Raw genomic sequence first — 57,671 nt, forward strand, 5'->3', positions numbered from 1 at the left:
TGACTCACAATGAACATCCTCTCCCACGGACACAAGATCCGTACAAATAGGGTGTCCACTAAACGAGGGTAACCTCATTTGGCTTTGGACAGGTCATCAAAAGACGCTCCCTCGCTGATGGTGAAGTCGCCGAAGCGTTGCCCCTTGTAGCGGTCGGATACGTACTTGAAAAACAGCAAGGTGAGCACATAGTCCTTGTAGCGTGCAGGCTCCACACCTCCACGAAGCTTATTAGCTGCTTCCCACAGCAACGAGTAAAGCTCTGTCTTTTTCACTGCCATCCAAAATCCCTCGTAGAAAATAATTTAGTAATCAGTGATGTCTATGCCGGCCTTCATCAACCGCTCATACCGGTCAATCGATATCAACACCGCCATGGGCCTGCCATTCTTCAACACGAAAGCCGCCTCATCTTCCTCGGACAGCTTCGTGATGATCTTCGATGACTGACCACGCAGAAAATCCGACATATTATAAAAATCCATCGTCGTCTTCTCAGGTTCCGCTTCCATTCACGCCTCCCTCACCTAACTGAGCAGGTAGTTAAGTTAGCGACCCTAAAAGTCATTACCATCTTCACTATTCTACGCTAACAAAGAGGACCGTGGAAAGAACAACGCCCCCCTTAGTCGATACCCGCTAACGGAAAACGCAAACCACACCCCCTGAACACCAGCACTCACCTTGAGTGCGGTTAGAGAACCACCTCACAACAGCAAGAAACCGCGCCCTGTAGCGAATGAAATTACTTCAGAATCACGAAACCCCTGCTCAACAAGAGTTCTTGCTGTCACGCCGCACTTATCAAATCCGACGTCTTAGTCTCCATTAAGCCCCAGCTAGAACAGTGTTTCAGCTGGGGTATTTTCCTATCATCACTGACTTCCGGATCGTCCGTGCTATTACCGAGCGTAGGCAGGGAACAGGCTGAGAACGCCGAAGAGATGACTCGGGGCAGAAGTTAGAATGGTTCCTGTGGATAAGGGACAGGAAGAGATTATTGAGCGGCTCCTAGAAAAGAGCAAGGAAGCTTTTGCTCTTGCAGTGGAGCTGTACAACAGGCCAACGTTGAAATACCACGTGGAGACCTGTTCAATTTTTCTCTGCAACGCATGGGAACTAATGCTCAAGGCGTACCTGATCCGAGAGCGGGGAATCGAGTCGATCTATTACTCGGACGAATCTGGAAAGACAATTGCTCTAGCAGACTGTCTCAAGAAGATTTTTACGAATGATAAAGATCCCCTGCGCATCAACATGGCGGAAATCATTCGCTTCCGCAATGTCAATACTCACTTCATCACTGATGAGTATGAGATTTTCATCGGACCGTTCCTGCAAAAGTCTGTCATGAATTATGCAGATAAGCTCCTCGATCTTCATGGTGAATCCGTTAGTGATTTAATACCGGAGAATCACTTGACGTTGGCCGTGCGCCGCGGTGCAATTGACCCTGACGTGATTCGGACGAAGTACGAGCCTCATGTCGCAGAGAAGCTTCTTAAGATGAGGCAGCTAGCCGCCGACGCGGCAGGAACCGGAGAAGGAGGTGCTGCTGCCGTCATCTACGAGACAAACCTGCGCATCGTCAAGAAGGCGAAGGATGCCGACCTTAACGTCTATGTCGACAAAGACGCGGAAGCCGGCGTCACCATCGTTAAAGACATCCGAGATGCTGCTTCCTATTACCCTTACACAGTTGGTAATGCAGTAAAAGAGGTGCGAAACCGGTTAAGGAAGTCGAAAACCACTATTTACTTCCGAGGCGAGGAAAAGCTATTCAACCGGTGGCACTTCAATCTCTTCAATAAGGTATTCCAATTTAGAGAGGATGCCAGGTACGCACACGATCGCAGCACCGCTGGAGAACCCAATTCATCCTGGACATACTCTCAGCGAGCAATCGAGTTTATCGTTGCACAACTCGAAAAAGAGCCAGGGACGTGTATTGATGCTTTGCAGGCCAAGGCGAAAGCAAAGTAAAAACGCCAACCCTCGGAGCAAAGGAATTCTCAGGCCGAAGCCCTACTCCCATTCGGGAACCCAGCTTTATCCTTCTTGGGTTGGCGCTGTACCCGCAAGAATAGTTGGGCGTGAGGCTTTCTACAACACAATTTTTCCCGGTGTGCTCAAAATGGCTTCAAAGCACTAGATAAACACAGCACAAGAATTCTGAATTTCGGGAAGCACCCTCAGTAGTCCAAGCGTCACTAGCCAGCGTCTGTGGCCAAGTGCAGCTTGTTTCTGCTTGCGCCGGTAATAGACTTGGCGGCGCACATGAGCGACGACATCGCCTTCCTCATCGATGATGTCCACGTCGAACCAATGCAAATACTTCTCACCGTTGGCCGTCTTTTCTTCGATGAGCGCGTAAGTCTCCTCGGGGATACGCATATCGGCGGTGACCGTGCCGCGGCCGGGTTTCAGGTACTTAATCTCACCAGCGGCATCCCAGATGCGGTACTCCTTGCCCAGTCGATGCATGGACGCAAGCATGAAGAACGGGTCCGTCATGGCGGAGAGCGTGCCACCGAAGGCAACACCCATGGCGTTCTTGGTCAGCATGTTTGGCCTGTGGCTGACAACGACGCGAGTGCCGTCATCAGCAAATTCTTGGATCTTGATGCCAGCGCCCAAGAAGGGCGGCCAGAATCCCATGAAGCGCTTGAGCTGGCGTGCAGAAAAGCGGGCCATGAGGAAAGCTCCGTATGAGTTGTGGGGGACAGGTGGGCTAAATGGCGCCAACTCTACCGTTACGGGATAGGGGATAGTTTCGGTCCGTAGCGTGCCGTTTGCCATGGTGACATTTGGCTATATCTCCAGATAACTGGCGAAGTAGATTTACTACAAAATTAATTGCTATTTGCCGTCGTTGCCTTGGTTACCGGAGTCACCGTACATGGTGGTCTTCAGTGTTGGGCCCGTAGTGAGGATAGAGGTGCCAAACCCTGATACGACAAGGGCCGCAGCTGGGCCAATGGCACTTACAACAGGTGCCCCGATGATGTATCCAATAAGCATTGCGGAGCTGTTAATTGAACCCATCGTAGAAAGGGCTTTGGGTTTCACTTCATCAGGTACGGATCCGACAACGACTATTCGTAGTGCGGCTACCTGAGCGGCATTGCAGACTCCGCCCAGGAGGAAGCATGGGATGCAGAGCCACAATGAGGGAAATAGTCCAGGTAAAGCTATGAAGCACCCCATGGCGAATCCTGCCCCGGTCAGGACCTTCTCGGCGTTCTGTGAGTGAAAGCGAGCTGAAAGCCGTGCACCAAAGATGCGGCCGACGATAAATGCTTGGGCAATGATGGCATATAATGTACCGCTGACGTGGAGGGTCTGTGTCGTATAGAAGACAAGCGAAACGTTGAAAATTGAGGTGCAGATAATTGCTCCCCAAATGCTGGTTAACGCGGACCGAGCGCTTCTATTCTTCAGCAAAAGAGAAGGTGCTTCGAGGACCTTCTGGAGAAAACTCGGTGAAGAGTCTTTGGTTTCTGGATGAAGCAGTGTTTTCTGGGGTGAGGATTTATAAAGGAAATAAAAAGCAAGCAGCGAGACTCCAACGGCGCAGGCTTCAACGAAGAGCGCTGTCTGCAGGTTTCTTTGGTCCAGTAGTAATCCACCTAGAGGCGGTCCAAGGAATCCGCCGCCAAGTCGGGCTGTATCTAAGAGGGAGAAGGCTTTCGCCTGCTGACCTTCGCCGACCTGAGAATCAGCGATGGTGAAAATGGATGGAATTGACAGGCCGCTTAAGCATGCGGTGACGAGGTTTCCAAGAATGAGGATCGAAGGCTCTGGATAGGCCGCCATTGATAACAAGCCCAGAAGATCCAAGAAAAGCGCAGCAAGCGCAATGTGATAGCTGTTGAATGTGTTGAAGAGCGGAGTCAGAAAGGGGACTGCAAAAACTTGAGCGCAAGTACCCGAGATGAAGATGCTTGCCACCAACAGTTCGCCTTTGTTGAGTTCGGCGAAGTGGAGTGAAATCGAGAGGCTGGTCATTGACCCGCACACTGACAATAAAAAATATGTGGTGGTCAGGGTGTAGATAGATAAAAACCCTTTGCCACCACTATTTCTTGGAGGATGCATTTAGGCTGACTTTATCCAATGCTCAATTGAAATATCGTCTTGGTGCACTCCCATTGAGCTGAACATATTCGAATGTCGAGCGTCCTGAAATACGCTTTTCTTTTCTTTGAAAAATCCCATGTCGTACCAAGCGACTCCGAAGTGGACAACCGCGCTTCCATCTTCGAGGACTTCCTTGATGACGAACTGCCAATCGTATGGTCCTGGGACTTTTGGACCTCTTTCTGCCAGGCGGGCGTCGGACACCTCGAGCTGATAAAGGCACTTGTCCAAGGATTCTGTGTCAGAGAGTCGGATTGAAACTTTGCTTTCAGCAACCGCTTCTCGGCCTTGAACTCTGGATGGAGTCGAACCTCCTACTGTTACTATTTCTGGAAGTGTTTCAAATATGAACATGATTACTCCTGGGTGTGATGGTTATGACATTAGATAGAATAGTGATGTGCACAACACATTACAAGGGAGTGGGGAAAGAAGCGATCTTTCTGAAGATTTGTGGCGTCACTTTTTTACACCTCTAGACCTGTATGCCCCCGCTTCAAATGGAGGCAGGTCATGCTCTGTGTACAGGAAAAAGTAGCGCTAGCGCTAGTGTCTTTCGCTCTTGTGAACTTCAAAATGTAGAGCATGAAAAAGTTTGTGATTGGCATAATTGCTGTAGTAGCCGTGATTGTCGTGGCGTTTGTCGGGTTTGTGGGATTCATGCAGTGGGTAGACGCAGATAGCGTGACAGGTGATGACGGCGTGGCTGCCGGCTATAGCGCTGAAACGGGTGGCCCGCTGGAAGCATCGTTTGCGGGCGAGGGGCCGCACGAGGTCGATGTGCGGCGTGACGGTGATGTGACCGTTGTGGCACCGACGGGCGCGGGACCATTTCCGGCGGTGGTCATGGCTAATGGCACGAACACGCCATTGAGCAGCTACCTACCCGTGGCGGAGCATCTGGCTAGTTGGGGCTTCGTGGTTGTCGGCGATGAGACTCCCCAAACCGGAACCGGGGAGAATGTCGTGCACTTAATTGAGCGCTTGCCGGAACTGGAATCCCGTGTGGACCGATCGCGGGTCGGTATTTTCGGACACTCACAAGGTGGTGCTGGTGCGATTAACGCTGCGGCACAAGTGGAGGTAGCAGCTGTGTATGCGGCGAGCCCGGCGTCCCACGCCCGGCGTCCCACAAGGTGGCACAGTCCAATGACTGGGACTACACCACCGCGGACGTCAAGGCGCCGCTGTTCTTGATGACGAGTGATGGCCGCTCGGACCGCTGGCTTGTCAGCCCGTGGTCAGACCTACAGGAGAACTTTGACGCCGCCGGTGGGCCGGTGATCGGTGCACGGCGGCTGGGCGCGGACCACAAGGACGTCCTTGAGTTCGGGAATGGTTATGCCACCGCGTGGTTCCGCTACATCCTCACTGATGATTCTGATGCACGAGATGTATTCGTTGGCGCTTCACCGACGGACGCTGGTGAGTTGGCGAATAACGAGCTCTGGGACCGAGTAGATACCCGCGGTTGGTAACTCGCAGCACCCCATGCGGTGCACCCGAAACATTCACAAAAATCGACAGCCCTGATAAATTTCAAATGAATTATCAACCGGGCTGCGCCACGCCAGCCTGTACAAGCAGAATCGAATGAGTCATGCAGGCAGAGGCAACTAAGATTCAAGGCCACGTGGAAGGCCTCTACATCGATGAGAACTTCGAGCTGCGCGCCGGGGCCGTCACGTTCGGGGAGAGTATTGAGGGCATAAAGCTTGGCGACGTCCCCGCAGCCGAGGCCGCCTGGCGCGCCGGGGACCCAGATGCGTTGCTGTGGGTACCCGGTTTCGTGGACCTGCACAACCACGGCGGCAACGGCGGGGGATTCCCCAATGGTGCCTATGAGCAGTGCCTGGCCGCCGCCCGTTTCCACCGCGCGCACGGCACCACGACGTTGCTGGCCAGCTTGGTTTCCGGTACCCAAGAAGAGCTGTGTGCCCGGGCCGAGCTTTTGGCTCAGCTGGCTGAAGAAGACGAAATCGCCGGCATCCACATGGAGGGCCCTTTCATCGCCGCGGCCAAGTGCGGCGCACAAGACCCTTCGCGCATCGTGCCAGGTGACCCGGACTTCTTCCGCGCGGTGATTGAAGCGGCCCGCGGCCACCTGCGTTCGATTACCTTTGCGCCGGAAACGGAAAACGCTGACAAGCTGCTCGAAGTCTGCGCGGAGCATGGCATTATCGCCAGCTTGGGCCATACCGAGGCCGATTATGACACCACGTTGGGCGTCATTGCCCGAGCTAAGGAGCTCGGAGTCACCGTGACCGGCACGCACCTCTTCAATGGCATGCCTTCTATTCACCACCGCGCGCCGGGCCCGGTCGCGGCTTTGCTCACCGCGGCGAAGGCGGGGGACGTGGCCGTCGAGCTCATCGCAGACGGCGTGCATCTTGTCGACGGCACCGTAGACATGGCCCACAGCCACCGAGCCTTCGCCATCACTGATGCCATGGCGGCCGCTGGAATGGCCGACGGTGACTATGAATTGGGCTCCCTTCCCGTCACGGTGAGCGGGGGAGTAGCGCGCGTGCCCAGCGGCGCTATCGCGGGTGGTACGTCCACCTTGGCCCAGCAATTCGCCAGCTTTGCCGCGCGACATGGTCTGGGCGAGGCAGTGCGCTTTACCTCCGCCACGGCCGCCGATGTGTTGGGGTGCAAGGAACTCGGCCGCATCGCGGTTGGTGCACGCGCCAACCTGGTGGGCCTTAATGCCCAGCTGGAACCGGTGCGAGTCATTGTCGGTGGTACCGAATTTATAAACTCTTAAAACAACACTCTCGCTCACATCAGGAAGGCAGATCATGGACATCCTTATCCGCTCTACCCCAGCCGAGGTTGCCGTCGCGGCTGCCGATATCCTCGCAAGCTACGCCAACAATTCCGCCACCCTGGGCCTGGCCACGGGGTCCACCCCGGTGGCCACGTACAAGGAACTCATTGCCCGCCACGAGCGCGGCGAGGTCAGCTTCGCAGGCAGCCGCGCTTTTCTTCTCGACGAATACTTAGGCCTCGCCCCCGAGCACGAGCAGTCCTATTACGCCACCATCCGCCGTGACTTCACCAGCCACGTCGACTTTGACGACGCCCTGGTGAAGAGCCCAGAAGGCAACGCTACCGACCCCGTGGCGGCGACGGCCGCCTATGACCAGTCCATCCGGAATGCCGGAGGCGTCGATGTCCAGTTGTTGGGTATTGGCGCTAATGGCCACATCGGTTTCAACGAGCCGTCGAGCTCCCTGACGTCCCGCACCCACGTGGTGGCGCTGCACCCGCAGACCGTGAAGGATAACTCCCGCTTCTTCGACAACGAGGAAGACGTTCCGCGCCACGCGCTGACTCAGGGCCTTGGCACGATTAGTGAGGCCCGCCACCTGCTCCTCATCGCCACCGGCAGCAATAAAGCCAAGGCTGTGCACGCGATGGTCGAGGGCCCACTTTCAGCGCACTGCCCTGGCTCGGTACTGCAGCTGCACCCGCGTGCGACCGTCATCGTTGATGAAGCCGCTGCCTCCCTCCTGGAGGACCGCGAGTACTACCTTTACGCGGACCAGAACCGTCTGTAGGAAAAACTTCAGCCAGATTTCTCTTTCTAAGTTCATACTTCTCCCTTTCAGAAAGGACTCTCCCTTATGAAATTCAATGTGATGGGGCCGCTGCAGCGGCTCGGAAAAGCCCTTATGGGCGCTGTGGCGGTGCTGCCCGTCGCTGCAATTCTCAGTGGTGTTGGCTACTGGATTTCTAGTGCGGCTGGCCCGGATAACCTCGCCGCCCAGCTGCTGATCAGCTCCGGTGACGCGGTCCTGGCCAACCTGGGCTGGATCTTCGCCATCGCCATTGCCTTCGGCCTGGCTAAAGATTCCAACGGTGCCGCCGCGCTCTCTGGTTTCCTGGCCTTTGCTACCTTCATGAAGCTGCTGGGCCCCGACGCCGTGGCCGGCTACCGCGGCATTGAAGACCCCACGGCGCTGACTGGTGATGAGGCACTGGAGTGGGCCGCGGAAGGCTGGAACGCCGTGGGCGGCGGTAACGTCCTCTTCGGCATCCTCGCCGGCATCATGGCCGCCTGGGTATATAACCGCTTCCACGGCACCAAGCTGCCGGACTTCCTCGCCTTCTTCTCTGGGCGGCGCCTCGTGCCGATTCTGACCGCGATCTTCGCCATCGTGGTCTCCGGCATCCTCTACTTCGTGTGGCCGTTCATTTACCACGCGCTGTTCAACTTTGGTGCCTCCATCCAGGGCCTTGGTGCGGCGGGCGCTGGTATCTACGGCGTGGCCAACCGCCTGCTCATCCCGACCGGCCTGCACCACGCTCTGAACTCCGTCTTCTGGTTTGATGTCATCGGCATTAATGACATTGGTAATTTCCAGAGCGGCCAGAAGACCATCGAGGCAGCCGCCGCTGCCACCTCCGCTGCTGACTGCCCGGGTATCTGGGCCAACGGCCAGTGCACGGTCGAGGGCGTTGTGGGCCGCTACCAGGCTGGATTCTTCCCCGTCATGATGTTCGGTCTGCCAGGTGCGGCGCTTGCCATGTATCTGCGCGCGGATAAGAGCAAGCGCAAGGTCGTCGGCTCGCTCATGGCTGCTGGTGCCCTGGCTTCCTTCTTCACCGGCGTGACCGAGCCGCTGGAGTTCTCCTTCATGTTCGTTGCCCCGCTGCTGTACGTGGTGCACGCACTGCTCATGGGCCTCTCGGTCTTCATCGCCGCAGCCATGGAATGGACCGCCGGCTTCGGTTTCTCCGCGGGCTTTGTGGATATGCTGCTCTCCTCCCAGAACCCGCTGGCGAACAAGTGGTACATGCTGCTGGTCATGGGCATCGCCTTCTTCGCCCTGTACTTTGTCATCTTCTACTTCCTCATCGGCTGGCTCAACCTCAAGACCCCGGGTCGCGGTGAGGACGATGCTGCCGCAGAATCCACGGAGGATTCTGTCAGCGGTGATGACAAGACCGCTCGCGATGCCGCCCACATCATCGAGGGCCTAGGCGGCAAGGACAACATTGATTCGCTGGACTACTGCACCACGCGCCTGCGCGTCGGCGTGAAGGAGCGTGCGCTTGTTCGCGACTCCTTGATCAAACGCGCCGCCGTCTCCGGTGTTATCCACCCCTCCGAGAAGAGCGTGCAGGTCATCGTCGGCCCGGCCGTGCAGTTCATGTATGACGAGGTCAGCCACCAGCTGCACCACGGCTCCCCGGCCCTGGCCACTGCGGGCGCTGCGAGCTCGGCAGGTGCCGCGGGTACTGGAGCCAGCGTGCCTGCCAGCGCCGAGGGCGCCAGCAACAGTAGCGCTTCTGCTAGCAATTCCCACGTCGAGGCCGAAGGTATCGACGTGCGTGCCCCGTTCGCCGGAGACGTCGTCGAGCTCTCCCAAGTTCCGGATGCGTCCTTTGCGCAGGGCATGGTGGGCGAAGGTTTTGCGGTGATGCCGGATGCAGTCGATGCCTTCGACGTCTGCGCCCCCGTAGACGGCACCATCACCATGATCTTCAAGACGCGCCATGCCTTCGGTATGCAGACCGCGGATGGGCTGGACCTGCTTATCCACATCGGTATCGACACCGTGGAGCTCAAGGGCGAAGGTTTCACGGCCCTGGCCAAGAAGGGCGATACCGTCACCGCTGGCACGCCGATCATCGCGGTGGATGCCAAGGCGCTACGCGAGCGCGGCGTCAACCTCATCACCCCGGTGGTGTGCCCGACGGCCAAGCAAGTCGCCGGCATCGACATCACTCGCGAGGGCCATGCCCTGCCAGGTGAGGTCGCAGCAACCGTCAAGCGCAGCAGCTAATCTGCCCCTCGGCCCACCTCAGGGGCCGGCGGGACTAAAACCCAGACATAAAAACTGCCCTAGTTGCCAAAACCTTCGCTCCACATCGCATGAAGCAAGGTTGGTTTTGGCAACTCGGGCAGTTTTGGCTTGGGGGTTCTATGCCTTGAGAGGAATAGGCGTGGGCTAGTCGGTGCTCCTTAGCAGGCGCGGCACCACCTTGCCCGTGGCGTTGCGCGGCAGCTTGTCTAGGAAGTGGACGTCGCGCGGCACGGAATGGTCGGCGAGGTTGTCGCGGACCCAGGTGCGGATGGCGTCGGCAGTCACGGCGTTGCCCAACGCATCACGGGTCGTCACGGCCCACACGGCGATGCGCTGGAAGGTGGTCTCATCCTCCACGCCGCCTGCATGCACCTCCGCGATGCCCGGCATGGCCTCCAGCACCTCGGTGACCGACTGTGGGTGGACGTTCTCACCGCCGACGATGATCATGTCATCGGCGCGGCCCACCACATGCAGGTAACCCTCGGGGTCGATATAGCCCAGGTCACCGATGGAAATGAGGCCATCGACCTTGTTGAGCGGAATCTTCGGGTTGGTGTAGCCGATAAGTGCGGTGGAATTGGTCAGGTAAATCTCGCCGACCTCACCGCGGGGAACCTCGTTGCCGTCCTCATCGAGGATGCGCAGTTTCGTGCCGGAGGCAATCTTGCCGCCAATGGTGGGGTCCTTGGCCACCTCCTCCATGCTGGCCGTCGATGCCAGCGCGAGCTCCGTCGAACCATAGACATTGCACAGAATCGGCCCGAAGCGCTCGTGGGTTTCCTTGACAATCTCCGGGGTCAGCGCATGGCCAGCCGAGGCAATGAACTGCAGGCTCGAGGTGTCGTAGTGTGCATCGGGGTCGGCTTCGACCATTTGACGGAAGAAAACGGGGGAGGACAGCAGGCCATCGAGCTGGTAGCGCTGGATGTCATCGAGTGCGGCCGCCGGGTCAAAGACACGCCGCGTCACGATGGTGTTGCGAAGTCCTAGCGCAATGTTGATGCAGGCCCAGCCCCACGTGTGGAAAATGGAAGCGGTCATCTGCACCTTCTGGTTCGCGCGCCACGGCACCGAGCCCACGATGGAGGCCACGACCACCGGCATTGTGGGCTCTGGGCGCATGATGCCCTTGGGAATTCCGGTGGTGCCGGAGGACATGAGCACGATATGTCCGTGCTGGGGCCAGGCGGGAAGCTTGTGCTTCTCGACGTCCCGCGGGCGCATCACAATCTGGCGCAGCGTTGGGGCCGCAGCCAGCGCCGCCGGACGATCTTCGCCGGATTCGTGAGCGATGACGACGGAAAGGCCTTCGGGGAGGTCGCCAGCGGGGTAGAGGCGGTCAATGAACTCATCATCGATGACGAGCACGTTAATGCGGTTTTCTTCGATGCAGCCGGCCAGCTGCTCCGGGGAGGAACCTACATTGAGCAAGAAGATGTGCGCGCCCGCATAGCCCTTGGCTGCCAATGGGGTGATGATGCCGCGGCCGTTGCGGGCCATGACGCCCAGGCGGATCTCGTCGAGGTTTTGCGAGAGCAGCCAGCGCGCGAAAGTCTGGGAGTGATCGCGGAGCTGGCGGTAGGTGAGGGCCCCGTTGTCGTCGATAAGCGCTAGGCGTTCCGGGCAGGTCAGATAGGCTTGCTCGACCTCGCGGGCGGTGGTGAAACGGTAGCGTGCCAAGACAGGCAGGGTCGCAGCCCAAGCGCGGGGCCCACCGGCGGGGCTGATGAGGCCGGCGTGGAAGAGCGAGGGGATAAACCGCGCGATCGCGGTGGCGTGGAAGGTGATATCAGAAAGCTTCATAAGATTCTCGTGGTGGGGTAGAGGCGATAGGGAGGGATAGAAAGGCCGTCAATCAGAGCAATATGTTAAAGGTGTTGCTATTGTTACATAAGCTTCAATCGTTAGCTTAGTCTATTATGGTTTCGGTCTAGAACATACTCTTTCCCGAAAGGAACTCGTCACGTGAAGTCTACTCAGCGCCTCGCGGCCCTCTGCGCAACCCTCCTCGTGGCAGTCGGTCTTTCTCAGGCTCCCCAGGCAGCAGCAGCGGAACGCAACCTCGTTGCCTTCGGCGACTCCGTCCTGGCAGACCCGCAGTTGGATACCTACCTCTCCTCGCGCTTGGGCTCGTCCGGCCGCAATCCCAGCCTGGATTGCCCATCCGGTAATAACTTTGCCAAGCGTACCGCCGCCAAGCTGGGTATGCCGGTGGCGGATTTCTCCTGCTCTGGTGCAGTATCGATGTCCCAGGGCCCGCAGATGAACGCGCAGGTTGATGACGCAATTCGCCGCGGCAAGCTCACCACTGAGACCCAGCGCGTGATCTACGCCGGCGGCTTCAATGACACCTACAACAACGCTGGGTTGTCTGACAAGGACATGCGTGCCCGCTTTGTTGGCGCAAATGCGCCCATCATCCACAAGATTCGCGCTGCTGCGCCGAATGCCCGCATTCAGATCGTGGGTTACCCAACCATCGGCTCTGGGGATCGCTACTGCCTCATCCATGTTGGTCCTAAGCCGGCCGATGCCACCGCTTTGCCGATGGTCCAGCGCTATGAGAACGTCACGCAGTGGATGCAGGTGGACCTGGCGCACGCGACCGGCACGGAGTTTGTGGACATGAAGCCGATGACGTGGGACCGCGGCATGTGTGCGGATGCCAATAAGCGCCTGTGGGCAGGCCTCGTGGACTTCTCCGCAGGGCCGGGCAACCTGCCGCTGCACGTCAATGCGCGTGGTCACGAGTTTGTGGCCAACCATCTCGCTAGCTTCTAAAGGCGAACTTGTCTTTTCGTTGGGCCCGGGCGACGTTGCTCGGGCCTTTCGCGTACCCTCGCGGGCATGACTGTTAATGAAAATGTAAATGAAAATAGATCCCAGCAAGGTGCAGAGGTTGTCCGCGGCGTCATCGCGCGCGCGAAGGGCGAGCCCGTCGAGACCGTCAACATCGTAGTTCCCGCCCCCGGTGAGCACGATGTCATCGTCAAGGTGCAGGCCTGCGGAGTCTGCCATACCGACTTGGCCTACCGCGATGGTGACATCGAGGATGCCTTCCCCTTCCTGCTGGGCCATGAGGCGGCGGGCGTCGTCGAGCGCGTGGGCTCCGCCGTTAGCCACGTTGAGGTCGGTGACTTCGTCATCCTGAACTGGCGCGCGGTGTGCGGTGAGTGCCGTGCATGTAAGAAGGGTGAGCCGAAGTACTGCTTCAATACTCACAACGCATCCGCGAAGATGACGCTCGCGGACGGGGATAAAGACGCTGGTACCGAACTTACCCCGGCGCTTGGCATTGGTTCCTTCGCCGAGAAGACCCTGGTCCACGAGGGCCAGTGCACCAAGGTAGAGGAGACCGACCCGGCCGCCGCCGGTCTGCTCGGCTGCGGCATCATGGCGGGCCTGGGCGCGGCCGTTAACACCGCTGACATCCAGCTTGGCGAGTCCGTAGCTGTCTTCGGCTGCGGTGGTGTGGGCACTGCTGCGATTGCCGGCGCGAAGTTAGCCGGTGCAGCGAAGATTATCGCCGTGGACCTTGATGAAAACAAGCTTGAGACCGCCCGTGAGTTCGGCGCAACCGACACTATTTGCGGCAAGGACCTCTCCGAGGATGAGGTAATCGAGGCTGTGCGTGAGCTTACCGACGGCTTCGGCACCGACGTCACCATTGATGCTGTAGGTATCCAGCCCACCTGGCGCCAGGCTTTCTACTCCCGCGACCACGCCGGCCGCATGGTGATGGTGGGCGTTCCCAACCTCACCGACCACGTCGACATCCCCGCCATCGACCTGTACGGCCGCGGCGGTTCCATCAAGCCGGCGTGGTACGGCGACTGCCTGCCCGAGCGTGACTTCCCGGCTTACGTATCCTTGTCCAAGAACGGCCAGTTCCCGCTGGACAAGTTCGTCTCTGAGCGCATTGCGCTAGACGACGTCGAAGAGGCCTTCGGCACCATGAAGGCTGGCAAGGTTCTGCGGTCCGTCGTCGAATTTTAAAGACAGCCGAATCTTCACAATCACGAGCTTTACCTCAGCCAGGAAAGGAACCCGAAATGAAGATTGAACAGTTTGTCACCTCTGGCAAGTTCCGCCTTGATGGCGGTGAGTGGGACGTGGACAACAACGTCTACATCGTCTCCGGTGGCCAGGAGCTCTACATCGTGGATCCGGCGCACGACGCCGAGCGCATTTACGACGAGGTGGGCGAGCGCTCCGTGACGGGTGTGCTGCTTACCCACGCGCATAACGATCACTGCGAGCTCGCTCCTGAGATTGCTGAGCACTATGGTGTGCAGCTCTACCTCCATCCGGACGATGAGCAGCTGTGGCGCGAAACCCACGCGGAGTCTAACTACGCCGCGCTGGAGGATAACCAGATCTTCAAGATTGGTGGGGAGGATCTCGTGGTCTTCCACACCCCGGGCCATTCCCCGGGCTGCGTCGTGCTGTACGACGCCGCCGATAACACCCTGCTCTCCGGGGACACCCTCTTCAACGGTGGCCCGGGAGCGACGGGCCGCAAGTACTCCGACTTCGATGTCATCATCGAGTCCCTGCGCAACCGCGTGCTCAACCTCCCGCCGGAGACCCGCGTCCTGCCGGGCCACGGCGATGAGACCACCGTGGGCGCGGAAGCTGCCCGCATCGACGAGTACGTCGCCCGCGGCTACTAACTCTTAAACGCCGGCCCTAGGCCGGCGTGCGGGCAGCCTTGATGCCCACCGCCACCGTGGCGGCCAGGGACAAGGCGAACCAGACCCAGGCATCCGCTACGCCTTCGCTGAAGCTGCGAGCCTTTTCCTGCACCGCGAACTGCGCATCCGTGCTCAGTACCGCGGGCAGTGTCGCACTGCCATAACTGACAATGAACAGCGCGCCGATGAGCACGAAGAATGCGCCCGACACAATGGACACGGTATTCGTGTGCACGGGGCCTATAGTGACCTCGCGTCCGCGCAGCCACCGCCACGAACCGACGTCGAGGCGCTCCCACAGCGCAGCCAGCAGGAAGAGCGGCGTGGCCATGCCCGCGGCATACGCCACCATGATGATCCCGCCATAGAGTGCGCTGCCGGATGCAGCCGCCGTGGTGAGAACAGCACCCAACAGCGGGCCCGCGCAAAAACCGGCAAAGCCATACACCGCACCAAGCAGAAACACCCTGCCCCGGGCTTTTCCGGAGAGCGCATCCATGCCGGGGATGCGAAAGCCACCGCCCAGCGCGGTAAAGATTCCCAGGGCGATAATGATCCAGCCCGCCACCGTGATGACCTGGCTGCGATACTGCGCGAGCAGGGCGGCCAACCCCATGCCGATGGGCACGAGCGTGGTGCACAAGCCTAGGAAGAACACCAGGGTCTTAAACAGCAGCTGGCGCTGCGAATCAAAGGCATAGGCAAAGAAGGCCGGCACCAACAGCGCTGAACAGGGGCTGATCAAAGTCAGCACGCCAGCGATGAGGGCACCGAAAATCCCGATGCTCATACGCTCACCCCCACCGCATAACCACCCAGCAGCCCGGTCAGAAGGACGAGCGCGATGAAGACCCACACAATCAGCGGCGGCTTATCCATTGGCTGCCTTTCCTAGCTGCTCTTGGATGATCTGCTCAAATACCTCGGGCGGCTGTGCGCCACCGACGAACTGGTCTCCCACCACGAATGCCGGAGTACCCGTGATGCCAATCTGGGAAGCATAGCGAGTGGCCGTCTCGATGACCTCCGTGTAGGTATCGTCCGTGGCCTGCTGGCGGAACTTATCCAGGTCTGCAACGCCGGCCTGCTTGGCAAATGTCATGAAGTCGTCGATGTCGAACTCTGGGTGGCCACTGATGTCCTTGCTGGCGGTGTAGAGCTCGTGCTTGAACTCCGCGAACTTGCCTTGTGCTGCGGCAGCGCGTCCGGCCTTGGCTGCCTCGATGGCGGCGGGGCCGTTGACGGGGAAGTCATTCCATTCAATGCGCACCAAGCCCTTCTCCACGTACTTGGTGAGGATATCCGGCTCGGTCACGTTGGCGTGACGGGAGCAGAATGGGCACTCGAAGTCGGAGAACTCTGAAATCACTACGGGGGCATCCACCGCACCAATGGCGAAAGGATCATCCTCCTTCTTGCGGTGCACCACCGTAATGTCTCCGGACTTGGTGTCACCTCCGGGGCCGAACGTCATTGGGTCACCCTTCCCGTCGGAGAATTTCGTGCCGGGGGTGGCCTTGTCAGCATCCTTCGCCAGGTCTTCGGCGGGCGCCGCGCTCGTCGCGGTCTTCTGCGCTGCGGAAGTGCTTTCATTGCTGGAAGAGGTGCGCTCTGCCAGCAGGAAGCCGATGATGATGGCCAAAACAACAACGATCACCAACAATCCCCACGCCACGGGGCTGATGGTGGATAGCGCTGACTTCTTCGAATCACTGGTGGGGCGAGAGGATGAACTAGGCATGCGATTACCTTAACGCGTTTAAGCCCGTTTGGGTGGTGGCGGCTCCTGACACAGGGCGAGGGACGCTTAGGTGCGTACGGATCGATCAAATAAGGCCTCAGATTCCGTTGGTTTTCGGTCCTTATTTGATCGATATGTACCTCGGTCTCAGCCCTCTTGGGCGGCGGCGAGAAGGTAGCGGCCGTAGCCAGACTTCAGGAGAGGCTGAGCCAGCGCGGTAAGCGCTGCAGCGTCGATGAAACCTTCTGCAAACGCGGCTACTTCCGGCGAGCCAATGACGGTGCCGGTGCGCTTCTGCATGACTTCCACATATGCGGAGGCCTCGCTCATGGAGTCCACCGTTCCGGTATCGAGCCAAACATCACCGCGCTGCATGCGCTTGACGTGGAGCCGACCGCGGCGCAGGTATTCCTCGTTAATTGCGGTGATTTCTAATTCCCCACGTGCGCTGGGCTTAATGCCTTTCGCAATCTCCACTACGGAGTTGTCGTAGAAATACAACCCCACCACGGCGTGATTGGATTTCGGCGTGGCGGGTTTTTCCTCAATGGAGAGAGCCTGGCCGGTCTCGTCGAAATCCACGACGCCATAGCGCTGTGGGTCGGAGACCTCGTAGGCAAAGATGATGCCGCCATCGGGGTGGCGGCATTCATTAAGTGCAGTGGAGAAGCCGTGGCCTTCGAAGATGTTGTCACCCAAGACGAGTGCCACGTCGTCATCAGCGATGAAGTCTTCCGCAATGAGGAAGGCTTGGGCCAAGCCTTCTGGACGCGGCTGGACCGCATAGTGAAGCATGAGGCCCAGCTGGGAGCCATCTCCCAACAGGCGCTTGAAGGCGTCCTGGTCCTCCGGGGTGGTGATGATGAGGATCTCACGGATGCCGGCCTGAATCAGGGTGGTCAGAGGATAGTAGACCATCGGCTTGTCGTAGATGGGCATGAGCTGCTTCGAGATGCCCTTGGTAATGGGATAGAGGCGGGTCCCAGAACCGCCTGCGAGAATGATGCCCTTCATGGGCTTTAAGCTTAACGGAGGGGTCCCGCGCCGGGGTGCGGCGGCGCGGGCTGGCGAACATAACACTTAACTTCCCACTTAACATAACACGTGGGAAGTTAAGTGTTATGTTGAGTGTTATGCTGGGTAAAGCCCCAGGTAGAGGGCCAAAGCGGCCCGCCAATTCATCGGTGTGAAGCCGGTGGATTCAATCTTGGACAAGTCGAAGGCGGACTCCTTCGGGCGAGGAGCTTCGGGTCCGGCAATCTCGCGGTACTGCTCGGTGTTCACCGGCGTGACATCGGCGGGGTCCTGGCCCACGCCGGTGAAGACGGCCATGGCAATCTCGTCGCGGCCCACCACGTCACCGGAGTTGGAGATGTTGTACACCCCGTACTCGGCCTTGGCCTTGAGCAGGTGAATGATGCCCTTGGCCAGGTCCTCGGCAAAGGTGGGGCGGCCGCGCTGATCGTGAATGACGGAGGGCTTGACTCCCTTATTCGCCAGCGAGCGCATCGTGGACATGAAGTTGGCGCCATCGCCAAAGACCCACGAGGTGCGGATGACGTAGTGGCGCGGAGCGGTTTGCGCGGCAGTATCGCCCGCGGCTTTCGACGCCCCGTAGGCCGAGAGAGGTGAGGGCAGTTCCTCCTCATCGTGGACCTCGTGGGAGCCATCGAAGATGTAGTCGCTGGAGACGTGCACCAGGGTGAGATTGTTCGCCGCGGCAATGCGCGCGAGCTTTGCTGGCGCATCGGCGTTGACCGCCCAGGCCGCAGCACGATTGTCCTCCGCGCCGTTGACGTCGTTATAAGCCGCGCAGTTGATGATGGCGGAATACTGCTTCCACGGACGGGCAGGTGGGTTGGTGATGTCAAAGTCCTCGTGCCCACAGAACTCTACCGCGCCCAAGCCAGCGGAGGGCAGGAACTTCTTTAATGCGCGGCCCAGCTGCCCGTTGGCGCCGGTGACGAGGATACGGCGAGGGGGCATGGGGGAGACGTCGCCAAGCACGGCGTGGTCCCTGTCCTTGTCGGAGATTTCCGTCGGCTCCAGCGGCCAGTCCACCATGTCGAGGTTGACGCAGGTGTACTCCGCATCCGGGGACCAGTGGTCATTGACCAGGTAGGAGTAGACGCAGGCCTCCAGGGCCTGGAAGCCGTTGGCCACCCCACGCGGGACGAACACGGCCGTGTCGGGGCCAATCTCATGGGTCACCAGCTGGCCAAAGGTGGCAGAGCCCTCGCGCAGATCGCACCACGCGCCGAACACCCGGCCAGACGCCACGGAGACGAACTTATCCCACGGCTCCGCATGTAGGCCGCGCGTGACACCTTTCTCCGCATTGAAGGAGACGTTATTTTGCACGGGCTGAAAATCCGGCAGGCCCGCCGCCACCATCTTTTCGCGCTGCCAGTTCTCCTTGAACCAGCCACGGTTATCGCCGTGGACGTCGAGCTCCACTATGAGCAGGCCCTCGATGGCCGTTGTCTGCACCTTCATGTTTCTTCTTTACTGTCCTTGCCTGGCGTAGTTGGCTTCGACTTCTTCCTTGCCCGCGCGCCACCAGGCCTCGTTGGCGCGGTACCACTCGATGGTGGCGGCGAGGCCCTCCCGCAGGTCCGTATAGCGTGGGGTCCAGCCCAGCTCGCGGCGCAGCTTACTGGCGTCCATGGCGTAGCGCTGGTCATGGCCCGGGCGGTCCGCCACGTGGATGTAGTTCGCTCGGTCGCCGTCAGTAGCCCCCATGAGCTCGCAAATCATCTCGATGACCTGGCGGTTATTCGTATCCTCCTGGTCGGCGCCGATGTTATAGGTCTCACCAATCTGCCCGCGGTCCAGGATGGCGAGTACGGCCTCGTTGTGGTCATCCACGTGAATCCAATCCCGCACCTGCTCGCCGGTGCCATAAAGCTTGGCCGGCTGGCCCAGGAGCAGATTGGTGATCTGTCGTGGGATGAATTTCTCAATATGCTGGTAAGGGCCGTAATTATTGGAGCAATTCGAAATAGTTGCCCGCAGCCCAAAGCTGCGTACCCACGCGCGCACCAGGTGATCCGAGCCGGCCTTCGTGGCCGAATAGGGCGACGACGGGTTGTACGGAGTCGCTTCCGTGAAGTACGTATCTGCGCCGATCTCTAGGTCCCCGAAGACCTCATCGGTAGAGACGTGGTGAAAGCGCACATCGTGGCGGCGGCAGGCCTCCAGCAGCACGAAGGTGCCCATCACGTTGGTGTGGAGGAAGGGCGAAGGGTCCCGCAATGAGTTGTCATTGTGGGACTCGGCAGCGAAGTGGACGACGACATCAGCGTGGGCCACGAGCTTGTCGACGACCCCCTCATCCGCCACATCGCCCACCACCAGCGTGGCATCCACGCCGGCGAGGTTGGCCCGGTTGCCCGCGTAGGTGAGCTTATCGAGGACAGTAATCTCCACCTCTGGCCGCTTCTGGGCCACGAGTCTGACGAAGTTTGCCCCAATAAAGCCGGCGCCGCCGGTCACAAGCATTCTGCGCATGGTGCTCAAGTGTAGGGCATGGCGGCGAAGTTTTAAGCCGGGAACTTAGGTAGCGCTTCGTGGTTGAGCCACTCGTCCAGAAGAGCATCCACAGCAGCGGGATCAACAGCCACTGCACGCAGACGGCTGATGAGGTCCTCCGGGGTCACCGTGGAATGCTGTGCGGCGGAGAGGTACTCACGGACCGTGAGGAAGAAGATCTCATCACCCAACAGCCGACGCAGTGCATGGACGGTCAGCGCGCCGCGCTTATAGACGCGGTCATCAAACATGTCGCGCGTGCCCGGGTCACTCAAAACAATGTCTTGCCGCTTGCGGGCCAACACCTGGTAATGCGAACGCGCAGAGTCATGCGCCGGGTGGCCATGGGCATGCTCGCGCCACAGCCACTCGCTGTAGCAGGCAAAGCCCTCATTGAGCCAAATATCCTTCCACTCACGCAGGCCTACGGAGTTGCCGAACCACTGGTGGGAAAGCTCATGAGCGATGAGACGCTCGAAGACGTGATCACCTTTGACGTGGTTGGAGCCGAAGATGGACAGGCCCTGGGCCTCCAGCGGGATTTCCAATTCATCATCGGTGATGACCACTTGGTAATCGGGGAAGGGATACTCGCCAAAGAGACCGGAGAAGAAGTCCAGCATCTCTTGCTGCTGAGCAAACTCATCCAACACCAGCTGCTTCAGGCGGGCTGGTGCCCAGGCGCGGACGTTGCGGCCCAGGCTGATGTCCATGTACTCGCCTACCTGCACTGTGGCGAGGTACGTCGCCATCGGGTGCGTCACGCGGTAGTGCCAGCGCGTCATGGAACCACCCGAACGGCGGCGGGAGACCAGCGTGCCGTTGGAGATCACGATGAAAGGATCATCCGCGGTGATGCGGATATCGAAGGTGGCCTTCTCACCAGGGGTGTCATCACACGGGAACCAGCTCGGTGCGCCATTAGGCTGGCTTGCGACGAGCGAGCCGGAATCGGTCTCCTCCCATCCAATTTCGCCCCACGGCGTGCGCAGTGGGCGCGGCGAGCCGCCATAGCGGATGTGCAACTCGAATTCTTGGTCCTTCGCGATGGCGTCCGCAAAACTCACGCGCAGCTTTCCGGCAGAAAGGCGGTGGCGGGCCACGCGCGGAGCATTCTTTGCGGTAACGCGGCGAGCAACCATAGCTCCGCCGAGGTCCAACGTGAGCTTATCCAGCTCTTCCAGTGCGCGGATGTGCAGTACCGCAGTGCCTTGGAGCATGTTGGGCTCCACGCGGTAGGTCAGGTCCAAATCATAATGGGTAACCTCAAACCCGACGTTAAAGTCCACTCCCGTATAGCTATCCCGAGTGTGCGCGGCGGTTCCGTGAGCGGCGGTGATATGCGAAAGGGCGGTGGAAAGCAGCTTCATAATGCCGCTATCCTACCGCCCTTATCCCGCAAGACCGAAAAGCTTGGGGCTCTTGGTGGAGGCCTCTACAGAACGTTTAGGAGTTGAAGGCCGCCTCAAACGTAGGCCAAGACTTCTCCATATCCTCGCTCCAGCCCGGCCAGGAGTGGGTACCAACATTGCGGAAGTTGTAGGTGGCCGGAATGTTCTGCTTATCCAGCTTCGCCTTGAGCATGTGGGTGCAGTGGTTGACACCTGCCTCAATGACGCCGCCTTCAACCTGCAGCTGAGCGGAGCCAACGAAGGCGGCCGCCGGGTTGTAGCCCTTGTTAATCCAGTAGGACGGGGTGTCCTTCTCACCGGCCAGGCCGCTCGCGGAAGAAATGTACAGGTCGGTTCCGCGCAGCTTCTCCGAGTTCATAAGGGCATCGTTGTAGCGGTTGTACGGCGAGCCCATCGGGCCCCACATCTGCTCCGGCTGTCCACCGCCGCGGTTGACGGTGACGCGCAGGAACTCGTACTCCAGCGGGTAAGCAGTAGCGGCACATCCTGCGAAGGATCCCGCGGCATCATAGAAACCCGGGTTGTGCTGCGCCAGCAACAGCGAGGACGTGGCGGACATGGACATGCCGGCAATGGCGCGCTTGTTGTTGGCATTGAGGCGCTGCTCCAGTGGCCCCGGAAGTTCCTTCGTCAGGAAGGTTTCCCACTTCTGTGGGCCCTTGAGATACTTGCCATTCGGGTCTTCCTGCCAGTCGGTGTAGTAGGAGAACGCGCCTGACTGCGGAATAACCACATTGACGTCCTTTTCCGCGTAAAAGTCCACCACATTAGAGTTGGCCAGCCAGTCCGTGTCTTGCTCGGCAGAGCCAGCGCCGTTGAGCAGGTAGATGGTCGGGCGATCCGGATTCTTCGCCGGAATAACGGCCAGCGGAATCACGCGGCCGTTCATGGACGGCGACGTAGCCTGCAGCTTCAGCAGGCGCGGATCATCCTTGTAGCGGTCGTACCACTTTTGACCCTCTATCTCGGGATTAGGTTCCAAGTCCGACACGGTGGACAGTGCGGCATCACCCGCAACCTCCTGCGGCTTCAGGGTGGCGGCACCCGCGACGGGGCTGACCAGCGCGGCTGCGGTGAGCGCGCCGGCGGCGAGAAGAGAGCTAAGACGCTTCATGGGGATCCTTATTCGACAATTGTTATGGCGAGTTGAGCTTACTGCTCAGTGGCTTCGGGGTCGACCTTCGGGGCTGCTTCAGAGTCGACCGGCAAGGAGTCAGCGGGGGCAGCAGGGTCTGCCTCTGCCGCAGCCTTGTCCGTATTTTTCTTATCGGTATCTTCCGCCTTGGCGTTAGCGTCCGACTCAGCGTCAGCATTGTCGACGGTATCTGCCTCAGACTCCGTCTCAGCCTCCGCCTCAGCGTCCTTGGCAGCCGGTGCATTCACCGCGCTGTCCGACGTCCCGCCGCTCACCGGCTCCACCGGAAGATCGAAAGCGCGGGCAAAGGTAGGCCACGAGGAGTTGATGTCATCGAGCCAGCCCGGCCACGAGTGCGTACCGGTCTCGCGGAAGTTGAAGTCCGCCTCGATGCCTTCACGGTTGAACTTAGACTGCAGGTCGTGGGTACAAGCATTCATGGCTGCCTCAATGACGCCACCTTCAATCACCAGCGTCGAGGAAGACTTGAAGGCCTGGGCAGAGCCCAAGCGCTCAATCTTGGACGAACCCATGTCCGTTGCGCCGGCGAGGCCAGAGTTTGCAGAGACATAGACCTGGGAATTGCCCATGTTGTTCTTCGTGGCGTTGATGAGGCCATCGTTATAGCGGTTGTAGTCCCCGCCCTTCGGGCCCCACATCTGCGTGGTGCTTCCGCCACCGCGGTTCACGGTGAGCTGTGTGTAGAAATTGGGCAGCGGGGTCGAGGTTGCCGCACAGCCAGAGTAGGAGCCGATGGCGTCGTAGAAATTCGGGTTGTGCTGAGCCAGCACCAGAGAGGACGTGGCGGACATGGACATGCCTGCGATGCCGCGCTTGCCGTTAGCGTTGATGTGCTCCTCGAGCGGTCCCGGAAGTTCCTTGGTCAGGAAGGTTTCCCACTTCTGTGGGCCCTTGAAATAGCCGCTATTCGGTGAGCTGAGCCAATCGGTGTAGTAGGAGAAGGCGCCCGCTTGTGGGATAACGACGTTGACGTTGCGGTCCCCGTAGTAATCATCTAGATCCTGGATTCCGTCCTTGTTCGGATCCAGGTCCTGGCCCGCAGTGGACGTCAACCAGTCCATACCCTGTTCAGCGCCACCAGCTCCGTTGAGCAGGTAGAGGGTAGGGCGGGAGGAATCAAAGGTTCCGTCCGGGGTGACAACAGCCAGCGGCACCTGGCGGTCCATGGCTGGCGCAGTAGCGTTGAGCGCCTTGACGTTCTGGCGGTAATCGGCGTACTTCAAGATGAAGCCCAACCACTGCTTTTCGTCTGGAATCTTGTTGATGTTGACGCCCTCAAATTTCACATTCTTTCCGATGGAAGCCTCATACTCCTCGCGGGAAGGAACGGGCTGACCGGCGTCATTCTTAGGGAGGTACTCCTCAATTTCGCCGTAGACATCGAGTTCAGAAATGGTGGACGGCGTTGCCTCGCCGCGAATCTGCTCCGGGGTGACATCGGATGCGCTGGCGATAGGGGAGGTCACGGCGCCGAGGGCAAGGGCGGAGGCCGCTGCCAGCGTCGTGAGAGAGCGCGCGAACTTCATAGGGTCTCGCTTTCTAAGTGATGAGCGGAATGTAGGGCAAGTCTAAAAGATGCTCTGGATATTCCCTTCGAGAATCTGCAACTGTGCAGGCAGAAGGGTAAATCCGCACCCTCAAGATGAGGGTAACGAGTTTAAACTTACCAAGTTATTGGAGTTATTGGTGGTATTGAAGTTAAAACCGTGTCATAATCTTCACGCGCACTGTTACGCGTCATGTAACGCCGCGGGCGTCTCATTCGCTAGTGGTGCTAGATGCTGTGACTACGTCCGCGATGCCGCCGCGCTGCGGAACCTAGCCGCATGAGACTCCCTAAGCCAATAGAAAGCAGAGCAATGAACTTCTTTGACACCATCCTCGTCGCCATCAACCAGGTGCTGGGCCAGTTTGTCCACTCCGGTTCTTCCACGTCCTCGAAGGCCGCACTGGACTGGGGCCTCTTCTAAAGGGCACTGCACAACGTCAGCCCTCACCCACATCTCACGTGGGTGAGGGCTTTTCTGATCCGACTCTTCCCCACGGGTGGGGCTAAAATCGACGTAAAGGCTGTACTCCGCGGTACCTCCGGCCCTTCACTGCCGCGTTGCCGTTCACGTCATCCCACACATCGTGGGGGTGGTGAGACATCAGGCACAAAGTTCCGTATTCTGTAGGGCGTGACTAATGAACATTTTGACGTTGTAGTACTCGGCGCGGGCCCTGGCGGCTACGTGTCCGCCATCCGCGCTGCCCAGTTGGGAAAGAAGGTTGCTGTTATTGAGAAGCAGTACTGGGGCGGTGTCTGCCTCAACGTGGGCTGCATCCCCTCCAAGGCGCTGCTCAAGAACGCAGAGGTTGCGCACACCTTTAACCATGAGGCCAAGGCCTTCGGTATCTCCGGCGATGTCTCCTTCGACTTCGGCGTAGCGCACAAGCGCTCCCGCAAGGTTTCTGAGGGCATCGTCAAGGGCGTGCACTACCTGATGAAGAAGAACAAGATTACGGAGATTAATGGCCTCGGCTCCTTCAAGGATGCTAAGACCATTGAAATCACCGAGGGTGATGACAAGGGTAAGACCGTTACCTTTGATAACTGCATCATCGCCACCGGTTCCGTCGTCCGCTCCCTCCCGGGCGTGGAAATCGGCGGCAACATCGTGTCTTTCGAAGAGCAGATTCTTAACGACGATGCCCCGGACTCCATGGTTATTGTCGGCGCTGGTGCCATTGGCATGGAGTTTGCCTACGTTCTGGCCAACTACGGCGTGGACGTGACCATCGTAGAGTTCATGGACCGCGTTCTGCCGAACGAAGACAAGGATGTTTCCAAGGCCATTGCCAAGGAATACAAGAAGCTCGGCGTGAAGCTCCTGACCGGCTACAAGACCACCTCAATCAAGGACAATGGCGACAATGTCACCGTTGAGGTTGAGTCCAAGGACGGCTCCAAGACCGATACTCTCACCGTGGATCGCTGCATGGTTTCCATCGGCTTCGCCCCGCGCACCGAAGGCTTCGGCCTAGAGAACACCGGCGTTGAGCTCACTGAGCGCGGCGCCATTGCTATCGACGACTACATGCGCACCAACGTTGATGGCATCTATGCCATCGGTGACGTCACCGCGAAGCTGCAGCTCGCCCACGTGGCTGAGGCACAGGGCGTTGTCGCCGCCGAGGTTATCGCCGGCGCTGAGACGCAGCTGCTTGGTGATTACATGAACATGCCGCGCGCCACCTTCTGCAACCCGCAGGTAGCCTCCTTTGGCTACACCGAAGAGCAGGCCCGTGAGAAGTTCGCTGACCGCGACATCAAGGTTGCCACCTTCCCGTTCTCCGCTAACGGCAAGGCAGCGGGCCTCAACGAGACCGCTGGCTTTGTGAAGCTCATTGCTGATGGCGAGTTTGGTGAGCTCATTGGAGGCCACATGGTTGGCTCCAACGTGTCTGAGCTGCTTCCGGAGCTGACCCTGGCGCAGCGTTTCGACCTCACCGCTGAGGAAATCGGACGCAACGTCCACACCCACCCGACTCTCTCCGAGGCCATGAAGGAAGCTGCCGAGGGCATCGGTGGCCACATGATCAACCTCTAACAGAGCGCGACCTAGCCCGAGCCGGGATATTCGACTCGGGCAAGGCGGCGCTGACCCTACTGAGAGGCGCGGTCAGAACCGCTAGCAACGCACAAACTCCCCCTCATCCCGATAGAAATCGGAGGTGAGGGGGAGTTTGTCGTTACGCCGCTGCGGCGCCGAAGCACCTCAGCGTGTCCTACTTACTTGAAAAGGCTGGCGGACAGTACGAACGGTGCGCGCACGATGGTGAGAATGAGGTTCTCGATCTGACCAAGTGCGCCTTTTCCGAAGCTGCTCATAATAGAAATCCTTTCTGGAAGTGTTTAACGGTTCGCAGACCACTATAGACGCTTTACGGTGTCAAGATCGGCGAGTTTTCGCTGTGAAAAGCTTTAAAAATATGTGATCTAGCTGAAATGTGACGAATGGTGATAATTATGTGTGCAGGTCAATCCGGTAAGTTGTCACGCTCACCTGTCGGCTAATGTGCGCTGCCCAAAAAGAGCCAAGTGGAGAGTCCTCCCCAGCCCTTTTTATTCTTCCTCGTTTACGGTGTAAAGTATGACCATTTTAATTCGGGGTTGGCGCATGGGAATATGCGGAATTACCACTTCTTAGTTAGTAGGGGGCAACAGCAGAGCGGTGAGCGTCAATAACCAGATCCTCATTGATTGCCGGGAATGCACGCTGGGCACAATTCTGTCGGGGGCAAGTGCGGCAGCCGGCGCCAATCGGGGTGGCGGCGGACAGATCTTCTAAGTTGAGTCCCTCGGCATAGACGGTGCGGTCAGCATGACGGGCTTCGCAGCCCAAGCCAATAGCGAACAGCTTATTGGTATCGCCAAAGCGGCCTTGCGGGTAATTTACCGTCCGGGAAATCCATAGATAGTTACGGCCATCGGGCATCTGTGCCAGCTGGCGGGAAATGGTGTTGGGGCGTGAGAAAGACTCGTAGACGTTCCACAGGGGGCACGTGCCGCCGGAGTTGGAAAAGTGTACACCCGTGGCGGACTGCCGCTTGGACATGTTGCCTGCGCGGTCCACACGCACAAAGGTGAAGGGGATACCGCGTTCGTTTGGACGCTGAAGGGTGGAAAGGCGTGAAGCAACAGTTTCGTAACCCACGCCGAATACATTGCACAGGTACTCCACGTCGTAGCCGGACTGCTCCGCTTCAGTATGAATAAGCCCATATGGCAATAGCGTTGCGGCGGCGAAGTAGTTGGCGATACCGCGCTTGGCCAGGTTGATTGAAGCGTTTGAGGTAAACGGTTCTTCACCCACGAGGCTATCAATGAGTGAACCGGCTTCGAGGAAGCTAAGTTCGGCGGCCATGCGGAAGGCGCGCTGACCTACACTGAGACGACTAGCTAAGCGGAACGTACCGGTTTCACTATCGAAGCGGTGCAGGGTGCCATCCATGCGGCCAGTCGTAATGATTTCTATGCCGTGTTGGGAGGCGAGCCTTTCCCCGAGGACTTTCTCAATATCGCGAATATGAAATGGCGCTACGCCAAGTTCGTTGGCCAAAACTTCGGCGTGGATGTCGAGCTCGTCTAGGTAATTCTGGCGAGCGTAGAAGAAGTCACGAACCTCGTCGTGGGGCATTGACAGGGCTTGGCTTCCATCGGAGCGGCGGGAATCTGTCGCAAGCGAGAGCTTGTCGCGGATATTGCGGTAACGCCGGTGAATATCCACGAGTGTGCGAGCAACAGTGGGGTGGTTGTACACCAGTTCGGAGAGTTCCTGAAGTTCAACGGGGGAGGGGCAAATCTCCTGATCTTGAACGACATCCTGAATCTCTGCGAGCAGGCGCGAGTCATCATCGCGGGAGAAGAAGGTGGCATCGACGCCAAATACTTCAGTGATGCGGAGAAGGACCGGCACGGTAAGGGGGCGCACATCGTGCTCGATCTGGTTTACATAGCTAGCGGAAAGCCCCAGCGTAGCGGCGAGGGAGGCTTGGCTGAGGTCGCGTTCGCGGCGCAGCTGGCGGAGGCGTGAACCCACGTATGTCTTACTCATGTGAGCTAGGTTACCTATTGCCTTTCGGTCATAACAATAGTTTTGCAAATAATGTGTGAAGCATTTTAACTCTGCTGCGAAGCGGGGGTATTCGCATGGAGTGGGGGCTTAGGTGTAGGTGTGTATCTCATGCGAAAGTTTGACACCTAAAGGGGTGGGTTCGTCACTCGCGCAACATGCTGTGAGCAATGTCTCACAGGTCAAATGTTTACGCAATACCAATATTGCGTAAAAGGAAGTGATCAAGGTAAAGCGGCATAACCTCATGCGTAACTTAGGTGATCCATACCTCAGGTAGTTTCTACGGGTGGAGTGAGTATGGGTAGGTGTCACCGTCTAGTGGGGATTTGAGTAGTGGCCTGCGCGAAGGCCTGCGTAAGGTAAGGACGACTATGGAGGTGTCATGTCTGTAAAAAATCCTGACCGTGAAGCTCTCGCTCACGGCCGCATTACTAATGAAACGATTCGTCCTAAGCCGGGAATTCCGTCCTGGGCTTTGAAACTGACGATGGCTATTACCGGCCTGTTCTTTGCCCTCTTCGTAGTGGGCCATATGGCTGGAAACCTGAAGCTGTACCTGCCGGACGAGAACGGCGTGGTGCACCTTGATGAGTACGGTGCATTCCTGCGCGACCTCGGTGCTCCGCTGATCCCGCACGGCCACATGCTGTGGATTATCCGCATCGTGCTGCTGGCCTGCGTTATCGCCCACATCTACGGCGCCTTCGCCCTGACGGCTCGCTCCAAGGCAGCTCGTGGCAAGTTCAAGCGCACCAACCTCATGGGTGGCCTGGACTCCTTCGCCACCAAGACCATGCTGGTTACCGGCATCGTGCTGCTTCTCTTCATCATTTTCCACATCCTGGACTTGACCATGGGTGTGCAGCCGGTGGCCCCGGAGGCATTCGTCCACGGTGCAGTGAAGGCCAACATGATTGCTACCTTCTCGCGCTGGCCGGTGACCATCATCTACGTCGTCGCTATGCTCTGCCTCTTCCTGCACCTCACCCACGGCATTCGCCTTGCTGCGTCTGACCTGGGCATCACTGGTGCTAAGTGGCGTGAGGTCTTTGTCATCCTGGCGTACGTCGTTCCGGCCGTTGTGTGCCTGGCAAACATCGTTATGCCGTTGTCCGTCGCCCTGGGCTGGGTCAGCTAAAGGAGTTTTGAACCCATGACTAACGCGAATCCCGTGTCTGCCGCGAACGCAAACGAGAATGCGAACGCGAACACCGATCTGAAGCGCGAGCACCCTAACTTCTCGCACCCGCAGTCCGTCGTCCCGGGCGTCAAGCCGGGCCGCATCCTGGAGTCCCACGAGCCGCACGGCGTCCCAATGAAGGACATGTGGAGCTACCAGAAGGACCACATGGAGCTCGTCTCCCCGCTGAACCGCCGCAAGTTCGAAATCATCGTTGTGGGTACCGGCCTGGCTGCTGGTTCCGCTGCGGCTGCGCTGGGCGAGCTCGGCTACAAGGTAAAGGTCTTCACCTACCACGATTCACCGCGCCGTGCGCACTCCATTGCTGCGCAGGGTGGTGTGAACTCCTCCCGCCACAAGAAGGTGGATAACGACTCCGCTTACCGCCACACCAAGGACACCGTGAAGGGCGGCGACTACCGCTGCCGCGAGTCCGACTGCTGGCGCTTGGCCACCGAGTCCATCCGCGTCATCGACCACATGAACGCCATCGGCGCTCCGTTCGCTCGCGAGTACGGCGGCACCCTGGCTACCCGTTCCTTTGGTGGTGTCCAGGTCTCCCGTACCTACTACACCCGTGGTCAAACAGGTCAGCAGCTGCAGCTGTCCACCACTTCTGCGCTGTACCGCCAGATTGGCCTGGGCAACGTGGAGCTCTTTGCTCACCACGACCTGCAGGACATCATTACCTACAACGATGGCGGCAAGAAGCGTGCCGGCGGTATCGTGACCCGCAACCTCATTACTGGCGAGCTCAAGGCCTTCACCGGCCACGCAGTTATCCTCGGTACCGGTGGTTACGGCAACGTGTACCACATGTCCACGCTGGCCAAGAACTCCAACGCTGGCGCCATGATGCGTGCCTACGAGAACGGTGCATACCTGGCCTCCCCGGCGTTCATCCAGTTCCACCCGACTGGCCTGCCGGTCAACTCCGAGTGGCAGTCCAAGACCATCCTCATGTCCGAGTCCCTGCGTAACGACGGCCGCATCTGGTCTCCGATTAAGGAGAAGGATGACCGTCCGGCCAATGAGATTCCGGAAGAGGAGCGCGACTACTTCCTGGAGCGCCGCTACCCGGCCTTCGGTAACCTCGTCCCGCGTGACGTGGCATCCCGTGCCATCTCCCAGCAGATCAACAAGGGCCTGGGCGTTGGACCGCTGCACAACTCGGTGTACCTGGACTTCCGCGACGCTATTGAGCGTCTGGGCAAGGACAAGATCCGTGAGCGCTACTCCAACCTCATCGAAATGTACGAAGAGGCCATTGGTGAGTCGGCGTACGAGACGCCGATGCGTATTGCTCCGACCTGCCACTTCACCATGGGTGGCCTGTGGACCGACTTCAACGAGATGACCACCATCGACGGCCTCTTCGCCGCCGGTGAGTGCTCCTGGACCTACCACGGCGCTAACCGCCTGGGCGCCAACTCGCTGCTGTCCGCTTCTGTTGACGGCTGGTTCACCCTGCCGTTTACCATCCCGAACTACCTGGCTGACCACCTCGGTGAGGAGAAGCTGGCAGAGGATTCCGCCGAAGCTGCTGAGACCATTGCTCGTGCACAGGCACGTATTGAGCGCCTCATGACGGTTAGCGGTAATGATCCGCATGGCCCGGCCTACTACCACCGTCAGCTCGGTGACATCCTGTACTGGGGTTGCGGTGTGTCCCGTAACGTTGAGGACCTTAAGGTCGCCATCGAGAAGATCCGCGCCCTGCGCGAGGACTTCTGGGCCAACGTTCGCATCCCGGGTGACGTTAACGACATGAACCAGGTTCTCGAGTACGGCCTCCGCGTCGCTGACTACATCGACCTGGGCGAGCTCATGTGTGTTGACGCCCTCGACCGCGACGAGTCCTGTGGTGCTCACTTCCGCGAGGACCACCTCACCGAGGACGGCGAGGCCGAGCGTGATGATGAGAACTGGTGCTTCGTCTCCGCATGGGAGCCGGGCGCTGCTGAAGGCGAATTCATCCGCCATGCTGAGCCGCTGTACTTTGATTCGATCCCGCTGATGACAAGGAACTACAAGTAATGAAACTGACACTTGAGATCTGGCGTCAAGCCGGACCGACGCAAGAAGGTAAGTTCGAGACCGTACAGGTTGACGACGCCGCCGAGCAGATGTCTGTCCTGGAGCTGCTCGACCACGTCAATGAGGGCCTCATTGAGGCTGGCAAAGAGCCGTTCGCATTCGCATCTGACTGCCGTGAGGGCATCTGCGGCACCTGTGGCCTCTTGGTCAACGGCCGCCCGCACGGCCCGGGCCAGAACACCCCGGCCTGCCAGCAGCGCCTGTTCCAGTTCAAGGACGGCGACACCGTCAAGCTGGAGCCTTTCCGCTCCGCTGCTTACCCTGTGATCAAGGACATGATCGTGGACCGCGCCAAGCTGGACCATGTCATGGAGCAGGGTGGCTACGTCTCCATGGACGCTGGTACCGCACCGGACGCTGATACCCTGCACGTCAACCACCAGACCTCCGAGTACGCACTGGATCACGCCGCCTGCATCGGTTGTGGTGCCTGCGTGGCATCCTGCCCGAACGGTGCTGCCCACCTGTTTACCGGCGCCAAGCTGGTTCACCTCTCCCTCATGCCGCTGGGCAAGGAAGAGCGTGGCCGCCGCGCCCGCAACATGGTGGACGATTTGGAGCAGAACTTTGGCCACTGCTCGCTGTACGGCGAGTGTGCCGACGTGTGCCCGGCTGGCGTCCCGCTGACCGCGGTTTCCGCGGTTACCCGCGAACGTGCACGGGCTGCTTTCCGCGGCAAGGACGACTAAGCTATAGTCATTCACAGGATTAACAGGAACGAGAGAAAGTTTCAGCCATGAGCGACCTCAACCCGGCAGTAGCTGATCACCACAGCGAGACCTACCCGGAGTTCTCCGGCAAGATTCAGGACTCCTACATCGAGGGTTACGACCCCGTGTCCTACAGTGCACCGCACTCCTCCCTGCTGCGCGCCTCCACCTGGATCGGCATGGGCCTGATTCTTTCCCTTCTTCCGGCCGCCGGCATCCTTATCTGGGGCCTCGGCACGTGGCAGTTCCCACAGGGCGTCGCCGGTGCTGACTACCAGCCGAACATCATCGTGGGTGCTATCTCCCTCGTTGTTATCGCTGTCCTGGCTTTCGGCACCATCCACTTCGGCCGCCGCTACTACCGCCAGTACCGCAAGGAAACCGGCCGCATCAACTAGGCACCTCCTAGGACGTTGAACGCCTAAGTTTCTGTACTGCCGCAACAACCCCCACCTCCAAACACATGGGAGACCATGTGAGGAGGTGGGGGTTGTTGGTGTTTGGGGTGGGCGCGGGAGGGGATTTACAAAGAAGAAGGCAGGGAGCTGGGCGCTTGGCGACGTCAAAAGCTGCAATAAGCTTCGATCGATCACACTGTGCTGTTAACTGTACGCACTAACGAGAAGTATCTTCGTGCTGCTTCCTCTTATCATTTTTGGATCCTACTAATGCAACCATGAAAAGAATGGCAGATGCCGTCACCTGGGTTCCCGTTACCCATAGAAAATTCGTTAGGTTGATAACACCGAACGCGAGGAACCCTGCTGCAACTACTACGATTCCGAGGGGAATCAGGGATCGAGACAATGGGACATGCATCTTGTTTGCTTTCACTACGCGTCGGTATTTGGATGTAGGGCCGAATTGCCTGCATGGGAAAACGGTCCCACAGTGGACTCGGCAAGCTTTTCAACTGATAACGAGCAAGCCATGGCTTTCTCCTTAATAATCATTTCGCTTTAAGCTTATCGGCCGCTTCCGCAAGGAGCAAGGAGAAATTGCACAGAGTAGACGTTGGTCTATTTCTAGATTGGTTCCGAACCCCCTTGGGGATCAACAAGGGGCCATGTAGAACCGGGGCACAGGGCATTCATAGCTGGCATTTATGCGAGCGCGCTTCGGAGTAGGCGTTCGATGCACGTCGTAAATCTGCATGCAGAGCAAGGCCGGCAGTGATAGCTTATCGAGCGTGTCCGGCGGGCACACTAGTGTTATAGAGCGAAGCTTCACTCCGTCTTCGAAACACTAAGGAGAACCACCCATGACGCACCGCGCAGACGCAGGGCTTGAGCCGGCTCAGGAGACGGCGGCGGCGCAGATGTCGTTTGTGCCGCAGCCAGGAAATCAGGAGGCGCGCCGAGCGGACCTGCGCCGTTGGAAGGCGATTGCGCTGTCCTTCCTGATTGGTGCGGCGGTGATCTTTTTGGGGTGCTCGTGGTGGCAGGCGTCGGCAAGCGGGGCTCCCGTCTGGGTGGGCTACGTACGCGCAGCGGCGGAGGCAGGCATGGTCGGTGGACTGGCGGACTGGTTCGCCGTGACCGCCCTGTTCCGCCGTCCGATGGGCCTACCCATCCCGCACACGGCGCTCATCCCGAACAACAAGGACCGCGTGGGTGATGCGCTCAAGGACTTCGTGGAGGAGAACTTCCTCACCGCGGATGCACTCAGCGCCAAGGTGCGGGAGGCAGAGATACCGCTGTGGCTGGCGCACCAGGGCGTGGAGCCAGGCAAGGCCGAGGAGGTCTCCGCATGGATTGGGCAGCGTGCGGCCAGTGTCGTATCGGATTTGGATGCGGCGGAGGCGGAGCACTTCATTAAGACCCAAGTGATGGATCGTCTGGCAGAACCCGAGTGGGGTCCGCCGCTGGGTAGGCTGCTGGAAGGCTACATTGCGGACGGCAAGGCGCGGCCGCTGGAGGATGACCTCATTGAGTGGGCACACGGCAAGATTCTTGGCATGGAATCCACAGTGGTCACTGCCATTGATGAGCGTATGCCTGGCTGGGCGCCGCGCTTTGCCCGCGAGATGGTGGGGGAGAAGGTGTACGCCGAGCTCGTGGAGTTCGCGGATGAAGTTCGCCGAAATGGCAACCACGAGGCCCGCCTAGCCATTCGCCGCAATCTGTCTAAGCTGGCTTCGGACCTGCAGTGGGATGAGGACATGCGCGCACGCGTAGAGGGTATTAAGCAGGAGATGCTGGCCTCCGAGCAGGCGCAGAAGGCCCCGGCGGCGATGTGGGCGACGGTCTCCTCCACGCTCATTGATCAGCTCAATGATCCGGAGTCTTTCCTGCGGCAGAAGATGACCGCCAAGGTGAAGGAATTGGCGCACCGCTTGTTGGAGGATTCGGAGTTCCTGGCCCAAGCCAACGAGCTTGTGGACAAGGCCGCGCGTTATGCCGTAGAGAAGTTTGCACCGGAGATTATCGCGATTATTCCGGAAACCATCAAGCGCTGGGATGCAGAGGAAGCGTCTCAGAATATTGAGCTCATGGTGGGCAAGGACCTGCAGTTCATTCGCCTCAACGGCACGGTTGTGGGTGCACTAGCCGGACTGGTTATCTACACTGTTAATCACCTGCTTTTTGGTATCTAACAAGGAGTTATGACCATGTCCGTATTTGACTCAATCAAGAACGCCGGCAGCTCTGCTTTTGATGTGGCCAAAGACTTCGGCGGCCGCTTTAAGGAAGAACGCCAGCGCCAAGCACAAAGTGCGCAGGCAGACCGTATTGCCCGCGCGGCTGATGCCTCCGGCATGGGTGATGGCACTGCGAAGGAAGAATCCTTTCTTGACCGCGTAACCTCGACCGCGAAGGACTTGGGTGAATCGGTCTCCTCCGCCGCACGGGAGACCCGTAAGTCGGAGTCTTTTGAAAAGGCCCGCACGGATTTCAACACCGCCTTCAACGAGACCCGTGACGGCGTGCAGGGTGCTATCAACAATGCCAAGGAGCAGCGCGCTGAGCGCCCTGAGACGCAGGAGCCGCAGGGCCCACGTAATCCGTACGCCCCGAAGCAGAACGACAACATTATTGACGGCGAAATCGTCGACGAGAACTAATTAATGCACACTTTTCTTAACATTCTTGCGTGGATACCGCACTACATTTTCATGGCGGTGTCCATCTTTGCCCTTATCGGTGCCGTCTTGGCGGCCTTGACGCGGGAGGATGCCTTCCGTGCTGGTGACCGCCAAAACAAGTGGGTATGGGTAGCCCTTTTGGGAGGATCGGCGCTGTTCATGAACTTGCCGCTGCCCTTTGTTAGCTGGATTGTGCCCTTTGTTAGCTGGATTGGTGCGATCATCACCGGCGTGTACTGGTTCGATGTGCGCCCACAGCTTAAGGCCATCATCAACGGCGATTACTCCTACTAATGCGCAGCCTTCTTCAGGCCTCCCTTGAGGAGGTACGTGCACAGTCGCCCGGCCAGCACGTGGTTGTCTCGCCGCATCACGTCGTGGCGGCTGCTGAGGCCGAGCACATTATTTCAGTTGCCGGATATCCCACTGGGCGCCACCACTCCTTGGTCAAGGCCGCAGAGGCGCGCCTCGCGGTGCAGTCAGGTGCGGCGGAGGTGTGGGTTGCGGTGGATGCCGTGCTTGGTGACGTCACCTCGCTCCTCTCCGAGCTCGTCACCCTTCGCGAGGCTTGCCCGCTGCCGGTGCGCCTAGGCCTAATTCTTCCCGCGGACCCAGCCCTGTCCTATGAGGACCTTGCGCGAACCGCTGAGCAGGCGGGGTATCAGTGCCTCGTCGTGTCAGACGACGACACCTTGCCCAAGCTGGATAGCCAGCTTCCCATTGAGCGTCTTTAGCCCGCGGGAGTGGACGCTGGTGCCGGTGCCGTGGCTGCATCGAGCTCGCTCATTGGCACGTCGTGTCCAATCATCGTGAGGGTGACCTCGCCAGCGCCAACGTCGACGGATTCGAAGGTGAGCTGCTGGCCAGCGAGCTGTTCTTCCATGCCTTCTGCCAGGGCATTGGAGATAGCATCCGTGGCCTGACCGGGGAGATCAAAGCCGAAAAGCGATGCATTTTCTGCGTCGATGGCGAGCTTGCCGTCGCGGACCTCCGGCTTAAGGGCGAGCGTGGCCAAGCCGCCGGCGAATTCGACGTTGAGGTCATCCTCGGCGTCGTTGGCGGTAATGGCGGTGACGACGAGATTGCCCACTGCGTCATAGCCGGACTGGTCCGCAATGGCCTTCTGGAAGCTTGCGAGCAGGAACTGATCCGGCACCGTGGTTGAAGCACGCAGCGTGCCCGCCACTGGCTCCTTGGACAAGGTCATGTCCTCCACGTGGATATCGGCGGCCGGCTGGCCGGTGATGGTGGTGCCCTCAATCTTCAACGTGGATGGGGTCTTCATGTCCATCTGCGGAATCTTGCCGTTGAGCATGCCGAAGACCATGGGGCTAGCGCCGAAGCTCACCTCGGGTTCTTCTGTGGTCTCCACGCCCTGTTCCTTAGCGGACTGCACGAACTGGTCTTTCATCTGGGTGCCCAGGAACCAGCGCAGGCCGAGCTCTGCCACCAAGATGATGAGCAGGAGTGCCACGAGCACGCCGATGAAGATTTTCCAGGCCGTTGAGGCGGGAGATTTAGAAGAAGCCATGACTACTAGTGTGGCGCACTGGCTTAAAGTCCGCCAACTACAACGTCCCAATCCACTGTGAGCACGTTATCCCGCAGGCGGCGATGGACCGGGTGGAGAGGAATGGTGCCCTGGAGCTGCTCGCGGGCCATGCGCCAGCGCACCCGCGGGCCGTAGGGAGCCCAGCCAGCGGCGCGGTCCCAGGCGTCATCAGCCGCCTGCAAAAGTTCATGGATCGGCTCGCCGGGCACATTCTTGTGGATGAGGATTTTGGGCAAACGCTCCGCGATATCGCTGGGGCGCTCCACGTCGAAAGGATCCCAGGCGAGGGTCAGGGAGAGGGGGCCTGAGACGTCGAGAAGAACCCAGGCGGCCCTGCGCCCCAGCTCGTCGCAGGTTCCCTCCACGAAGAACCCGCCGGGCGCTAGGCGCGAGGTCACCGTATCCCAGGCTTTTTCCACCTGGTCCACGTCATACTGGCGCAGCACGTTGAAGGCGCGCACCAGCTGTGCGCGGTAGCCTGCCAGCTCGAAGCCGCCCAGCTCAAAGGTGACGCCATCGCGCGGCGGCAGCACGCGCTCCGGGGAAATCTCCAGTCCCGTCACGCGCGTGCGGGGATTAACGCTGCGCAGCCAGCTGGCCCACTCCACCGTGGTGGTATGTGAGGCACCGTAGCCCACGTCGAGTGCCAGCGGCTCATCCGTGGAGCGCAGCAGGGAAGAAATCTCCGGGTGCGCCACCATCCAGCGGTCACAGCGGCGCAGACGATTGGGGTTGGTGGTGCCCCGGGTAACCACGCCAAAAGGCCGACCAGCGCTTTCCTGTGCTCGCAGGTTATGCGCGTGATCGGCCATGACAGTAACGGAAGGTGTTACACGTTTAGAGGTTGTTGGAGATCCACTCTTCGGTGAGCTTGCCCTCGTTGGTGTAGAGCTCCTGCAGAGCCTCAGCGACCTTCGGCTCGATGGCAGCGCCCATCATCGGGATGTTGACGGAAACCTCAGAGACGTAATCCAGAGCGGTGGACTCGCCCTGGCCCTTGTAGGTGATGTCGCCCTTGAAGTCGACCGGGGTGCCCTTGACGTCGGCGGTGAAGGAGACGGACATCTGATCATCGACAACCTCGCCGATGGTCACGGTGCGCTTTTCCTTGAGGTCCTGGGAGACCATAGCGCGGACAGCCTCCGGCAGGAGGGACGTCGGCAGAATTTCGTAGAGCACGGCGGTGTTGCCGGTGAACTCGTGCACGGTACCCGGTTCCGGGGACAGCTTGGCCACGATGAAGTCCCAGTACTCCTGAGTGGTCAGTGCCTTGTGCACCTTATCGATGGGCTGGTTGATGATAACGGTGTTTTCGCTACGGGTTGACATGAGTTACAGACTACCTTGGTAGACGTGCTAGATAAATTCATGACTCTCGCTGAACTAGACGGTGTCACTCTCGATTCCGAGACCACCTTCGCCGATCTCACCACTCTGCGCATTGGCGGCGCCCCGCTGGTGACGGTGCGGTGTGACAGCGCTGAGGCGGCGGTTGCGGCCTTGGCCGCGCTTGACGACGCCTCCCAGGACTACCTCGTCGTCGGCGGCGGCTCCAACCTCGTCGTTGCCGAAGGTCAGCTCGATGTCGTGGTGGTCATCCTCGACTTTGAGGACATCGATGCCTCCGTGGCGGATGGAATCATCCGTGCCGATGCCGGCGCGGTGTGGGATGACGTCGTGGCCCTGTCCGTCGAGTGTGGCCTGGGTGGTATTGAGTGTCTCTCCGGAATCCCGGGCAATGCCGGCGCCGTGCCGGTGCAGAACGTGGGTGCCTACGGCGCTGAGACCTCCGACGTCCTCACGCAGGTCTACCTTTATGAGCGCGCTACCCGCACCGCATCGTGGGTACCGGCCGCGGACCTGGAGCTGGCCTATCGCTACTCCAACCTCAAGTTCACCGGACGCGGCGTGGTGCTGGCTATCGAGCTCCAGCTGACTACCGACGGCCTGTCGAAGCCCCTGCGCTTTGGCCAGCTCACCCAGAACCCCGGTGAGCGCCGCCCTGTTGCCGAAGTCCGCGAAGAAGTACTAAAGCTGCGACGCAGCAAGGGCATGGTGCTCGACCCACAGGACCATGACACGTGGTCAGCCGGCTCCTTCTTCACCAACCCCATCGTCGAGCCCCAGCTCGCCGATTCCATCCAAGCCAGCGTCCGCGCCGCCCGCGGCGACGAGGATGCGGACCGCATGCCCCGACACGTGGTGCCGGCAAGCGGCACCACGTCGGGAGGGGGAAAGGAAAAGCTTTCCGCTGCCTGGCTCATCGAACGCGCCGGCTTTGCCAAGGGCTACCCAGGTGCCGAGTCCGGTGCACGCGCTACGCTATCCACCAAGCACACCCTGGCCCTGACCAACCGCGGTGAGGCCACCGCAGACGATATCGTCGCCCTTGCTCGCGAGATCCGCGCTGGGGTTCAGAAGGCCTTCGGAGTAACGCTGGAGCCAGAGCCCATCTGGCTAGGGGTAGAAATATAAGTACGAAATATTTAAAATGGCGTTGAATTACTAGCCCGACGCCGGCAGGCGGTAGGTGCCCAGAAAGGACAAAACATGTACATCCCCAAAGACGTACTCTTCGCCATCCTTCTCTTTGTCTCGGCCCTTCTCTGTGCGGTGGCGATCCTGTTAGTCCCAGGCCTGTTTGCGGAGTTCAGCGCAGCGCGCTGCACTTTGATGGCGAGTGTCTTGGGGCTCGGCGTCGCAGGGCTGTTCTTCGCCCGTACCCAGATCCGACGCCTTGAGCACTAGCGCTTAGGCCATGACGTTGAGCCACTCATCCTTGGCCGCCAGGAAATCGCGCGCGGCCTCCTGTGCGCCCTCGAGTGAGTGGTGGGCGCCCCAGCCGCACTGCACCTCGTTGGCTGCGGGAACCTCGGTGGCATTAAGGATGTCATTGAGCGCGCCCTCGACGGCGCGGAGCAGCTCGTCTTGCTCCATGCCATTGGTGATGGCATAAAAACCGGTACGGCAACCCATCGGGGCAAAGCCAATGAGCTTGTCGGTGTAGTTGCGCATGAAGTTGGCCATCATATGCTCCACCGAGTGAAGAGCCTCGGTGCCAAGATGTGCCTTGTTGGGCTGGCAGAAGCGCAGGTCATACTTGATAATCTCCACCCCGCCGCCCAGGTCGGTGCGGTCGGCGACGCGGATATAAGGGGCGTCGACCAGCCGGTGGTCGAGCTCGAAGGACTTCACATTGATCTTGTTCTCAGTGCTGTTCTCAGTCATGCCTCCCCAGTGTAACCACGGGCCGCACCGTGGCCCGAGTGTCCTGCCCCTGAATGCGGGCTGTACCGCATACGCTGGAAAGATATGAGCGACGAGGAGATCGGGGGCAACGCCATCCCGGTCGAGAGACCAGATACCATCGTGCCGTGGAAGAGCTCGAGCATCCTCGAGGTTGAGGGGCACGATGATGCCCGCGATCCTTTTGCCAAAGGCAACCGCCTTCGCCGGGAGAGCTGGGGACTAGTTATGCGCCGCACGTGGAATGACTTCTTCCACGATGCCTTCATGGACCGCGCTGCCGGAATGACGTACTTCACGCTCATGGCGTTTGCACCCACGGTGTTGGCGGCCTACTCCATCGCCACTCTTATCTTTTCCTCCCGCAGGGAGGAGGTGGAGCAGCTGACCTCACAGTTCATTGAACAGTACATCCCTAGCTCCTTCTCGGAGGAGGCGAATGTCGTTGTCAGCGCGATTATTGGTTCAAGTGCCCAAGGTACCTTCGCCTTGATCGTGTCGTTGGCGATCTCCCTGTTTTCTGCTTCGGCGTACGTGCGAGCCTTCGCGCGCACAGCCAATACCGTGTACGGGCGAGTGGAAGGCCGCGGCATCATTCGCACGTGGTCGCTGATGTGGGGGCTGACCGCCATCATTGTCATTGGCGCGGTCATCGTGCTCTTTGCCAACTTGCTGCGAGATACCGTCATTAGTGAGGCCATCTACCCCTTAGCCCGCCAGGTCGGCCTTGAAGATGCCGCTACCTACCTAGTCCAAGCCTTTCTACCTGTGTGGAATTGGCTGCGTTTCCCCGTCACGGTGGTCGTGGTCCTCACGCTGATTGCGGTGCTTTATCACTTCAGCCCCAATGTGCGGCCGAGTCGCTTTCGCTGGATCACCTACGGTTCCGTGGTAGCACTCGTGGTCACCGTTGGGGTCTGGGGTTTGTTCGGCCTCTACATCACGTATCTTGCTGGAGCCAGTGCTTATGGCGCATTGAGTACCATCCTGGCTCTTTTCATGGCCATATGGTTGATGAACACTGCCCTCATTGTCGGCATCAAGATTGATGCCGAGGTGCTGCGTGCAAAGGAGCTGCAACTAGGGATGCACTCGGAACGCTTCATCCAAGCCCCGCCACGCTCAGATGCGTCCTCGCGCGCCCAGGCCCGCGCGCAGAAACGCCTTGAGTACAAGGCGCGGGAGATTTCCGATAGCGCGCGGCAGGAACAGCCCGAGTAGTCGAGTGCTACTTCAGTGAGTAGTAGATAGAGCTTTTCGTGGTGGGATCAGAGACCACGATGTTGCCGCTCTCGGCATTCTTGGAGGGGGCACTAAAAATGAGTGTCTTACTTCGGGTCTTTGCCTGCGATAGGGGGTTATACAGCTCGTTGTCGGAGTTGACTGATGACCCATCTAATTTTCGGTTCTTCAAAGCCCAATGGTCGCTATAGCTAAGCAGTGGCACATTGAGGTAGTCGGGATTATCGCTTAGGTACGTGATGGTGACGTCGACCGAGATATACTCTCGCCCTTTTCTGGGCCGGGGAAGTAGGGGATGGGCGGCAACGAGAGAGTCGGAGTTATTGACCACAAGATTGCTCACTGTCAGTTGCCATTCTGGGCTAGACAACATGGTGTTCAGCGACAACGGGTCACTTCTCGAGCCTTCGTCGCCATCGAGAATGTAGTGCTCGCCGTCAGTATTCGGAGTCAGTTGAAAGGTGCTTGTGGGGCTCGGTGCAGCGGGAACTTCCTGGGCGGTAACCGGAGTGGCGTCCATGGACTCTGGAAGCACGACAAAGGCGGCAGCAGCCACGACGCTTCCAATGACGCTGACGGCGATGGCGACAACACCAACCGGGGTGGATTGCCGGGCAGATAAGGTCGCGGCAAGCCCCGTGGCCCCAGCCGCAGCGAGCATGACCCAGCCAGCGATATACACAACGGGAAGGCACGCCAGCAGCGTGCCCACCAGAGCGAGCACCACAGCAATTAGACCGAGGCGGTCCTTCTTGGGCTGTGATTCCTTTGCAGAGGCATCGGTCATGTGAGGAACTCTTTCAGATGTGGAGAAGGTTCGTGCGCGAAGAAAGGTGCCTAACTGACTATGTGTGCTCGACCTGTTCCGTCGAGTAGCTCGTCAACGTGTCTTCCCACGAGGCCCCTTCGTCAAACATGACAAACAGTCCGATGGACAGAACAATTTTAATGATGACACCGAGGACTACTCCCACCCCTGCGGTGCACAGCGCGATGATGGACCAGAAGTTCCTTTGGTCTTTCATGAACAAACCAGTAAGAGCCAGGGTGACGGCGGCGACGGGCACAACCGAGTCTAGGAAGAACATGAAAGGTAGGCAGGTGAGCACGCATCCGAGCAGCGCCGTGATGAAGGCGATGAGCCCCAGAGCATTGGATTGCGGCTGCGGCGGCTGCTGCGGGGCGCCGTAGTAGTTCTGCTGGCCATACGGGCCATTCTGTGGAGGCGGGACGTGTGAGGGCTGGAAACCGGAGGGATGCTGGGGAGGTTGTGTCATAGTGTCCTATTTCAAAGCGAGGAAGAAGGGAATCTCAGTGCCAGGCGCGATAATCCCGAAGGCACCGTCTTCAGCGCCGTTCTCCGGCACGCTGACAGCAACTCTGCCGGTGCGCTTCTCCTGCGGCTGGAAAGGCGTGTCTGCGTCCATAAACCCGTCGACGTCCCACTTGATGGGTTGCCCGTTCTCCTCCTCGCCAGGGTCGAAGTAAAGGAACGCCATCTCAGAGCTAGCGTCGGTCTCATTACCGGTGTACGTCAGCGTCAAGTCAAAAACTAAGTACTTTCGACCATCTTCTGGCTTCTCATAAGACGGGTCCGCAGCCATGACCTCGTCAGTGCCGTCAAAGTTGAGGTTGGCTACGTCCACTGCCCATTCAGGTCCGTTCAACGTGGTGTTGAGTGGTAGGGGGGTTGAGCGCGAACCAGGGGTGCCGTCCTCAAGGATCTGGATGCCGTTTTCGTCGGGAACGCTGTTGAAGTACTCCGTCGAGATGGGGGTAGGGGAGCTTGTGCTTTCCGACGTCTCCTCACCCGATGGCTGCACCGTCGTCCCCACGACGGAGCTCCCTGCATTTGGAGTTTGTGTCGTATCCGGCAGAGAACCGATGAACTTCGCAGTAATGAAGAAGAGAAAGACTATCGAGGCAATGAAGCTACCCACCACGGAGATGAGCAGCGCGGCCACACCCCAGAACTTGGATTGGTTGTTGAGGAACAGTGCGACGATGGCAGTAATGAACCCCGCGACGAGCATGATCCAGCCCACGACGTAGATGCCGGGAACGCAGGCGATAATGGTGCCCAAGACAGCGAACACTGTGGCGATGATTCCGACGACGGAACTTTTCTTAGGCGGTTCGGGCTGGGGTGGCGGTGCCCCATACCCGCCGCCTTGGCTGCCAAAGGGAGCGCCCGGCGGCGGGAAGGACTGGTTGGCGTAGGGATTCTGCTGCGGGGCGCCGTGCTGCGGGGCTCCCTGCGGCCTGGGGCCCGGCGGCGGGTTGTGCGGCGGATACGGCGGCTGAGTCATCACGAGGCTCTTTCGGAGGTGGGGGGGAGAGGTGAGTGGAACCTCATAATAACCGCAGCATAACCGCCGCGTGCGGGAACAGGGGGTAGGTGGGGAGTGCTCCTAGTTCTCTGGGTAGGTGCCGTCTTCGCCGAGTCGCGCGGTGTCGTCGAGAAGCATTGCGATTTCCGCAGCCTTGGCGTTGTGCGCCGGCAGGCGGCGTCCTTCGATGACCTCGAAGAGCGGAGCGCGGCCCAACATGCCGGCCTCAAAGTGCGCACGGCCCGCACGCAAGCGCTGCTCGGCGCGCTTCCGCCACTCGGCAGCGGCATCCGCCCCACGCTGCTGGGACACGGCCTGCTCGAACACGCCTGGGTGGGCGTAGACGATGAGCGCGCTGACGTGGCCGAAGCCGAGCGAGGTCAGTGCCGCTGCCTTCACGCTGTGGCCCGCAGAGCCGAGGTCCAGCGGGGAGCGCAGCCACACCAGGTTCGGCGCCTTCGGTGCGATGAGTGGGTCAACACAATCCAGGGACACGTTCGCCGGGATGCGGTGCGTGCGGAAGACGTCGATGATGCCGCCGGTTTGGAAGAGCGCGGCACCCGCCTTGGAGTGACCGGTGAGCGTCTTCTGGGAGATGACGAACATCGGCTGGTCCTCATCGCGGCCAATCGCCGGCCACAGCAGGGAGTGCAGCTCCGACTCGTTGGGGTCGTTGGCGTTGGTGGAGGTGTCGTGCTTGGACAGGACGCTGACGTCGTTCGGTGTCAGGCCCAGACCGCGCAGCGAGCGCGCCAGGCGGGAGTTCTCCCGGCCGCGGCCAGCACCCAGAGCGCCCAGGCCAGGGGCCGGGATGGAGGTGTGGGCGCCGTCGCCATAGGAGGCCGCGTGGGCGACCACCGCGAGCACCGGCAGTCCTAAGTCGGCTGCTAGTGAGGCACGAACGAGCAGGACCGTGCCGCCGCCCTCGCCTTCGAGGAAGCCGCCGCGGCGGCGGTCATTGGCGCGGGAGATGAAGCGATCATCGATTCCCTTGGCGGTCATCTTCGCGGTCTCCGCGGTGGCGTTCATGTCGCCGAAGCCCTGGAGGGATTCCACCTGGACATCGTCGATACCGCCGGCCACGACCACGTCGGCCTTGCCCAGGGCAATCTTGTCCACGGCTTCCTCAATCGACACCGCTGCGGTAGCGCAGGCACCAATCGGGTGAATCATGGAACCGTAGCCGCCCACGAGCGACTGCATAGTGTGCGCCGCGATGACGTTGGGCAGGGCCTCCTGCAGGATGTCCGACGGGCGCTCCTCACCGAGGAAGCGGGTGACGAAGACCTTGTGCAGGGACTCCATGCCGCCGATACCGGTGCCCTGCGTGGTGGCCACCTGGCCCGGGTGGATGGAGCGCAGCAGCTCCGCCGGGGAGAAGCCGGCCTGGGTGAAGGCATCCACCGCGCTGACCAGGTTCCACACCGCCATGCGGTCCAGGGAGTCGAGCATGTGCTCCGGGATGCCCCACTTGGCGGCGTCGAAATCATCCGGCATCTGCGCGGCGACGGTACGGGTCAGCGTGGCCTTGCGCGGGACCTTGACGGTCGCACCCTGGCGGCGGGTGACCTGCCACTCGCCATCCGCCTCGACGATGCTGACGAACTCCGGGTCCGCGTCCTGAATATCGCGGGCGGTGGCCTCCGAATCCACCGTGAAGGTGACGTCGCGGTCGAGGAAGACGGTGGTCAGGTCGATGGATCCACGGTCGGTGAGATGGTACTTATCCGTGAGCGTGCGGATACCGCAGCGCGCGACGACCTCATCGCGGAAGCGCTCGAAAATGTCCTCTTCGGCAATCTCTTCGTCGTCGTTCACGACGAACCAGCCCGGGTGCGGGTCCTCACGCCATTCCACTAGCCCGGTCATCCAGGCCAGCTCCAGCACGCCGGCTGCGGTGAGTTCCGCGGAACCATCGCGCTGCAGACCATACTCGGCCTCGAAGCGCGTGCGGCCCGAACCCCACGAGGAGACTTCGCCGATGCCGGCGATGACCACCATGTCCTCTAGGTCCGTGGTGACCTGGCCGATTTCTTCCTCCAGGCCTGGCTGAACTGCGTGCACCTGGTTGGGCAGTGCGGTGATGGTCGCGAGGGCGTCCTGCTCCTCGTGCGGAACGACGCCAGTCGGCTCCGCACCTGCGGCGAGCTCCGTCAGGGAGAAGCCCTCCAGGCCACCGGTGAGGTCCTTTTCCACCGGGGCATGTGCTGCCTGCTCACGGGCATCCTTACTTGCCAACTCCATGAGCTCAGCGGAAATCTCCTCCGGGCTCCACACCTTGATGCCGGCCTTCTCGGCAGCGGGCACCAGCGCATCATTGCCGCCCATGAGGTGCGTGCCGGCCACCCAGCCAATCTTGGCCTGCGCCAGGGTGACGCCCTGCGGCCAGCCGGATTCGACCTTCCACTTGTTGAGGATGGCATCGAGCGCGGCCTTGACCTCGCCGTAGGCGCCGTCGCCGCCGAAGGTGCCGCGGTTGGGGGAGCCCGGCAGGACGACATGGCAGCGCTTATCGACGTCCCCCTGACTCAGCCGTGCTAGCCCCGCAATGGTGCGTTCGACGGACCACAGCAGCAGCCGGGCCTGGGACTCGGTGGTGCCGGAGGCATCCGCCAGCGAGCCGGACACACTTGGCGCGGCGAAGGGGAAGGCCAGCGTCGGCGTGAGGGCCGGTTTGAGAATCTTGACCTCGTTGCCCACGGACTCGCGCTGCTCAGTGCCGATCCAGTCGATGAGCGCGTCAATATCGCGGAAGCTCGACAGGTTCGCCGGGACCAGCCACAGGGCGGAACCAGCAGCGCCGTGCTCGGCATAGAGCGTGCGCGCGAACTCCTTGCGGGCTTGGCTTATACGGGAGGCAGTCATAATGACCGTGGCGCCGCCTTCCAGCAGACGCTCCACCAACGCGGTGGCGATGGAACCAGGTGCAGCACCCGTGACTAGGGCAATCTCGCCGGCATACGCGCCGGGCGTGGTGTCCACGGCAGCCTTCGCTATGTCTTCGCGCTTCCACCAGCGAGCCTGGCGTGCCAGGTCCTCGCCAGTACCGCGGAAGCTCTCAACTGAATACTCGGCCTGGCCCAGTGCCACGCGGGCAAGGCGCTCGCGGGCGATGGCCCAGGAGTCGTCGAAAAGCACGGCCTTCGTCGAGTCAAACGACGGAGCTACAGACTTAAGCCACCCAGAGCCGAGCTCTGCCTCGACGGCATCGATGACGGTGGTATCAGGCGCTTCGACGAGTTCCGGCTTGGAGTCCAGCCCGAGCTGGGAGAGAACCTGGCGGGCAGCTGTGGCCAAGACACCGTTCTCACCGGTGACGGTCTCGGCGAAAGCATCCAAGGCAGCAGAGTCGACCACGGCACCGCCCCCGGCACCACCGGCGGCTGCGCCCTTGGAGACAGTAGCGCCGTGGGCAGCGGCGACGGCCTGGACGGCGGTGTCGATCAGCTCGTGCGCTGCAGACTTGGAGGTGGCACTCGCCGGCACGGTGCTCAGCGAGCCGCCGCGCACCGAATCTTCCTCGCGGGAGCCGAGCAGGATCTCCGCCTCGACGTGGGCAAGCCAGGATTCAGGCAGACCCCAGGTTCCGGTGACATAGTCAGCCACGGCGGTGGGTTTGAGGCCCGCCGCACCAAAGAGCTGGCGCAGGCGCGCGCCGACGGCCTCACTCAGCACCGGTCCGAAGGCGGCGTAGCCCGGGGCCGCGGTGGAAACTTTCTCCCGCAGCGTGGCCACGTCGGCGTCAGCAGCGCCGTCGATTGCGGGTACGCCGAGTTCCGCCGACATGTCCATGAGCAGCTGGTTACGGCGCGAGGACACGCCGTTGGTGAGCTCCTCCACGGTGTCAGAATCCATGATCTGGTCCACGCGGATCTTGTTCTGGAAGGCGAAGAGCACCATGATGGCCTCCGCCGCGCCGAAGCGCAGTTCGGGGGCGTCGCTGGGCACAGCTGCAGGAGTTGGTGCAGCCGGAGCCGGAACGTCCTCAGTCTGCGGCGTTGCCTCCTCGGCAACGGGTTCCGCAACGGGTTCTGGGGCGGGGGCCTCGGAGACGTCGGCAAGCATGACCTGGTCCTGGTCGCGCTCCACGTTGAGCACGCGGATGGTGCCCTCCGGGATACCGGCAACTGTGAGCGAGCGTTCAGCCAGGTTGGTCAGCGTTGGGGAAGAAGCCAGGCCGACCTCGATGATCTGCTCGACCTTGCCAAAGAGGAACTCCTGGGTTTCAATCCAGCGCACGGGTGAGGCGAACTGCCAGGACAGTAGCTCAATGAGGAGCAGGCGGGCGAGCTCGTTATCGTCCATGTCCGCAGCATTGAGCCCGTCCAGCTTTCCGGACGGCGCTAGCGGTGCCACAGCATCGACGAAGTCCTGGGTGAGCTCGAAGGGGCGGGCCACCAGGTTCGGGATATAGCGGCCCACCAGGGCATCGAGGTCCAGCTGTGCCGGAAGCAGCTCGTCGAGCTTCTCCGCAAAGGCCGGCACGCCTTCGCGCAGCACGCGGGAGTGGAAAGGCACGTCGATGCCCGGGACCATGACGGCCGCGCGCGGCGCGATGGCATTGGCCTTATCTACCAGGGCCTTGAGACCCTTCTTCGTGCCGGCAATGGAGTATTGCTGGCCGCGGATGTTGTAGTTGACAATCTCCAGGAACTCGCCGGTGGTCTCGGCGACCTCGGCCACCCAGGCGTCGACGCTGTCGGCATCAATGCCGGCCATGTTCGGGCGCAGTGCCGCCATGGCGTATTCAGAATTGCCTTCGGCATCGCGCGGTACCAGGCTGCCCATGGCGGAGCCGCGGGAATAGACGATGTCGATGACACCCTCGAGGTCGAAGATATTCGCCAGCGAGGCAAGGGCGGTGTATTCGCCCAGGGAATGGCCGGCGAAGTAAGAGGTGGGCGCCAGGGCGTCCTCAGCACGCAGGCGCTCAGTTTGGGCAAAAGCCACCACAGCCAGGGCTACCTGCGTGAACTGGGTCAGATGCAGCACGCCCTGCGGGTGACGGAAGGTAGTGCCGCGTACGGAGAGCTCCGTCGGGTTCTCATCGATGATCTTCTGGATGCTAAAGCCCAGGTTCGCGCGGGTATGTGCATCGGCGCGGCGCCAAGCCTCGCGCGCTGCCGGGGAAGCTTGGCGGTCGCCCTTGCCCATGCCCACTGCCTGGATACCCTGGCCGGGGTAGACATAAGCCGTCGTCGGTGCGGCGAGCAGGGCCTGGCCGCGGGAGACCACGTCGCCGTCGATGCGGCAGGTGACTTCGAGCGCTTGGTGGATGCCCTTGCGGCCGACGCGCTCAACGGTGATCTCGATGTCATCACCCAGCTGTACCATGCCATACATGGAATAGGTCCAGCCCACCACGCGGCCGTGGCGCCCGGCCACTTGCTGCGCCGCAGCGGAGAGCCACATGCCGTGTACGAGAGGTGCTTCCAGGTTGACGAGCTGGGCCGCGTTATAGGAAGTGTGGATCGGGTTATAGTCACCGGAGACCAGCGCGAATGGAGTCATATCCTGCGGTGCGGTGACGGTGGCGCGGTCGACGAAGGAGCGTGGCGTCGGCACCACCTTGGTGGCGGACTTGCCACCGCCCCACTCGGGCGCTGGGCTTGGCGCGGCAGTGCCGGTAGCGCGGCCGCGGATGGCGAAGCGGTGTATCTGCGTGGCCACGATGTCGCCGGAAGCGTGGTCCTTGAGCTCCAGCTCCACCGTCACGATGCGCCCGGACGCAGATTCCTCCACGGCGGTGCAGGAGGAGGTGACGTTGATCTGGCGGCCGTCGGCAAGCTGCTCTAGCGGCACCCGCACGTCGATGACGTGGTCCAGGTGCACCGCGTTGAGCAGGCCTTCGATGACCGGATAGCCATCCTCCAGGCGGCCGGAGCCGAGCGCGGCATAGATGGCCGGCCAGCAGGGGCCGACAAGCACGTCCGGGGTACCGGCCTTCTCTGCGGAGGAATCGCCGCAGGTCACCGCGCTGTGTGCCGACAGCAACGAGGCCGGGAAATTGAAGGAGTAACCAGACTCCACCGTCGGCATTTCCGTGATCTCATCGCCCTGTTCGGCCGTGGAGCCGACACCGGCCAGGCCCTCCAGCAGGGTAAAGACGGACTTAGGCAAGCGCTCCTCGGAGACCACCGGGGAGCCGCCCGTGGCGACATCCTCCGGCAGGTCGACCGGAACGGTGACTTCGCGGACGTAGAAGGGACGCTGGTCCTCAGGGAGATCATCCCAGTAGGAATCCGCGGTGATGACAATTTCCCACTTGCCGTCGGCATCCTGGCGCAGGTCGAAGGCATTCTCATCCATCTCATGCGCCGGGTTCGCCATGAGGTGGCCGTGCCACAGCAGGGTAGGGGCGGTGCGCAGGAACTCGGCCTCATCGGCAGCAGAGTTCAGACGCGAGAAGGCCTTGTGTGGTGTCGAACCCTGCTCCAGCAGCGCATCCGTGGTGGCCTTCTCGAAGTGGGCAAGCAGACTCGCTACCGGCTCGTTCTTCGTGGTAATACCTGCCACGGCGACTGGACCCGGGATGATGCGCACCTGGTCGGCGGTGTAGCGCTCATCCTGGGCCTGCCAGAGAGTGTCCTTGCCAAACCAGGACTTCAGGTCGCCATCGATGGCGGGTACCCACGGCATGGGCTTGACGTGCTTGTAGTGCAGCGAAATCCACCAAGCGGCATCGCGCGCGGAGACCTCCGTAGTGCGTGCGGCGGGGTATTCAGCCAGCAGCTTCGCGACGGCCTGCGGGGCATCGTGCACAGCTTCTACAGTGGGGAAGAGGGTTTCAATCTGGCCGTGGTCGGCCGGGTTCAGGCGTGCCTCAACGCGGTGGAGGAGATCGAGGAAACGGTCATCCCAGCTCGGATCCACAAAGGGATGAGCCAGCTCCACGAAGCGCTCCAGCCACTCGGCGTAGGTCATGGACTCTACGTCACCGAAGTAGGGCTTGCAGGTCTTGGCGAGAGCATCGATGATCTCTTCGCGGTGAGCCGGGTACTCCTCGATGCTCAAGGAGGTAATCAGGCGCGAGGCCGCAGCGAAGGAATTGTCCAGGTCATGGATGTCTGCCAGCAGGTGGGACTGCGACGACGCCACGCCATGCGCGCCGGTGCCGCGGCCGACCCACCCGCCGTTTTCTTCTGGACCAATGCCCGGAGTATTAACCAGCAGGTCCTTGACGGAGTCGGTAGCTTTGGCCTCCTTGGTGGCCATGGCGACGGTGCCGAGGAAGACGGCGTCGACAGGCATGGCAGGCACACCATGCTTCTTCGCCCACGCGCCGGTGAGGTACTCCGTGGCGCGCTCCGGTGTAGCGATGCCGCCGCCCACGGCGAGGTAAACATTGCTGTGAGCGCGGATCTCAGCGTAGGTCTCTAGCAGCATGTCATCGAGGTTGACCCAGGAGTGGTGGCCGCCGGCGTGCCCGTCCTCGACCTGCATGATGATCTGATCACCCGGGTAGGCGGCGGCGATGGCCAGCACGTCCCGGATTTGCTTGGCGGTGCCGGGCTTGAAGGAGATGTAGGGGAAGCCGTCCTCGTGCAGGCGGGCGAGGAGCTCGCCGGCTTCCTCCACCTCGGGGATACCGGCGGAGATGCACACGCCATTGAAAGGCGCGCCGGCCGCACGAGCCTTGGGCACGATGCGCGCTTGGCCAAACTGCAGGTTCCACAGGAAGCGATCGAAGAACATGGTGTTGAACTGCGCGGTGCGGCCCGGGTGCAGGTGCTTTTCCATGACGGCGAGGTGGGCACGGAAGACCTCATCGGAGTACATGCCACCGCCGGCCATCTCCGTCCAGTGCCCGGCGTTGGCGGCAGCGGCCACGATCTCGCCGTCTGCTGAGGTCGGAGTCATGCCGCCCAGCATGATGGGGGACAGGCCAGTGAGATCCGAAAAACGCGTCTGCGTGACGGTGCGCCCGCCGGGAAGTTCAAGGGTGCGCGGAGCAAAGTCAGCGTAGTTAAGCGCAGTGGGAAGTTCGGTGCCAGGCGTAGTCAGTGAGTCGATGGCCTGTGGGGACGTTGCCTCCACGACGACGACCCCAGTGCCTTCCACCGCGCGGCGCGTGATGGACGTCAGAGCGCGGTCGAGAACGATGAAATGAGTAGCGTCCAGAGCCTCTAGCGTCTGCGGCCAATTGTGCTCAGCCACGAGGATGGCCTCTGCGTGTTGGCGAGCGGCATGCTCATCCAAGCCGCACTTCTGCGCCAGCGCCACGGTGTGCTCAGCGGCCATAGCGAGCACCGGGTTATGGAAAGGCAGGGCTACGGGCAGCTCGTCGAAACGCGCTTCGAGCTCATCACCTCCGATAGTGCGCTCCTCTAGAGCGGCATTGTGCTGTGCAGCGGCGCCTTCAATCGCCGCGCGCGTTGCCGCAAGGTCGTCTGGACTGCCGGATAGCACGAGGTGGCGCCGGCCATTCACCACGGCAATGGCAGCTGTGCCGTGCAGGCGCTGGGCGATGAAGTCGCGCTCGAGCCCACGCACCGACAGCATCTGCGAGCGGGGATCAGTACCGTTGACCGCCGTCGAGGCCGTGCCCATGAGGAGGGCAAGGGCTAGGGCTTCCGCTGGCTTATCGACGGCCATCTCTCCCAAACTTCCCTGCGAATGACCCGCAGTCACGTCGAGTGAGACGCCCAGGTCACGAAGTTGCTCGATGGCCGCAATCTGTCCCAGCACGATGCCCGGGATGGAGACGGCTGGGAGTACATCGCCCGGCTCGCGTTCTGCTTCTCCGCCAATGAGTTGCTCCAAGCGTTCCACCGCACCGGGGCACGTGGAGGCTACCGAGCGGGCTGCCGGGGCAATGAACATGCGAGCCTGGGCAAGTACTTCCTGCAAGCGCTGGGCAGTGGCTGGGGTGTGCGTGGCGGCGGCGATGAAGCTTTGCCATTCAGAGCCCTGACCCGCGAAAAGGACGGCTGGGCGGGGCATAGAATGCAGCGGAGTTACAGGCATTTTTCCTCTTTGTGCTTGTCGGGGATAAGTCTCTGACTAGATGCCGAGCATTAGTTTGCCCAACATAACTAATCATGATGACGCCACCGTAGTCGAAGCCTGTTGGAAAAAGTGACTCCCGCGCGCAAAATGTGAGGTTTTTCTCACGTTTGATGTGGGGTGGGGGTGCTCTCGCGCTTCTCGACGAGCGAAGGTGCCCAACCTTTTGTATCCTTGGCGGCACTGCAGCAGCTCGGGGGAGAGTGACGTGTGCGGGGACCTCACGACCAGCTCGCTCAGTATGCACGTAACACACAAAATTTAGGGGGGACAATGTCTCAAACCGCATCTCATAAACCAGCTAAAACCCCAGCAGCACTCAGCACTCGGCGCGTAAGGAAGGCCATGGAGAGGCTGGCCGGCACGCTGGAAAAGGACTCCATGGGCCTGCCTACCATCCGGATCCCGGGCGGCCGCATGAGTATTGGCGTCAACGACGAGTTGGGAGGCCTCTCCATTCTTGGCTATTGGGGTGGCTCGGTGTGCTTCGATCCGGACCGGCAGCCCTTGCGTATGGACGTCAACGACTTTAACGGTGGAGGGATCTCCGGCAATCTCGTCGCCGAGCCTTGTGGAAGCTCCATAGCTCACTCACATCTGCGCGTTTTTGCACCGCCTTACCTGCCGTCGACAGCAACGAATTCGCAGCTCAAGAGCATCATTTCTGGATATGCGAAGTCCCTCTCGGCGGTCTTTGCGCGCTTCGATGAACATTTTCCGGAAGAACCCTCTGAACCCATGCGCGGTGCTGGGCTCAAGCACGTGACTCCACACTATTTCAGCGAGGTGTACGAGGTGTCAGCAGTCGGCATGTGGCGCGTGCACCAACGCGCCACGCGCCTAGTCTCGATGGAACACCCAGTTCACGTTGTCAACCACGGCAACGGCACGGTGGGCATCACGATTGAAGACCACACGATTACGGTGCAGGCGGCATGCGACGGCTCCGACGATATCGAACTAAGCCTCGTGACCCCGTCAGGGCGGTGCCTCTGTGACCTTGATGCCCTCGTGCGCTGGGCGGAATTCAAGAATGATGTCCAGTATGCGTACTCCGCCCGCGTTGAGACTGTGCGTCGGGGTGCCGACGAGGATCTAGTCCTCGTCACCACGGCCCGCATCCCCACTGGCTGGGGCTACACGGACGCGCAGCTGGATCACCAGTTGAGCACTCTGGTGAGCCAGCTGATCTGGGCCGGGGAGGAGTTCTACTCAACGTTCAACCCCAGCCGCTTCATGAGCTATGCCGAACGTGCCGCCTAAACCTAGGCGTGCTCTTTGATGAGTTCCAAGAGTTCCTTCTGTACCTCGCGGCGACGGACCTTGCCCAGCTGGTCCGACGCGAGGTGCTCGAAGTGGTAGAACCTGCGCGGAACCTTGTAGCGGGTAAGGCGCTCACGGCAGTAGTCCTTGAGGCCTTCGGGGTCGAGCACGGCGCCGTCGTTAAGCACAATGCATCCCACGACGTCCTCAGAACCATCGTCACGGGGCAGGCCCACGACGGCCACGTTGGTCACGTCTGGGTGCTGACGGATGACGTCTTCGACCTCCGCCGGGTAGATGTTGAAGCCGCCGGTAATGATCATCTCCTTGATGCGGGAGACAATCTTGATGAAGCCATCTGACTCCATAATTGCCATGTCACCCGTGCGGTACCAGCCATTGTGGAAGGCGTTCTCGGTGGCCTCCGGCATATTGAAATAACCCTTGAACACCTGGGGGCCGCGCACGAGCAGCTCGCCTGCGGTGCCGTCCGGCTGGGTCTCGTCGAGGTTGTCCGGGTTGCCGATGCGCACCTCGGTATCCGGGAAAGGAATACCGATATACCCCGGGCGGCGGTTCTTGTTGAGCGGGTTTACCGTGACGATGGGGGAGGTCTCCGTCAGGCCGTAGCCTTCCACCAGAAGGCCGCCGGTGAGGGCCTCCCATTCCTCGACGATTTCCGGCGGCAAGGCGGCCGCGCCGGAAAGGCTGTTTTCAATGCCGTGCAGGTCGATGCCCTGTTCCTTGGCTGCCTCCATGACCTTGGCGTAGATCGTGGGCACGCCCGGCATCCAGGTGGGGCGGCGCTTCTTCATGATGTCCAACAGGAGCGGAATCTTCGGGGCCGGCGTCAGGACGAGCTCGCCACCGATGTGCACGCCGAGGGCCGCGATAAGGGTGAGGCCGTAGACGTGGAAGAGCGGCAGGGCTGCCAGCATTCGTTCGGCTTTATCTCCCAGTTCCGGAACCCAGGACTCCGCCATCTTCATGTTGCAGTACAGGTTGGAGTGGGTCAGCTCCGCGCCCTTCGGGGTTCCCGTGGTGCCGGAGGTGTAGAGAATGAGTGCAGTGTCGTTGTGTTCGACCTTTGCGTCTTTCAGCTTGTGACCGTGTCCGCCGATGGCGCGGCCAGTGAGGACGCTCCACGGCACGGTATTGGGGGCCGGGACGGAGAGTTCTTCGCGCTTGTCTTTAATGAAGGGGATGGGCAGGCGTAGGAGCGCTTGCTTGCGGCGCGGCATCGCTTCAATCATGTTGACCGTGACGATGGTCTCCAGTGGGGTAGAGTCGCGCAGCTTCTCGAAGGTCGGGCTCGCCTTGTCCCAGACCACCGCCACGCGCGCGGCGTGGTCGTTGAAGAGCGGCTCCAGCTCCGGAGCGGTGTAGAGCGGGTTGTGCTCCACGACGGTCGCTCCCAGCTTCAGGATGGCGTAGAACACCGCCACGTGCTGAGGGCAATTGGGAAGGGCGACTGCTACGCGGTCACCGGGGCGGATTCCGAAGGCCTTTAATCCTGCGGCGGCGGCGCGCACGTGGGTATCGAGCTCGCGGTACGTCATCTGGCTGCCGAAGAACCAGGTGGCTGGCCTATCACCGTAGGCCTCGACGGTTTCTTGGTAGGAGTCCAAGAGGGTCTTGTCGCCGTAGTCCAAGTGGGGTTTGGTCCACTCGGGGTAGTACTGCAGCCATGCCTTGGTCTCGTAGGCAGAGGGCGCTTTCGCAGGGGCTTCGGTCATGAGCGAGAACTCCTTAGGTGGTCAAATATGTTACGTGTGGAACAGTATAGCTAATGTGTGACCGTCGTCTCGCAAAACTTTGCAAAGTTACTACGCGTAACGAAAGGAGCTGCGCTGGGAGCCGTTGAAACGGTTGAATAGTCGCTTAAGCTGTGGGCCTTTCTTGCCCGTCATGCGGGGAGGCGGGCAGTGGTGCCCAGTGCTCGTAGCCGGGTTGCTCCCAGGGCTTTAACGGTGGTGGTTGTGCTCCCTTATGCCAGTAGCCAACCCATGAGTAATAGCGTTTATCAAAGTCGGGCTCGGCAGCGAGAGTGATCTGGTCGATGACATAGTTGAGATGATGGGCCACACAGTGACCGGTGTAGCGCAAGGTGCACCAGCCTAGGAGGATGGCCTCGTTATTCTTCCAGTGATCCCGAATCCACTCCTGACCTGCCGAGTGGTATTCAAAGCTGTTGATTTCCACCGCGACCTTCAGGTCAGGCAGCACGATATCCCAGTAGTAGCGGCCAATGCGGACGTTGCACTCCACGTTTAATCCGCGTGTTGTGAGTTCGCGGGCTACTTTTTTCGGCACCGGAGTCCGTAAACAGTGGGCGGTTTCAAGTGATGCATCCACCACTTGAAACCGCCAGCCTTTTCGGCGCGACTTTTCAGAGTTAGGGCGGTCTGAAGAGTTCAGGGCGGTTGAAACCAGCTACTTCTCAGCCTTGAGGCGCTTGAGCAGATCCTCCTGCACCTCGCGGCGGCGAATCTTGCCCAGCTGGTCCGTGGCGAGCTGCTCGAAGTGGTAGAAGGTGCGCGGAACCTTGTAGCGTGTCAGGCGCTCACGGCAGTAATCCTTGAGACCTTCCGGATCCATGGCAGCACCGTCGGCCAAAATGACACAAGCCACGACGTCTTCCGAGCCATCCGAGCGCGGGCGACCCACAACCGCTGCCTCGTCGACGTCTGGGTGGGAGGTCAGAACCTCCTCAACCTCACCCGGGTAGACGTTGAAGCCGCCGGTAATGATGATTTCCTTGATGCGGCTGACCAGGCGAATGAAGCCATCTTCTTCCATGACACCCATATCGCCGGTGCGGAACCAGTCACCGTGGAAAGCATTCTGGGTGGCTTCCTCATCGTTGAAGTAGCGCTTGAATACCTGCGGGCCGCGGGCCAGGACCTCGCCCTCTTCTCCGTCCGGCATGGTCTCATCGAGGTTTTCCGGGTTGGCAATGCGGATTTCGGTATCGGGGAAGGGGATGCCCACGTAGCCGGGGCGGCGGTCGGAGCTCATGGGGTTACCCACGATGATGGGCGAACACTCCGTGAGGCCGTAGCCCTCCACCAGCATGCCGCCGGTGTATTTCTCCCACTTCTCCACGGTGTTGACCGGCAGGGTAGATGCGCCGGAGAACGCCGCGCGGACGCCGTCGAGGGACACTCCATCTTCCTCTGCCTTGGCCACGATGCGCTCGTACAGCGTTGGCACGCCCGGGACCCAGGTCGGCGTGTGCTTCTTCATGAGGTCCATAATGAGCGGCATCTGCGGGCTCGGCAGAAGGACGAGCTCACTGGCGATAAGCGGCGCCAAGGTGACATTCATCGTTAGGCCGTAGGCGTGGAAGAACGGCAGGGCAGCGAGCATGCGCTCCGGAGAATCGCCCAAGCCCGGTACCCAATGCTTGCCCATGAGAATGTTGGAGAAGAGGTTGCCGTGTGTAAGCTCCGCGCCCTTAGGCTTACCTGTCGTACCCGAGGTGTAGAGGATGATCGCGGTGGTGTCCTTGGTGACCTCCTCCGGGGAGAGAACGTCGGAACCATCGCCGCCGATGGCATTGCCCACGAGGGACTCCCACGGCACAGTGTTCGGGGCTGGGGCGGTGAGCTGATCGCGCTTGGACTTCAGTGGGGGAATGGGCAGGCGCAGGGCCAAGCGCTGCGGCGTCGGCATGGCGTTGACCATGTTGATGGAGACGACAGTCTCCAGGCTCGTCGTGGCGCGCAGCTTTTCCAAGGTGGAGGCCGTCTTATCCCACGCGATGGCGATGCGCGCGCCGTGGTTCTGGAAGAGTCCCTCGAGCTCGTGGGCGGTGTACAGCGGGTTGTGGAGAACAGCGATAGC

Annotated in this window: 48 protein-coding genes (1 of these 48 running past the window's edge); 22 read left to right on the forward strand and 26 right to left on the reverse strand. The window is 60.4% G+C overall.

Translation table 11 applies throughout. The features are described from left to right. Nucleotides 1-74: 74 nt before the first annotated feature. Both QP922_RS00005 and QP922_RS00010 read right to left on the reverse strand, forming a co-directional pair. Nucleotides 75-281, reverse strand: a complete 207-nt coding sequence (locus QP922_RS00005; RefSeq protein WP_284807224.1) for a type I restriction-modification system subunit M N-terminal domain-containing protein — start codon at nt 279-281, stop codon at nt 75-77. 24 nt (nt 282-305) lie between these two features. Further along, nucleotides 306-512 (reverse strand): type II toxin-antitoxin system prevent-host-death family antitoxin, encoded by a 207-nt coding sequence (locus tag QP922_RS00010; RefSeq protein ID WP_049146082.1) that lies wholly within the window; start codon nt 510-512, stop codon nt 306-308. A gap of 454 nt (nt 513-966) precedes the next feature. Here QP922_RS00010 and QP922_RS00015 point away from each other — a divergent pair, with 454 nt between their 5' ends. After that, nucleotides 967-1,983, forward strand: a complete 1,017-nt coding sequence (locus tag QP922_RS00015; protein ID WP_070433096.1) for a DUF3644 domain-containing protein — start codon at nt 967-969, stop codon at nt 1,981-1,983. Nucleotides 1,984-2,148: 165 nt separating this feature from the next. On the opposite strand, the gene QP922_RS00020 is transcribed toward QP922_RS00015, so the two are convergent. The 3 genes from QP922_RS00020 to QP922_RS00030 all read right to left on the reverse strand — a co-directional run bounded on the left by QP922_RS00020 (nt 2,149) and on the right by QP922_RS00030 (nt 4,494). Beyond that, nucleotides 2,149-2,694: a DUF4442 domain-containing protein gene (locus tag QP922_RS00020; RefSeq protein WP_284807227.1), complete on the reverse strand. Its 546-nt coding sequence runs from the start codon at nt 2,692-2,694 to the stop codon at nt 2,149-2,151. A 165-nt stretch (nt 2,695-2,859) separates the two neighbouring features. After that, a complete protein-coding gene (locus QP922_RS00025) occupies nt 2,860-4,098 on the reverse strand; it encodes an MFS transporter (RefSeq protein ID WP_284807228.1) in 1,239 nt (412 codons plus the stop codon). Then, nucleotides 4,099-4,494 carry a hypothetical protein gene (locus QP922_RS00030; protein WP_070537291.1) on the reverse strand — a complete coding sequence of 132 codons (396 nt, stop codon included), beginning with the start codon at nt 4,492-4,494 and terminating at the stop codon, nt 4,099-4,101. It lies immediately after the preceding gene. 231 nt (nt 4,495-4,725) lie between these two features. Between QP922_RS00030 and QP922_RS00035 the strand changes: the two genes are divergently transcribed. From QP922_RS00035 to nagE, 5 genes are all read left to right on the forward strand, one after another. After that, entirely contained in the window at nt 4,726-5,337 is a 612-nt protein-coding gene (locus QP922_RS00035; protein ID WP_284807230.1) for an alpha/beta hydrolase, read from the forward strand. Continuing rightward, nucleotides 5,337-5,618, forward strand: a complete 282-nt coding sequence (locus tag QP922_RS00040) for a hypothetical protein (protein ID WP_284807231.1) — start codon at nt 5,337-5,339, stop codon at nt 5,616-5,618. Before QP922_RS00035 ends, QP922_RS00040 begins: the two co-directional genes overlap by 1 nt. Before the next feature lie 122 nt (nt 5,619-5,740). Next, complete coding sequence (locus QP922_RS00045) at nt 5,741-6,907, forward strand: N-acetylglucosamine-6-phosphate deacetylase (RefSeq protein WP_070669681.1); 1,167 nt, start codon at nt 5,741-5,743, stop codon at nt 6,905-6,907. Nucleotides 6,908-6,941: 34 nt separating this feature from the next. Then, entirely contained in the window at nt 6,942-7,703 is a 762-nt protein-coding gene (gene nagB / locus QP922_RS00050) for a glucosamine-6-phosphate deaminase (protein WP_070669680.1), read from the forward strand. 66 nt (nt 7,704-7,769) lie between these two features. Then, entirely contained in the window at nt 7,770-9,935 is a 2,166-nt protein-coding gene (gene nagE, locus QP922_RS00055) for an N-acetylglucosamine-specific PTS transporter subunit IIBC (RefSeq protein WP_284807232.1), read from the forward strand. A gap of 165 nt (nt 9,936-10,100) precedes the next feature. On the opposite strand, the gene QP922_RS00060 is transcribed toward nagE, so the two are convergent. After that, nucleotides 10,101-11,762: an AMP-binding protein gene (locus tag QP922_RS00060; protein WP_284807234.1), complete on the reverse strand. Its 1,662-nt coding sequence runs from the start codon at nt 11,760-11,762 to the stop codon at nt 10,101-10,103. Between the two features lie 162 nt (nt 11,763-11,924). Between QP922_RS00060 and QP922_RS00065 the strand changes: the two genes are divergently transcribed. The 3 genes from QP922_RS00065 (at nt 11,925) to QP922_RS00075 (ending at nt 14,632) form a co-directional block, all read left to right on the forward strand. Next, entirely contained in the window at nt 11,925-12,740 is an 816-nt protein-coding gene (locus QP922_RS00065) for a GDSL-type esterase/lipase family protein (protein WP_284807235.1), read from the forward strand. 66 nt (nt 12,741-12,806) lie between these two features. Next, nucleotides 12,807-13,955 carry an S-(hydroxymethyl)mycothiol dehydrogenase gene (locus QP922_RS00070; RefSeq protein WP_284807236.1) on the forward strand — a complete coding sequence of 383 codons (1,149 nt, stop codon included), beginning with the start codon at nt 12,807-12,809 and terminating at the stop codon, nt 13,953-13,955. A gap of 56 nt (nt 13,956-14,011) precedes the next feature. Further along, nucleotides 14,012-14,632, forward strand: a complete 621-nt coding sequence (locus tag QP922_RS00075; RefSeq protein ID WP_070669669.1) for an MBL fold metallo-hydrolase — start codon at nt 14,012-14,014, stop codon at nt 14,630-14,632. Between the two features lie 16 nt (nt 14,633-14,648). Here the strand turns inward: QP922_RS00075 and QP922_RS00080 are convergent, their stop codons facing one another. The 8 genes from QP922_RS00080 to QP922_RS00115 all read right to left on the reverse strand — a co-directional run bounded on the left by QP922_RS00080 (nt 14,649) and on the right by QP922_RS00115 (nt 24,019). Continuing rightward, nucleotides 14,649-15,443 carry a cytochrome c biogenesis CcdA family protein gene (locus tag QP922_RS00080; RefSeq protein ID WP_284807237.1) on the reverse strand — a complete coding sequence of 265 codons (795 nt, stop codon included), beginning with the start codon at nt 15,441-15,443 and terminating at the stop codon, nt 14,649-14,651. An 81-nt stretch (nt 15,444-15,524) separates the two neighbouring features. After that, complete coding sequence (locus QP922_RS00085; RefSeq protein WP_284807238.1) at nt 15,525-16,394, reverse strand: DsbA family protein; 870 nt, start codon at nt 16,392-16,394, stop codon at nt 15,525-15,527. 147 nt (nt 16,395-16,541) lie between these two features. Beyond that, nucleotides 16,542-17,408, reverse strand: a complete 867-nt coding sequence (rfbA, locus tag QP922_RS00090) for a glucose-1-phosphate thymidylyltransferase RfbA (protein WP_284807239.1) — start codon at nt 17,406-17,408, stop codon at nt 16,542-16,544. 117 nt (nt 17,409-17,525) lie between these two features. Next, nucleotides 17,526-18,890 (reverse strand): sugar nucleotide-binding protein, encoded by a 1,365-nt coding sequence (locus tag QP922_RS00095; RefSeq protein WP_284807240.1) that lies wholly within the window; start codon nt 18,888-18,890, stop codon nt 17,526-17,528. 9 nt (nt 18,891-18,899) lie between these two features. Further along, nucleotides 18,900-19,904 carry a dTDP-glucose 4,6-dehydratase gene (rfbB, locus tag QP922_RS00100; RefSeq protein ID WP_284807241.1) on the reverse strand — a complete coding sequence of 335 codons (1,005 nt, stop codon included), beginning with the start codon at nt 19,902-19,904 and terminating at the stop codon, nt 18,900-18,902. 32 nt (nt 19,905-19,936) lie between these two features. Continuing rightward, nucleotides 19,937-21,295 (reverse strand): M1 family metallopeptidase, encoded by a 1,359-nt coding sequence (locus QP922_RS00105; RefSeq protein WP_284807242.1) that lies wholly within the window; start codon nt 21,293-21,295, stop codon nt 19,937-19,939. 76 nt (nt 21,296-21,371) lie between these two features. Beyond that, complete coding sequence (locus tag QP922_RS00110) at nt 21,372-22,451, reverse strand: alpha/beta hydrolase (protein ID WP_284807243.1); 1,080 nt, start codon at nt 22,449-22,451, stop codon at nt 21,372-21,374. 38 nt (nt 22,452-22,489) lie between these two features. Continuing rightward, nucleotides 22,490-24,019 carry an alpha/beta hydrolase gene (locus QP922_RS00115; protein WP_284807244.1) on the reverse strand — a complete coding sequence of 510 codons (1,530 nt, stop codon included), beginning with the start codon at nt 24,017-24,019 and terminating at the stop codon, nt 22,490-22,492. A 654-nt stretch (nt 24,020-24,673) separates the two neighbouring features. Here QP922_RS00115 and lpdA point away from each other — a divergent pair. Next, nucleotides 24,674-26,086 (forward strand): dihydrolipoyl dehydrogenase, encoded by a 1,413-nt coding sequence (gene lpdA, locus QP922_RS00120; RefSeq protein ID WP_284807245.1) that lies wholly within the window; start codon nt 24,674-24,676, stop codon nt 26,084-26,086. A gap of 600 nt (nt 26,087-26,686) precedes the next feature. Here lpdA and ramB read toward each other — a convergent pair. Further along, nucleotides 26,687-28,093, reverse strand: coding sequence for an acetate metabolism transcriptional regulator RamB (gene ramB / locus QP922_RS00125; RefSeq protein ID WP_284807247.1), 1,407 nt, complete (start codon nt 28,091-28,093; stop codon nt 26,687-26,689). Between the two features lie 403 nt (nt 28,094-28,496). On the opposite strand from ramB, the gene QP922_RS00130 reads away from it, so the two are divergent. The 8 genes from QP922_RS00130 (at nt 28,497) to QP922_RS00165 (ending at nt 35,920) form a co-directional block, all read left to right on the forward strand. Continuing rightward, nucleotides 28,497-29,252 (forward strand): succinate dehydrogenase cytochrome b subunit, encoded by a 756-nt coding sequence (locus QP922_RS00130; protein ID WP_204099086.1) that lies wholly within the window; start codon nt 28,497-28,499, stop codon nt 29,250-29,252. A 15-nt stretch (nt 29,253-29,267) separates the two neighbouring features. Continuing rightward, nucleotides 29,268-31,331 carry a fumarate reductase/succinate dehydrogenase flavoprotein subunit gene (locus tag QP922_RS00135; protein WP_284807249.1) on the forward strand — a complete coding sequence of 688 codons (2,064 nt, stop codon included), beginning with the start codon at nt 29,268-29,270 and terminating at the stop codon, nt 31,329-31,331. After that, a complete protein-coding gene (locus QP922_RS00140) occupies nt 31,331-32,080 on the forward strand; it encodes a succinate dehydrogenase/fumarate reductase iron-sulfur subunit (RefSeq protein ID WP_070669643.1) in 750 nt (249 codons plus the stop codon). Before QP922_RS00135 ends, QP922_RS00140 begins: the two co-directional genes overlap by 1 nt. A gap of 47 nt (nt 32,081-32,127) precedes the next feature. Then, a complete protein-coding gene (locus QP922_RS00145; protein ID WP_042529067.1) occupies nt 32,128-32,499 on the forward strand; it encodes a hypothetical protein in 372 nt (123 codons plus the stop codon). Nucleotides 32,500-33,362: 863 nt separating this feature from the next. Next, nucleotides 33,363-34,697 carry a DUF445 domain-containing protein gene (locus tag QP922_RS00150; RefSeq protein ID WP_284807251.1) on the forward strand — a complete coding sequence of 445 codons (1,335 nt, stop codon included), beginning with the start codon at nt 33,363-33,365 and terminating at the stop codon, nt 34,695-34,697. Nucleotides 34,698-34,712: 15 nt separating this feature from the next. After that, complete coding sequence (locus QP922_RS00155; RefSeq protein WP_284807253.1) at nt 34,713-35,165, forward strand: CGLAU_01105 family protein; 453 nt, start codon at nt 34,713-34,715, stop codon at nt 35,163-35,165. 3 nt (nt 35,166-35,168) lie between these two features. Next, nucleotides 35,169-35,480 carry a DUF2516 family protein gene (locus QP922_RS00160; RefSeq protein ID WP_284807254.1) on the forward strand — a complete coding sequence of 104 codons (312 nt, stop codon included), beginning with the start codon at nt 35,169-35,171 and terminating at the stop codon, nt 35,478-35,480. Next, entirely contained in the window at nt 35,480-35,920 is a 441-nt protein-coding gene (locus QP922_RS00165; protein ID WP_284807256.1) for a deoxyribose-phosphate aldolase, read from the forward strand. The genes QP922_RS00160 and QP922_RS00165 overlap by 1 nt, the downstream gene beginning before the upstream one ends. Here QP922_RS00165 and QP922_RS00170 read toward each other — a convergent pair. Genes QP922_RS00170 through QP922_RS00180 form a run of 3 tightly spaced genes read right to left on the reverse strand, consistent with a single transcriptional unit; the run spans nt 35,917 to nt 38,067 of the window. Further along, entirely contained in the window at nt 35,917-36,717 is an 801-nt protein-coding gene (locus tag QP922_RS00170) for an LmeA family phospholipid-binding protein (protein ID WP_284807258.1), read from the reverse strand. The two genes, QP922_RS00165 and QP922_RS00170, sit on opposite strands and share 4 nt — an antisense overlap. 23 nt (nt 36,718-36,740) lie before the next feature. After that, nucleotides 36,741-37,550 carry a class I SAM-dependent methyltransferase gene (locus QP922_RS00175; protein WP_284807259.1) on the reverse strand — a complete coding sequence of 270 codons (810 nt, stop codon included), beginning with the start codon at nt 37,548-37,550 and terminating at the stop codon, nt 36,741-36,743. Between the two features lie 25 nt (nt 37,551-37,575). Further along, the gene (locus QP922_RS00180) at nt 37,576-38,067 is read right to left on the reverse strand and encodes a DUF2505 domain-containing protein (RefSeq protein WP_070669629.1); all 492 of its coding nucleotides are present in this window, start codon (nt 38,065-38,067) and stop codon (nt 37,576-37,578) included. Nucleotides 38,068-38,091: 24 nt separating this feature from the next. Here QP922_RS00180 and QP922_RS00185 point away from each other — a divergent pair, with 24 nt between their 5' ends. Both QP922_RS00185 and QP922_RS00190 read left to right on the forward strand, forming a co-directional pair. Next, nucleotides 38,092-39,213 (forward strand): UDP-N-acetylmuramate dehydrogenase, encoded by a 1,122-nt coding sequence (locus tag QP922_RS00185; RefSeq protein ID WP_502869575.1) that lies wholly within the window; start codon nt 38,092-38,094, stop codon nt 39,211-39,213. Between the two features lie 75 nt (nt 39,214-39,288). After that, nucleotides 39,289-39,486 (forward strand): hypothetical protein, encoded by a 198-nt coding sequence (locus QP922_RS00190; protein ID WP_042529085.1) that lies wholly within the window; start codon nt 39,289-39,291, stop codon nt 39,484-39,486. Between the two features lie 3 nt (nt 39,487-39,489). On the opposite strand, the gene QP922_RS00195 is transcribed toward QP922_RS00190, so the two are convergent. Then, the gene (locus tag QP922_RS00195; RefSeq protein WP_284807260.1) at nt 39,490-39,966 is read right to left on the reverse strand and encodes an S-ribosylhomocysteine lyase; all 477 of its coding nucleotides are present in this window, start codon (nt 39,964-39,966) and stop codon (nt 39,490-39,492) included. Between the two features lie 84 nt (nt 39,967-40,050). Here QP922_RS00195 and QP922_RS00200 point away from each other — a divergent pair, with 84 nt between their 5' ends. Next, complete coding sequence (locus QP922_RS00200; protein ID WP_284807262.1) at nt 40,051-41,205, forward strand: YihY/virulence factor BrkB family protein; 1,155 nt, start codon at nt 40,051-40,053, stop codon at nt 41,203-41,205. A gap of 7 nt (nt 41,206-41,212) precedes the next feature. Here the strand turns inward: QP922_RS00200 and QP922_RS00205 are convergent, their stop codons facing one another. The 4 genes from QP922_RS00205 to QP922_RS00220 all read right to left on the reverse strand — a co-directional run bounded on the left by QP922_RS00205 (nt 41,213) and on the right by QP922_RS00220 (nt 52,523). Beyond that, nucleotides 41,213-42,013 (reverse strand): hypothetical protein, encoded by an 801-nt coding sequence (locus tag QP922_RS00205; protein WP_284807264.1) that lies wholly within the window; start codon nt 42,011-42,013, stop codon nt 41,213-41,215. A 58-nt stretch (nt 42,014-42,071) separates the two neighbouring features. After that, nucleotides 42,072-42,503, reverse strand: a complete 432-nt coding sequence (locus QP922_RS00210; protein ID WP_284807266.1) for a hypothetical protein — start codon at nt 42,501-42,503, stop codon at nt 42,072-42,074. Nucleotides 42,504-42,509: 6 nt separating this feature from the next. After that, on the reverse strand, nt 42,510-43,535 hold the full coding sequence (locus QP922_RS00215) for a DUF308 domain-containing protein (protein ID WP_204099069.1): 1,026 nt from the start codon (nt 43,533-43,535) through the stop codon (nt 42,510-42,512). A gap of 102 nt (nt 43,536-43,637) precedes the next feature. Then, entirely contained in the window at nt 43,638-52,523 is an 8,886-nt protein-coding gene (locus QP922_RS00220; RefSeq protein ID WP_284807269.1) for a type I polyketide synthase, read from the reverse strand. A 384-nt stretch (nt 52,524-52,907) separates the two neighbouring features. Here QP922_RS00220 and QP922_RS00225 point away from each other — a divergent pair, with 384 nt between their 5' ends. Next, nucleotides 52,908-53,825 (forward strand): hypothetical protein, encoded by a 918-nt coding sequence (locus QP922_RS00225; RefSeq protein WP_284807270.1) that lies wholly within the window; start codon nt 52,908-52,910, stop codon nt 53,823-53,825. Nucleotides 53,826-53,827: 2 nt separating this feature from the next. Here QP922_RS00225 and QP922_RS00230 read toward each other — a convergent pair whose 3' ends face one another. The 3 genes from QP922_RS00230 to QP922_RS00240 all read right to left on the reverse strand — a co-directional run. Then, nucleotides 53,828-55,561 (reverse strand): long-chain-fatty-acid--CoA ligase, encoded by a 1,734-nt coding sequence (locus QP922_RS00230; RefSeq protein ID WP_284807271.1) that lies wholly within the window; start codon nt 55,559-55,561, stop codon nt 53,828-53,830. A gap of 145 nt (nt 55,562-55,706) precedes the next feature. Further along, nucleotides 55,707-56,138 (reverse strand): endonuclease domain-containing protein, encoded by a 432-nt coding sequence (locus tag QP922_RS00235; RefSeq protein ID WP_284807272.1) that lies wholly within the window; start codon nt 56,136-56,138, stop codon nt 55,707-55,709. 120 nt (nt 56,139-56,258) lie between these two features. After that, nucleotides 56,259-57,671, reverse strand: partial view of a long-chain-fatty-acid--CoA ligase gene (locus QP922_RS00240; RefSeq protein WP_284807273.1) — the 3' portion only. Its footprint extends 300 nt past the window's final position; 1,413 of the gene's 1,713 nt are visible here — the last part of the coding sequence; its start codon lies beyond the right edge, outside the window — the gene reads right to left on this strand; the stop codon is at nt 56,259-56,261.

This window comes from Corynebacterium sp. MSK218 (assembly GCF_030232655.1).
In the GTDB taxonomy this organism is placed as follows: Bacteria; Actinomycetota; Actinomycetes; order Mycobacteriales; family Mycobacteriaceae; genus Corynebacterium.

Excerpts from the sequence above, each read along its gene's own strand:
- QP922_RS00005 (WP_284807224.1), bottom strand. The coding sequence starts at position 281 with ATGGCAGTGAAAAAGACAGAGCTTTACTCGTTGCTGTGGGAAGCAGCT.
- QP922_RS00010 (WP_049146082.1), bottom strand. The coding sequence starts at position 512 with ATGGAAGCGGAACCTGAGAAGACGACGATGGATTTTTATAATATGTCG.
- QP922_RS00015 (WP_070433096.1), top strand. The coding sequence starts at position 967 with ATGGTTCCTGTGGATAAGGGACAGGAAGAGATTATTGAGCGGCTCCTA.
- QP922_RS00020 (WP_284807227.1), bottom strand. The coding sequence starts at position 2,694 with ATGGCCCGCTTTTCTGCACGCCAGCTCAAGCGCTTCATGGGATTCTGG.
- QP922_RS00025 (WP_284807228.1), bottom strand. The coding sequence starts at position 4,098 with ATGCATCCTCCAAGAAATAGTGGTGGCAAAGGGTTTTTATCTATCTAC.
- QP922_RS00030 (WP_070537291.1), bottom strand. The coding sequence starts at position 4,494 with ATGTTCATATTTGAAACACTTCCAGAAATAGTAACAGTAGGAGGTTCG.
- QP922_RS00035 (WP_284807230.1), top strand. The coding sequence starts at position 4,726 with ATGAAAAAGTTTGTGATTGGCATAATTGCTGTAGTAGCCGTGATTGTC.
- QP922_RS00040 (WP_284807231.1), top strand. The coding sequence starts at position 5,337 with ATGACGAGTGATGGCCGCTCGGACCGCTGGCTTGTCAGCCCGTGGTCA.
- QP922_RS00045 (WP_070669681.1), top strand. The coding sequence starts at position 5,741 with ATGCAGGCAGAGGCAACTAAGATTCAAGGCCACGTGGAAGGCCTCTAC.
- nagB (WP_070669680.1), top strand. The coding sequence starts at position 6,942 with ATGGACATCCTTATCCGCTCTACCCCAGCCGAGGTTGCCGTCGCGGCT.
- nagE (WP_284807232.1), top strand. The coding sequence starts at position 7,770 with ATGAAATTCAATGTGATGGGGCCGCTGCAGCGGCTCGGAAAAGCCCTT.
- QP922_RS00060 (WP_284807234.1), bottom strand. The coding sequence starts at position 11,762 with ATGAAGCTTTCTGATATCACCTTCCACGCCACCGCGATCGCGCGGTTT.
- QP922_RS00070 (WP_284807236.1), top strand. The coding sequence starts at position 12,807 with ATGACTGTTAATGAAAATGTAAATGAAAATAGATCCCAGCAAGGTGCA.
- QP922_RS00075 (WP_070669669.1), top strand. The coding sequence starts at position 14,012 with ATGAAGATTGAACAGTTTGTCACCTCTGGCAAGTTCCGCCTTGATGGC.
- QP922_RS00080 (WP_284807237.1), bottom strand. The coding sequence starts at position 15,443 with ATGAGCATCGGGATTTTCGGTGCCCTCATCGCTGGCGTGCTGACTTTG.
- QP922_RS00085 (WP_284807238.1), bottom strand. The coding sequence starts at position 16,394 with ATGCCTAGTTCATCCTCTCGCCCCACCAGTGATTCGAAGAAGTCAGCG.
- rfbA (WP_284807239.1), bottom strand. The coding sequence starts at position 17,408 with ATGAAGGGCATCATTCTCGCAGGCGGTTCTGGGACCCGCCTCTATCCC.
- QP922_RS00095 (WP_284807240.1), bottom strand. The coding sequence starts at position 18,890 with ATGAAGGTGCAGACAACGGCCATCGAGGGCCTGCTCATAGTGGAGCTC.
- rfbB (WP_284807241.1), bottom strand. The coding sequence starts at position 19,904 with ATGCGCAGAATGCTTGTGACCGGCGGCGCCGGCTTTATTGGGGCAAAC.
- QP922_RS00105 (WP_284807242.1), bottom strand. The coding sequence starts at position 21,295 with ATGAAGCTGCTTTCCACCGCCCTTTCGCATATCACCGCCGCTCACGGA.
- QP922_RS00110 (WP_284807243.1), bottom strand. The coding sequence starts at position 22,451 with ATGAAGCGTCTTAGCTCTCTTCTCGCCGCCGGCGCGCTCACCGCAGCC.
- QP922_RS00115 (WP_284807244.1), bottom strand. The coding sequence starts at position 24,019 with ATGAAGTTCGCGCGCTCTCTCACGACGCTGGCAGCGGCCTCCGCCCTT.
- ramB (WP_284807247.1), bottom strand. The coding sequence starts at position 28,093 with ATGAGTAAGACATACGTGGGTTCACGCCTCCGCCAGCTGCGCCGCGAA.
- QP922_RS00130 (WP_204099086.1), top strand. The coding sequence starts at position 28,497 with ATGTCTGTAAAAAATCCTGACCGTGAAGCTCTCGCTCACGGCCGCATT.
- QP922_RS00135 (WP_284807249.1), top strand. The coding sequence starts at position 29,268 with ATGACTAACGCGAATCCCGTGTCTGCCGCGAACGCAAACGAGAATGCG.
- QP922_RS00140 (WP_070669643.1), top strand. The coding sequence starts at position 31,331 with ATGAAACTGACACTTGAGATCTGGCGTCAAGCCGGACCGACGCAAGAA.
- QP922_RS00145 (WP_042529067.1), top strand. The coding sequence starts at position 32,128 with ATGAGCGACCTCAACCCGGCAGTAGCTGATCACCACAGCGAGACCTAC.
- QP922_RS00150 (WP_284807251.1), top strand. The coding sequence starts at position 33,363 with ATGACGCACCGCGCAGACGCAGGGCTTGAGCCGGCTCAGGAGACGGCG.
- QP922_RS00155 (WP_284807253.1), top strand. The coding sequence starts at position 34,713 with ATGTCCGTATTTGACTCAATCAAGAACGCCGGCAGCTCTGCTTTTGAT.
- QP922_RS00160 (WP_284807254.1), top strand. The coding sequence starts at position 35,169 with ATGCACACTTTTCTTAACATTCTTGCGTGGATACCGCACTACATTTTC.
- QP922_RS00165 (WP_284807256.1), top strand. The coding sequence starts at position 35,480 with ATGCGCAGCCTTCTTCAGGCCTCCCTTGAGGAGGTACGTGCACAGTCG.
- QP922_RS00170 (WP_284807258.1), bottom strand. The coding sequence starts at position 36,717 with ATGGCTTCTTCTAAATCTCCCGCCTCAACGGCCTGGAAAATCTTCATC.
- QP922_RS00175 (WP_284807259.1), bottom strand. The coding sequence starts at position 37,550 with ATGGCCGATCACGCGCATAACCTGCGAGCACAGGAAAGCGCTGGTCGG.
- QP922_RS00180 (WP_070669629.1), bottom strand. The coding sequence starts at position 38,067 with ATGTCAACCCGTAGCGAAAACACCGTTATCATCAACCAGCCCATCGAT.
- QP922_RS00190 (WP_042529085.1), top strand. The coding sequence starts at position 39,289 with ATGTACATCCCCAAAGACGTACTCTTCGCCATCCTTCTCTTTGTCTCG.
- QP922_RS00195 (WP_284807260.1), bottom strand. The coding sequence starts at position 39,966 with ATGACTGAGAACAGCACTGAGAACAAGATCAATGTGAAGTCCTTCGAG.
- QP922_RS00200 (WP_284807262.1), top strand. The coding sequence starts at position 40,051 with ATGAGCGACGAGGAGATCGGGGGCAACGCCATCCCGGTCGAGAGACCA.
- QP922_RS00205 (WP_284807264.1), bottom strand. The coding sequence starts at position 42,013 with ATGACCGATGCCTCTGCAAAGGAATCACAGCCCAAGAAGGACCGCCTC.
- QP922_RS00210 (WP_284807266.1), bottom strand. The coding sequence starts at position 42,503 with ATGACACAACCTCCCCAGCATCCCTCCGGTTTCCAGCCCTCACACGTC.
- QP922_RS00215 (WP_204099069.1), bottom strand. The coding sequence starts at position 43,535 with ATGACTCAGCCGCCGTATCCGCCGCACAACCCGCCGCCGGGCCCCAGG.
- QP922_RS00220 (WP_284807269.1), bottom strand. The coding sequence starts at position 52,523 with ATGCCTGTAACTCCGCTGCATTCTATGCCCCGCCCAGCCGTCCTTTTC.
- QP922_RS00225 (WP_284807270.1), top strand. The coding sequence starts at position 52,908 with ATGGAGAGGCTGGCCGGCACGCTGGAAAAGGACTCCATGGGCCTGCCT.
- QP922_RS00230 (WP_284807271.1), bottom strand. The coding sequence starts at position 55,561 with ATGACCGAAGCCCCTGCGAAAGCGCCCTCTGCCTACGAGACCAAGGCA.